Genomic DNA, 56760 nt, shown 5'->3' on the forward strand with positions numbered 1-56760 from the left:
GTCCTTGGCCCGGCCCGCGGTGGCGGCGGGCCGGCCCTCGAAGGACTCCAGCAGCGTGTGGAACCTGGCTGCCGCTGCCGCTGCTTCTGTCGCTGTCGCTGCCTCTGCCGCTGCCTCTGCCGCTGCCTCTGTCGCTGTCGCTGCCTCTGTCGCTGTCGCTGCCTCTCCGGCTGCGGCTGCGGCTTTGGCTCCGGCTTTGGCTCCGGCTCCGGCTCCGTCGGCGGTCATCGCTTCCTTCCCTTCATGCCGAGCCGCATCATGGCGACGATCTCCCGCTGCACCTCGCTGACCCCGCCCCCGAAGGTGTTGATCTGGGCGGCCCGGTTCATCCGCTCCAGTTCGCCGCCCGCGAAGGCCGAAGGCCCCCGTACCAGGGCCTCCTCGCCCACCACCTCCTGGCACATCCGGTACACCTCGACGGTGGACTCCGTGCCGAGGAACTTCACGCCGCTCGCGTCGCCGGGAGCCAGGCCGCCGCTGCCCACGTCCTGGACGAGGCGCCAGTTCAGGAGGCGTACGGCGGCCAGCCGGGCGTGCGCCTCGGCGAGCCGGGCCTGCACCCAGGGGCGGTCGGCCGGGCGCTCGCCGGTGGCCGGGTCGGCGGTGCGGGCGTGGTCGAGGGCCCGCGCGTAGAAGTCCTCCGCCTGCATGCCGATGGCGGCGAGGGCCACGCGTTCGTGGTTGAGCTGGTTGGTGATCAGGCCCCAGCCGCCGTGCTCGGGGCCGACCAGGTTCGTGGCCGGCACCCGGATCGAGTCGTAGTACGTGGCGGTGGTGGTGAGGCCGCCGACGGTCTCGATCGGGGTCCAGGCGAACCCGGGGGCGTCGGTGGGGACCAGGATGATCGAGATGCCCTTGTGCTTGGGGGCCTCGGGATCGGTGCGGCAGGCGAGCCAGATCCAGTCGGAGTTCTGGGCGTTGGAGGTGAAGATCTTCTGTCCGTCCACCACCCAGTCGCCGCCGTCCCGCAGGGCGCGGGTGCGCAGCGAGGCGAGGTCGGTGCCGGCCTCGGGCTCCGAGTAGCCGATGGCGAAGACGAGCTCCCCCTTGAGGATCCGGGGCAGGAAGTAGTCCTTCTGCTCCTGGGTCCCGTACTTCATCAGGGTCGGGCCGACGGTGTTGAGGGTGACCATGGAGACGGGGGCGCCGGCCCGGTAGGCCTCGTCGAAGAACACGAACTGCTCGTCGGATCCCCTGCCCTGGCCCCCGTACTCGACGGGCCAGCCGAGGCCGAGCAGACCGTCGGCGCCGATGCGGCGCAGCAGTGCGCGCTGGGCGGCCGGGTCCTCGGGGACTCCGTCCGGCAGCAGGTTCTGGAAGTAGTCCCGCAGTTCGGCGCGGAGCCGCAACTGGCCTTCGGTCGGGGCGAGGTGCACGGCGCAGGCCTCCCGGCATCACATCAACGAGGGAACCTGACTGTCCGTCAGATTCGGTGTGGATGTCAAGGTCGGGAAACGCCCGAGGGCGCCTGCGCTACCGGACCCCAGCCGGTCCGGTCGCACAGGCGCCCTCAACAGTCAGCGCGGCTGCGGAGCCGCATCTACCGCCAGGGGAAGAAGTTCACCGCCACGTTCGCGTTGTGCTGCTCGATCGCGGTGAAGGCCGAGCCGTTGACCTGCGCGGTGTTGTTCTGGTTGGACGCGCCGGAGCCGGTGGCCACCTGCTGCGAAGTGGAGGAGTTGCCGAGGTTGTTGCCGCCCACACCGCTGCCGATGATGCTGGCGACGCTCGCATTCGATCCGTCGTTCGCGAAGGAGCCGTTGTCGGCCGAGGCCACTCCACCGAACAAGGCGACGGCGAGGGGGAGCGCGGCGACGGCGACGATGACGCGGGCGGTACGGATGCTTGCCATGTCTGAATCCTCCAGAAAACCGAAGTGGGCTTCATGCCCGGGCAGTTGGCCGACTGACCCGGTCGTTCCGTGCGGTGACGACGTCGCGAGACCAGAGTTGCCCACCGAATCCCCGGCGAACCACCCCGGACGCCCCGATTCCCCCGCAAGCATGAGCAACATCGGATAAACCTCATTCGCGCCCTCAGCGGCCCAGGTCAGCGCCTCGCGGGCTGCTGAAACCCCTGCCGCGGCGGTGGAGAATCGTTCCGCCAAACCTCCACCCCCTGGACATGCCAAAAAGGGCCGCGCCGTCCGGGAACCCCGCCGTCTCCCGGGCCTGCGGCCCTGCGCCACCCTTGCAACGCCAAGCTTTGCGCCCCCTGCACGCCCCCGGCGCCCGCCGGGGTGACCCACCCGTGCCCCGGGCAGGGGCACGTCACGGCGCGATCCTCGGTCGGGTAGCGACCGGGCTCCAGCGCCTGGGTTCTGGGGTGCTGTGCTTCTGAGTTTCTGAGTTTCTGAGTTTCTGTGGATCTGTGGATCTGTGGATCTGCGTCTTGGGGTCCTGCGTTCTGCGGTCCTGCGCTCTGCGGTCCTGCGCTCTACGTCTGCGGTCCTGCCTGCCTGACCGCCTGACTTGCGACTTCAGTCCTGCGTACTGCTAACTGCGTCCTACGGGCTGTTCCACTGCGGCCTTGCGGTGCTCCTGCCGTGGCGGTCCGTCTGCCGGGCGAGGTTTCGTACGTCCGGTCCTGCTTCTGCTCCGTACCGCTCCGCGCTACGGCCTCTACGCGAACTACGCAGCGAGCGCCAGTTCGCGCGGGGCGGCTCCGGCCTGGGCCACAGGGGTGACGGCGGAGGCGGAGGTGGCGGAGGTGGCGACGATTCCAGCGGTTCCGGCGGTTCCAGCGGTTCCGGCGGTTCCGGTGGCGAGGGCGGTGGTCGAGCGGCGGACGGACGGGGTCTTGCCGTGGGCCTCGGCCCGGATCCGCTGCTTGATGGTGGGCGGGAGCGAACCGCCCCGCATCATCGCCCGCCAGGTCCGCCGGGCCGTCACCACCGGCCGGCGCACGGCGGTGGCCTCGGGGGCCGCCGGGGCGGAGGCGGCGGCAGCGGCGGCCGGGGCCGCCTTCGCGCCGAGGCCGAGGGAGGCGAGAAGTGCCACGAGTGCGGCGAGGACGGCGGTCCAGATCGACGTGACGCTGATGCGGTGTGCCATGACGGGGTGCCTCGTTTCGCGATGTTCCGACGGGCGGATCTGAATACATTCGTCATGATGTGCGCGCAACCGGAGCGCCTCCGTCACGCGCGCCGATCTTCCGACAAACACCACCCGAAGGGCCTAAAACGCCCCTGCGGGCCCTGCGGAGCCCCCTCGCGGCCCTCCGGGGGCCGCACTCGCCGCGGTCGCCCGCGCCGCCGCCCTGGACACCCTCCGGGCCCACCGGACCTACGTCCAGGGCGGCTCCATCGTCAACGCGGCGGGCAAGCGCGTGACCACCCTGGACGGAGACGCCGCCTACTGCGCCTCCCCAGCCTCGGCGATCGCCCTCAAGGGCGACTGACCGCCGGCCCGGCCGGCTGAGCCTGCCGCGCCGGGCCTGCCGCGCCGGGCCGGGCCGAAAGAGGAAGGGGCGCCCCTGATGAGGGGCGCCCCTTCTTCGTGCTGTTCCGCTGCTAGGCGGTCACGATCCTGACGGGATCAGGAGCGCTTCAGGCCCGGCGGCATGCCGCGGTTGAGGTTGCCGCTGGCCTGCAGGTCACCCTTGAACTTCTTCGACCGGAGCACCACCGGTGTCGGTGTCGGCTGCTGGAGCCAGCCTTCGTCCCAGACGAAGTTCGTGCCGTTGACGTCGCCGTGCGTCTGCCACACGGTGCCGGTCACCGTCACGACCTTGATGTACGCGTTCGCGCCCTGGGCCTCGATCGCGACGCCGCAGACACCGGCCGGGTAGTTCGGGTTCGCGTCGTCCGTACCCACTGCGGTGGGGTTGGTCAGGTCCTGCCAGACGATCGTGCCGCCCAGCGAGGGCGCCCGTCCGGCGAACGTCTTCCCGCCGGTGAGCACCGCCTGGAAGTCTTCGGTGCCCGAGGGGGCGAACGAGTCGATGTCGGAGCACGGCCCGGTCGGGCCGGTGGCACCCGTGGCACCCGTTGCGCCGGTGGCACCGGTCGCGCCCGTGGCGCCGGTCTCACCCGTCGCGCCGGTCGTACCGGTGGCTCCCGTCTCGCCCGTGGCGCCGGTCGCACCAGTGGCACCGGTCGCACCGGTCGCACCGGTCGCACCCGTAGCTCCGTCCGCGCCGGTCTCACCGGTGGCTCCGGTCGCTCCGGTGGCACCCGTCGCACCCGTGGGCCCGGTGGGGCCCGTCTCGCCGGTGGCACCCGTGGCTCCGGTGGCGCCCGCGGCGCCGGTCTCACCCGTGGCACCGGTGGTGCCCGTCGCGCCGGTGTCACCCGTGGCGCCCGCAGGGCCGGTCTCACCCGTGGCTCCCGTCGAGCCCGTCGCGCCGGTGTCACCCGTCGCACCGGTGTCACCCGTCGCGCCCGCGGCACCGGTGTCGCCCGTGGGTCCGGTCGGGCCCGTGGGTCCGGTGGGCCCGGTCGGCCCGGTGGGGCCCTCCTTGCACCGGTCGGGCGGGTTCGCCATGACCGCGCCCTCGGGCTGGTACTGCTCACCGTCCATGAACTGGCTCTGCGGGTCCCCCGCGACGCCCGGCGGCGGGCCTTCCTCCGCCCACGGAGGCGGACCGTCCTCCTCCCACGGCGGCGGGCCGTCCTCCCCTTGCGGGGGCCTGCAGTCGTCCCCGCCCATGGGGCTTGCCAGGGCGACGTCGGCGGTCGTCGTGACACGCGGCGCCATGGCAACCGCGGGGCTCACCAATCCCGTGAACACGAGGGCGAGCGACGCGATGGCGCTCCCCCTCAGCCAGGTGTTGCGTCTGGGAAGTGGGCCGAGGGAGGACCGGGTCCTGTGCTCAGGACTCATTCATTTGCTCCTTGTCGAACAGGATCAAGCGATGTTCCGGAAGCAAGCGGGAGCTTGCCTTGGCGTCATCGGATCAAAAAACGACAGGCTTGAGCGTTTTGCCTCCCTATTAACGGATTGGTCTACAACACCTCCCCTAACGGACGCGTACGCGCGCGCGAACGGGGGCCGGGGTCGGCGTGCCGTTCCAAGGCCCCCGGAGCCCGTGCTTAGGGTCGCGACGTCCTCGCCGCCGACCGATCCCGGCGCCGCGGTCCGACCCCCACGGAATGGTGATGCCGTGAAGCCGTCCATCTGCCTCTGCATGATCGTCAAGAACGAATCCAAGGTCATCGGGCGATGTCTCGCCTCCGTCCGCGACCTGATCGACACCTGGGTCATCTCCGACACCGGCTCGACGGACGGAACCCAGGACCTCATCCGTACGTCACTCAAGGGCATCCCGGGCGAGCTCCACGAGGAGCCCTGGGTCAACTTCGGCCACAACCGGAGCCTGAACATCGCCCACGCGCGCGGGAAGGCGGACTTCCTGCTCCTCCTCGACGCCGACCTGGTGATCCGGCGGGAGGGCCCACTGCCCCGGCTGACCTCCGACTCGTACATGCTCCGCCACGAGGGCCAGACGGAGTACCGCATCAAGCGCCTGGTCCGGGGCAGCCTCCCCTGGCGCTACGAGGGCGTCACCCACGAGTACCTGACCGCCGACCAGGACCACGCCCAGGAGAACCTGGACGCGCTCGTCATCGAGGACTACGCCGACGGGGGCTCCCGGCACGACAAGTTCGAACGCGACGCACGCCTGCTCAGCGCCGAGATGAAGCGCGACCCCGCCAACACGCGCACCGTCTTCTACCTGGCCCAGACCATGCGCGACATGGGCCGCAAGGACGAGGCGATCGCCCTGTACGAGCGGCGTGCGCAGATGGGCGGCTGGGTCGAGGAGGTGTACGTCGCGCTGCTGCAGTCCGGGATCCTCCAGGCCGAATCCGGCAACTGGCCGGGCGCCATGGACACCCTCTCGCGCGCCTGGGATTCGCGCCCGCAGCGGCTCGAAGCCTGCTACGAACTGGTGGCCCGCCTGCGCACCATGGGCCGCTACCACTCGGCGCACGCGGTGGTCCGCGCCGTGCTCGACCAGCAGAAACCGGACGACCTGCTGTTCACCCAGCCCTGGGTGTACCGCTGGGGGCTGCTGTTCGAGTTCTCGATCACGGCGTACTGGGTCGGCGACTACACCGCCTCGCTCGAAGCCTGTGACCGGCTCCTCGCGCTGCCCGACCTGCCCGAGACGTACCGCAAGCAGACCACCGCCAACCGCGACTACGCGCTCCGGCAGCTCGCCTCCATTCCCGAACCGGCCCACGGGGCCCAGCCGGCCGAGCCACTCCCGGCCGGACGCCCGGCGCGAGGTCAGGGCTGACATGGCGCTGCTCTCCCCCTCCTCCACCCAGGACAGGGCGCGGGCCGCCGAGGACCTCGGCGGCCACGCGACGCCGCGGACCGGCGGGCCGCCGCGCGGCGTCTGGCTGTGGCCGACGCTCGCCACCTTCGCGGTGACCGTGTACGAGATCGGCCGCCCCCAGCTGTGGGAAGACGAGCTGAACAGCTGGGACATCGCCGCCCGCGGCACCGGCGAGCTGCTGGCCACCGTGCAGCGGGTGGACGCGGTGCTCGGCACGTACTACCTGATCCTGCACGGGTGGATGGCCGTCTTCGGGCAGTCGGCCGCGGCCCTGCGCATGCCGTCGGCCTTGGCGATGGCCGGCACCGCCGCCTGTGTGGCCCTGATCGGGCTGCGGTTGTTCGGCCGTCGCGCGGGCCTGGCCGCGGGCCTGCTGTTCGCCGTCGTGCCGGCGGTCGCCCGGTACGCCCACGAGGCCCGCCCCTACGCGCTGGTGGTCCTGGCCGTGGCCCTCGCGACCCTGCTGCTGCTCCGGGCCCTGGACCGGCCCGGGAGCTGGTGGCGCTGGGCGGGGTACGCGCTGTGCGTGCTCGCCGTCGGGCTGCTCCACCTGCTGGCGCTGACCGCACTGGCCGGGCACCTGGTCCCGGTGGCCCTGCGGGCCCGGACCGAGCGCCGGGCCGCCTGGCACTTCGGCCTCGCCGCCCTCGCCGGGGTGGCCGCCGTGGCCCCCGTCGTCCTGCTGGGCAGGGAGCAGGCGGCCCGGCAGATCTCCTGGGTCCCCAAGCCGGACGTGTCCAGCCTGCTCACCCTGTGGCCGCAGCTGTACGCGTCCAGCCTGGTGGCCGGGGCGGTCACGGTGCTGGCGGTGGTGGCGTGGGGTGAGCGCCGCGGTGCCGTTATGTCCGCCGCGGCGCTGGCCGTCCTGCCGCCCTTGGCGCTCTGGACCGTCTCGCACGGCGAGGTCTCGTACTTCTACTACCGCTACCTGCTCTTCACCCTGCCGGCCTGGGTGGTGCTGGCCGGGGCCGGTCTCGCCCGCGCGCGGTCCCGGGCGGTCGTGGCGGGGGTGCTGGTGGTGCTCGCCCTGCTGACGCTGCCCGAACAGCAGGCCCTGCGGAAGCCGTTCGGGCACTTCTGGCAGGGCATCGACTACGAGGGCGCCGCGCGGACCATCGAGAAGTACCACCGGCCCGGGGACGCGGTGGCCTACGACCGGGGGAACGACTACTGGCGCATGCTCGACGTGGGCGTCCGATTCTACCTCCCGCGCGAACTGCGGCCGCGCGACGTGTTCCTGGCCCGGTCGGCTGCCGACCGCCACGACCTCTGGTCCGCGGAATGCCCCCGCCCGGCGGCATGCGTGAAGAACGAGCGGCGCATCTGGCTCGTGGTCGCGGGCAACGAACCCGATCCCCTGACGGCCCTTCCCGACCCACAGGCCAAAGCCCTGCGCGCGCACTACACGGCGACCGGAACCGAGCGCCTGTCCGGCGTCACGGTGGCACTCCTGGTCCGCACCCCCCACTGACGGGTCGGGCGAACGAAGAGGGCGGGCACCCGGTCCGGGTGCCCGCCCTCCGTCTCGCTCACGTCAGATTGTCCGCGCACGGGGCGGCCATCCAGCGCCGGAGGGCCATGGGGGCCCCGCGGTCACACCTGGGGCGGAGGCGGGGTTTCCTTCCCCTGCTCGGACCGCAACTGCTCCTTGAGCTTCTCCTGGCCCATGTCGACCTGGCTGCTGTACTTGCCCTGGGTCTTGCCGTCGACGAAGTCACCCGCCTTGTCGATGCCCTGCCCGGCCTGGTCCTCGTGGCCCTTCAGCATCTTCTTGAGCTTGTCCATCACAGACATCGCGGCTCCTTCCGCTGGTTCCCGTCCCCCTCCAGGATCGCGGCGGTCCACAGAGCCTGCATCTTCTGCACCACGCGGCCCACATGCAGAAGGGGCGCCCCGGAACCGGGACACCCCTTCTGATCAGCGCGTTCGCCGACCTGCGAAGGAGGCCGACGGATGCGCTCCCGGGGCCGCCGCAGCCCGGACGGGACCTGCGATCCGCACGGAGCGGAACACCGGGCTCGTCGGCCTCGCCACAGCGCGTCGGAACCCGAGCGGGGACGAGCGGGCCCCCTTCCCTCATGGCCCGTACCGCCCCGCAGGAGGGGCCATCGCGGCGATAACTCGCCGATGCCGATTGGCATTTGACGGACCGTCGTTCAGTCGTATGCTTTTGCCGGCTGCTCAGCATGAGCGAGTCGTGACTGCCCCCGCCCTCCGGGCGGTTCCGCCATCAGGCGGTGATCGGACACAGCGAGCCTTACCGGCCGTCCCCTGTGCTCTGCTCAGTGCAGCTGCGTCCTTGTGACTGCGCGACCGGGTCGGTCTTCCCGCCACCGCGCGGGCGGCAGGCGCTGTCGTGGGACCTCCATCCCGAGCGGCGGCCCCACTGGGGTCCGTTGTGGATGATCTACGTCTCGGCACGTCCGGGGCGCCCCTTCGACAGGAGCACTCGCCTGTGTCCATCCCGCCCACTTTTCTGGCGCCCGGTACTCACGACGATGAGGACACGATCTTCGGCCTCGGCGACAAGCTGACGGACGAGCGGGGCGCCGAGCTGGCCGCCGGCCTTACGGAGATGCAGCCGGTGCCGAGCTTCTCCGAGCTGAAAGGCCTCGCGGGCGAAGCTACGGCTCACCCTTCGGTGTCACTCGACCAGGATGCGCTGACCGCCCTCATGGCCGGCATCACGCACCCCAACGAAGTCCTCGACCAGCTCGCACACCCCGACGTGATCGCCGAGCAGCTCCGCAACGGGCGTGGCGGGCGCCGCAGGAACAGCAACGTGGCGGCCCCCACGGTTTCCCCGGTCGGCCGACTGCAGCGGCTGGATACCGACACGTGCTACGCGACGGCCGTCCGCAGCCCGCTGCACCAGCTGCCCGGCCTGACGGTCTTGGTGGTCAATCCGCGATTCCTGGCCAAGCTCCAGCACACCTTCACCAAGGGGAAGATCACCGACCCGGCTCTGGACGGCTCCACAGCCGCCCTGCTGGAGGTCCGCCTGCCGACGCCCGACGACCTACGCCGCATGATCGTCGACACCGTGGAGCACCACCTGCTGGACTACGACTGGTCCGACTCCATTGCCCGGACCGGCGTTCAGGAGCCGCTGGTCGCGATGACCATGCGGGTGCACTACGCCGACGGCCACTCGGAAACGATCGTGGTGGTCATCGACGGCCAGTCCCGGCTGGTCTCGGCCTGGCGGAACCTCCTGGGGCTCAAGCCCGGCGCGAAGATCGAGAAGGGCAAGGTCCGCGAGACGGCGGAGCGCATCGTCGGCCAGATGTTCGCGCACGATGCGGTGGCACAGTCCCGCAAGGCCGTCAACGGTGCTCTGCAGACCGTTGCCGACCACGGCTGGTCCGGGCGCGAGATCCGGTCCCTGCACTCCCACCTCGCGCCCGTGAATCTCGTGGTCGGCACGTTCACCCGCTCCGGTCGGACGTGCGATACGACCCAGTGGTTCACCGAGTTCCTCACCCAGATCCACCTGCGGACCCGAGCCTGGGGAGGAGGCAGCGACCAGGAGAAGGCCGTCGCCGACGCCCTTGCCGCTGCCGCCCGTGCTGGAAAGATCACAGAGGAAGAGGCCGCTGCGCTGTCCGGCCGTCGGTACGGCGAGGACTTCACTCGCGCCACTCGTCTCCCCTTCCACCCGGCCTTTGCCCGTGCCGCCCTCATCGAGGCGGTCCTCTCGGCCCAGGCAGGACCGGTCATCCGCACTGCGATTGCCGATGACCTCTCCCTCGATCCCCAGGACGAGTCCAAGTTCCGGCGGCAGCTCCTGGAGATCGTGTCGATCTTCGCCACCCGCTTCCTCCGCTCGGAAGAGAAGCGCAGCTTCCCTTCCGTGGTGCACGCCTGGACCGACGGTGGCGCGATCACCAATGAGATGTGGAGCCGTGTCGCCACAGGGGAGGATGCGGTCGCCTTGACCCGTCTGGCTCCTGCCGATATCAACCTGCCTTCTCAGCAGGCAGCCGCGACCGCTGTCCAGACGCTGCGCGAGCGTGCCGAGGAGGACGGATCCGCCCGGTCCGAACTCGCACTGCTGGGCGGCGATGCGCTGATCGTGGCCGAGGTGCTGACCCGGGACCGCGGCTCCAAGGAGGACCTGCGCTCGGACACCCCCCGGGAGCGGTACACCCCGTTCCGCGGCAAGCCGCACACCATCGTCGCCGGCCTCACCGCCACCGAGGCCGGTCGGCTGAAGCTCGGCCTGGCCCTCGCCGACTGGGTCGAGCGGGTCCCGGGCACCCCCGAGGACTTCTCCCGCAGCTTCACGGTGCCGAAGATCGCCATGGACGCCGACGGCAACCCACAGGTCGTCACGTCCTACGGCCTGCCCGAACGCGCCCTTGAGTGGGATGTGTTCGAAACGGCACGCGCCGGTCTGTCCAGCCGTCGCCGTAACGAGATCGAGGCCCGGCGCGCTGCCGCACGCACCGTGGACAAGCCCGTGAACGGCAACACGGTCCCGACACTCATGCTGCTCCAGACCAGGATCAACAGCGTGTCCCAGACCCTGGCAGGAATCCTCGGAAGCGACTCCCCGCCCCGCTTCGAAACCGAGGCAGAGCGGGAGGCCCTGCAGCAGATGCTGTTCAAGCTGGGCGCCGACGTGCAGAAGATCCCCTTCGCACCGCCGCTCGTGCCCGACAACGTGTACGAGTACCCGCACGAGGACGGCCTGTGAGTACCGGCTGGACGCTCGGCGTGGGCCTGGCCGGCCGGATAGCTCCCGTCCCCGGCCCGCGCCTGGCCGTGGCTGCCGGCGATCTCGTGCGCTGCGTGTACCCGCTGCGTGATCGCGATGGCTGCTGGACGGTCGAGGCGCTCCCTCTGTGGCCCTCGGCCATCTACGTCGCGCTGGACCACGCCCGTCACTGCCTGTACACCGGCGTCGTGCAACGCGGCACTGCACAACGGCCGGAGGCGAGGGCCGTGCGGGACCGTACGAATGAGCACTACCGCGACAACCAGCCGGCCGAGGCCCGCGCCACCTGGTCGGCCCTGTGGGTGATCCCGCTGCATCACGGAGTCCCGCGGGAGGACCTCGAGAAGTGGGAAACCACCGTGCGCTGGGCAACGGCGTCCCCGCAAACCCGAAAGAGCCGGCTGCTCCACCCCGCCCCGTAGTGGGTACGCCGCAGTGAGACGGTTCGCACGCAGGAGGGGTGCTCCCGGACCCGGGAGCACCCCTCTGAGCTGGGCCTCAGCCCTGCATGGCGGTGGGTGTGGGATTTGAACCCACGGTGACTCGCGCCACGACGGTTTTCAAGACCGTTCCCTTAGGCCGCTCGGGCAACCCACCTGGCCGGTACAGAGTACCGGGCGGTGGGAGTGGGCGGGGGCTGGTCAGGCGGTCTGTGCCTGGTCGTAGGCCGCCTTGGCCTCGTTGCCGAAGTACGGGCCGAACATCCGGTTCGGGAGGAAGGTGTAGCCGAAGCTGTTCACCGAGACCTGGGTGCCGAGGCCGGTGGCCTCGTTGAAGTCCTGGAACCAGGGGCCGCCGCTGGAGCCGCCGGTCATGTTGCAGCCCAGGCCGTGATCCTTGGTCAGCAGGAAGTCCTTGCTGCTGTTGCCGCTGCAGTAGACGAGCTTGGTGCCGTCGTAGGGCGCTGCCGCGGGGAAGCCGAAGGAGTACATCTTCTTGTTGTAGCCGCCGTTGAACACGATCCCCTGGGCCCCGACGACCTGGCTGAGCTTCTGCCCGTTCAGCGGGGCGACGACCGCGAGGCCCACGTCCATGTTCATGTCCTCGCTCGCCGCCCACTGGGCGGTGGCGAAGGTCCGGGTGGCGGACCACTGCCCGTAGGGCGCGTTGCCGTTGTCGTACGCGGGGACGAAGACCCAGTTGGTGTGCCAGGCGCCCTGGTACTTCACGCAGTGCCCGGCGGTGATGACGGTGCTGCCGTTGGCGCTGGTGATCGAGTCCCCGGAGCAGGACGCGGTCCGGTCGCCCATGGTGAAGAAGACCCGGCCCGAGGTCTTCACCACGGCCCCGCCGCCCGTCCACGCGCCTCCCGCCTGCGGGAACGCCGTGGGGGAGGCCGCGGCGGACGCCGGGAGGGCCGTGGGAGGCACGCGGGTGGGGCGGGTCGCGGGGGAGGGCGCCGTGTGGGCGGTCCCGGGGGCTGCCGTGACGTCCAGCGGGGTGGCCGACCGCATGCGCTCGGCGGTCCAGAAGCCCTGGCTGTGCTGCTGCCGGAACGAGACGGGGGCGTCGGCGGCGGCCGACGGGGTGGCCGCGGTCAGGGCGCCGGCCATCAGGGCGCCCGCCGCCAGAAGAACCGATGCGGCCGTGCGATGACGATTCACGCAGGACTCCTTCTGCCGTGCCCGGGCCGGTCGGGCCCGGGCAGGGTGGGGGTGAAGAGTTACCGGTGCGGATCGGGTGCAGGGTTGCACGGGCGGTGCGAGATGTCAGGCACCGGTCGGAACGTTCGGTCGGTTCCGGCCACGAAATGGCCAACTCCCTTCCGTTCCAGGTGCGTAGTCGGTGCTTGCGCGTACTGCGCAGTCGGTGCTTGCGGCCCGTTCACGCGGTGAGCAGGACCCCCGCGTACGAGGCTCCGGCGACCACCACCCAGGCTCCGAGCCCCAGCAGCGCCGCCCGCCCCCCGGTCCGGGCCAGGGTCGGCAGATGGACCGCGCTGCCCAGGCCGAACAGTGCCGCGGCCAGCAGCGCCTCCTGCGCGGTGTGCGCCCACTCCAGCGCCGGGTCGGGCAGCACGCCCGTGGCCCGCAGTGCGGCCGCCGCCAGAAAGCCGGCCACGAACAGCGGAACCGGCGCCGGCCGGCGTCCCGAGGCCGTGCGTACACCGCGCCGCCGGGCCCGTACGGAGAAGGCCACCGCCGCGACGAGGGGGGCCAGCAGCGCCACCCGCATCAGCTTGACCAGCACCGCCTCCCCGAGAGCGCCGGGGCCCGCGGTCTGGGCCGTCGCCACCACCTGGCCGACGTCGTGGACGCTCGCGCCCACCCAGCGCCCGAAGGCCAGGTCGGAGAGCCCCAACGGGTCTTGCAGGAGCGGGAGTACGGCGATGGCCAGTGTTCCGCACAAGGTCACCAGCGCCACCGAGGAGGCCACGTCCTCCTCGTCGCTGCCGGACACCTGGCTCACCGCGCCGATCGCGGAGGCCCCGCAGATCGAGTAGCCGGTGGCGATCAGCAGCGGCTGGTCCCCGGGCAGTCCGAGCCGCCGGCCCAGCCACAGCGTGCCGAAGAAGGTGGCCGCGACCACCCCGGTCACCATGGCCACCGTCGCCCAGCCCAGCCGGAGCACCTGGTCCAGGCCGAGACCGAGGCCCAGCAGGACGATGCCGATCCGCATCAGCCGCCGGCCGGCCAGGGAGAGCCCGGGGCGCGCGGGTCCTCGTACGAGGCCGCGTAGGCCCGGAAGGTGGGCCACCGCGATGCCGAGCACCACCGACGCGGTCAGCATCGGCACGGCCGGCACCAGCCAGTGCACGCCCCAGGCCACGAGCGCGCCCAGCACGGCCAGCCCCAACCCGGGCCAGGAGGAGGATGTTTCACGTGAAACATCGGCGACCCGCCCCGGCCGTTGGACGGAGCGGTGCAGGAGGGCCATCAGTCGGACGGGAGCGTGTAGACGCGGCGGACGCTGCTGCCCAGCCGGGAGACGTCGGCTCCGTAGACGTGGAGGGATATCGCTGTCGTACGACAGGAGTTGCGGACCTTGTGGATGTCGCCGGGCGGGGCGAAGCCGCAGACGTCACCGGGGCCGTTGACCACCTCTTCCGTGGGCACCAGCCGGGCGCCCGCCGTGGCCGTGGCGGGGGCCAGCCGGTAGCGGCGCTCGCTCTCCGCCCCCTCGTGCACCCCGGCCACGCACCAGGAGACGTGGTCGTGGATGGCCGTCTCCTGACCGGGCAGCCAGACCAGCGCCACCACCGAGAAGCTGCCGTCCGGCTCCGCGTGCAGGATGTGCTGCCGGTACCGGTCCTGGTACCCCTCGCGCTGGTCGGGGGTGAGCAGATCGGCGGTCCCCAGGTGCGGGGCGATCCGCTCGCCGACGAGGTAGGCGGTCAGGTCGGGGGCGAGCCCGCGCTCCACGACCGTACGGATCTCACTGACGAGGGCGGCCATCCTCGCGGTCGTTCGGGCCGGCGTGGTGGTGGTCATACGGGCAGCGTCGGGCAGCCCACCCATCACGTCCAACGACAGTTCCGACCTGAAATCCCAAGCCCGGCTTATGGATTGGACGGGCAGGCTCGGGTCACCAGCCCCGGGTCACCAGCCCCGGATCAGCAGCCGATCCGGTTCGAGGCCACCCGCTTCAGCTCGTCCAGCACCACCGCGGTTGCCGGGATCCGCAGATGGTCCCGGTACACGTACGCGGCGATGTGGCGGCGCGCGGCCGGCTGGAGCGCTCGGCCGCAGACGCGGGTGAGCGCGAGCGAGGGGAGTACCAGGGCGGGCATCATCGCCACGCCCAGGCCCTGTGCGACCAGGCTCTGCACCACCAGGTTGTCGTCGGTCGCGAACCGGATGTCGGGCACGAATCCGAGCTCCGCGCACTCGTGCAGCAGGTTCGCCCGGCAGCGCGGGCAACCCGCGATCCACTGCTCCCCGGCGAGGTCGGCCAGGTGCACCGCCCGCCGCCGGGCCAGCGGGTGCCCGGCCGGCAGCAGCACCGTCAGCTGGTCCTCCAGCAGCCTGACCTCGGCGACCTCCTCCGGGATCTCCTCGTGCAGCCCGGGATAGGTGAAGGCCAGGGTGATGTCGCACTCCCCGCGCTGGAGCCTGCGCAGCGACTCCGGGGGCTCCCCCTCCAGCAGTTCGACCTGGATGCCCGGATGCGCCTTGGCCAGCCCGCTGAGCGCCTCCGGGACGAGCGTGACGTTGGCGCTGGGGAACCCGCAGACCCGGACCCGGCCGGTGCGCAGGCGCGCGTAGGCCTTCAGCTGGGCCTCGGCGGCGGAGAGGCTGCCGAGGATGGAGTCGGCGTGCCGGGCCAGGGACTCCCCGGCCTCGGTGAGCTGCATCTTGCGGCCGACGCGGGTGAACAGCGGGGTGCCGACGGCGCGTTCGAGCGCCTTCATCTGCTGGGTGATCGCGGGCTGGGTGTACCCCAGGACGCGCGCGGCCGCCGAGTAGGACCCGGAGGCGACCACTTCATGGAATGTCCGTATGTGCCGAGAATCGAACACCAACGAAGCATAAGCGGACGTTGGGAGGGGCCGCAGGCGTAATCACGCCTGCGGCCCCTTTTCATCAAGCCATTGCCCAGCGTCCGTTGAGGACGATGGTGCGGTTACTTGTCCCCGGTCCGCGAGCCGAGCGTGATGTCCACGGTGTTCGGCTTGCCGCCGCGCAGGTAGCTGAGCTTCACCGTGTCGCCGGGCTGGTACGTCCAGATCTCGCTGATCAGGGTCGGCCCGCTGTCGATCGACTTGTCCCCGAACTGGGTGATGATGTCGCCGGGCTTGAGGCCCGCCTTGCCCGCCGGGCCGTTCGGGTCGACCAGCTCGTTGGCGGGCGCGCCGCCCTCGGAGATCTTGGCGCCCTCCACCTTGGCCTGGAGGTCCACGGAAACCGAGATCACCGGGTAGACCGGCTTGCCCGTCTTGATCAGCGACTGTGCGACGTTCTTCGCCTGGTTGATCGGGATGGCGAAGCCGAGGCCGATCGAACCGGCCTGGCCGCCGCCGAAGCCGCCGTTGCCGGCGGACTGGATCGCGGAGTTGATGCCGATGACCGCGCCGCGGCCGTCGAGGAGCGGGCCGCCGGAGTTGCCCGGGTTGATCGAGGCGTCCGTCTGCAGCGCGCTCATGTACGAGTTCTTGCCGCCGGAGGCGTCACCCGAGGCCACGGGGCGGTTCTTGGCGCTGACGATGCCGGTGGTGACCGTGTTGGACAGGCCGAAGGGAGCGCCGATCGCGATGGTCGAGTCCCCGACCGCGACCTTGTCCGAGTCGCCCAGCGGCAGCGGCTTGAGCCCGGCCGGCGGGTTCTTCAGCTTGAGCACGGCCACGTCGTAGCCCTGGGCCCGGCCGACGACCTCGGCCTCGAACTTCTTGCCGTTGGAGAAGGTCGCGGAGAGCTTGCCCCCGTTCGCCGCCGAGGCCACCACGTGGTTGTTGGTGAGGATGTGGCCTTCCGCGTCGTAGACGAAGCCCGTACCCGTACCGCCTTCGCCGTCGCCGGCCTGGGCCTCGATGGTCACCACGCTGGGCAGCGCTCCCGCGGCCAGACCGGCGATCGAGCCGGCCTCGCGCTTGAGGTCCTTCGGGGTGCTGGCGCTGATGGTGGTCGAACCGGAGCCGGAGCCGGTGTGGCTGCGCTCGGACGCCCAGTAGCCGATGCCGCCGCCGACGCCGCCCGCGATGAGGGCCGCCGCGAGCACGCCCGCGATCAGGCCGCCCTTGCCCCTGGGCTTGGGCGGGGTGCCGTCGGTGCTCAGCGGCGCGCCCCAGGCGCCACCGCCGTGGCCGCCGCCCTCGACGCCGTACGAGGGGACCGTGGGCGGGGGCGGGGGCCAGCCCGCGGCGCCGTGCGCGGCCGCGGCGGGCGGCTGCGCGTAGGGCGGGGCCTGGGCGTATCCCTGCGCCTGGGCGGGGGCCTCGGCAGGCGCCGGAGCCGGAGCGTGAGCCGGGGTGTGCGGAAGCTGCTGCGTCGGCTCGGAGCCGGGCGCGGCGGCCGGGGCCGTCGGCGCCGGGGCGGCCGGGGCCTGCGGAGCGGCATCCGCGGGCTGCGGCGCGGCGGCCGGAGCGGGGTCAGGGGTGGAGGCGGCCACCGGGGGTGCGGACGGGGCCGCGGGGGGCGTCGGGGCCGCGGTGCCCTCGTTCTCGGTGCTCACAGCGCTCTCTCCTCGTCACACACACGGCTTCGGGTTCTGGAAATATCTGGCGATACCGGTCCGACTGAACGTTCGACGTGCCGCACAAGTTCCAGCCCAAAGCCTTTCCCATGACCCGTCAGAGCACTGTAAGCCGGACCTGTGCGTCTCCCCCTATCCTTTATCTCCGACATTTCGGACGCATCCGCAAGACTCGCCCCGACGCGTGAGGCGTCCTCGATGGCACCATGACCCAGTGACCCACGCAACGCCGCGCCCCATCCAGGTCGTCGCCCACCGCGGCGCCTCGGAAGATGCCCCCGAGCACACCCTGGCCGCCTACCGGAAGGCCATCGAGGACGGCGCCGACGCCCTCGAATGCGATGTCCGGCTCACGGCCGACGGCCATCTGGTCCTGGTTCACGACCGCCGGGTCAACCGCACCTCCAACGGCCGCGGCGCGGTCTCCGCCCTGGAGCTGGCCGATCTCGCCGCCCTCGACTTCGGCTCCTGGAAGGACCGCGAGGAGTCCCCCGACTGGGACGCGGACCCCGAGCGCACCTCCGTGCTCACCCTGGAGCGGCTGCTGGAGCTGGCCTCCGACGCCGGCCGGCCCGTACAGCTGGCGATCGAGACGAAGCACCCGACCCGCTGGGCCGGACAGGTGGAAGAACGCCTCCTCTTCCTCCTCAAGCGCTTCGGACTCGACGCCCCGCCCGCGGAGGGCCCGCACCCGGTCCGGATCATGAGCTTCTCCGCGCGCTCCCTGCACCGGGTACGGGCGGCCGCGCCGACGGTCCCGACCGTGTACCTGATGCAGTTCATCTCCCCGCGGATGCGGGACGGCCGGCTGCCGGCCGGGGTGAGCATCGCGGGGCCCGGGATGCGGATCGTGCGCAACCATCCCGCCTTCATCCGCAGGCTCCAGGCGGCAGGGCACTCCGTTCACGTATGGACCGTGAATGAGCCCGAAGATGTTCAGCTATGCGCTGATCTGGGTGTAGAAGCGATCATCACGAACCGGCCACGCCAAGTTCTGTCACAGCTAGGGCGCTGACATCCCGATTTGCCCACCCGCCCCACAGGGCCCGGCCGTGACGGGGTGTGCACCGGCGCATCCGCTCCGCATTCGTTCGTCATGAATGCGTCAGAGGGCTCCGCCGCGGCGGTTTCCGGTCCAGGCCATTGGGGCATCCAGACCATGGCGTGGGGCTAAGGAGGTTCCGGGGGTGGCGTTGGTGATGGCACAGGAAGTGCCCACGTCGTCGTGCATGGACGTACGCCATGGTCCTGCGGGCGTGGGCGAGGCAAGGCAGCGCATGCGCGAACAGCTGCGCATCAGCGGCCTGTCCGAATCGGTCGTGGACGATGCCGTACTGATCCTTTCCGAACTGCTCAGCAATGCCTGCCGACACGGCCGGCCACTGGGCTCGCGGGAGGTCGGGGACGGGGAGATACGCGCCGCATGGTGCGTCGACAAGGCGGGACGACTGACGGTCGAGGTCACGGACGGCGGCGGGCCCACCCGCCCGATTCCGGCCACGCCTTCCGTCACCGCACGGGGCGGCCGGGGGCTGAACATCATCAGCGCCCTGGCCCAGGACTGGGGTGTCCGGGACGGAGCGGGGGGTGAGGTCACCGTGTGGGTGGTCGTAGCCCGGGGGCCCCGGCACGAGGATTTCGCTACGCGCGTCGCAGCCCCGGCGATCGACTTCGCAACGGCCTTCGACGATCTCGCGACCTGAGCTCGTCCCTGAGCTCGTCCCTGAGCTCATCCCTGAGTCCGGTCCCCGGACTCGGTCACCCGGAGGACAGCGGGCGGCCGTCGGGAGCGCACGCCGACCGTGCTCCCGGCCGCACCCCACCGGTTCCGGCGGTACGAACGGCTAGGCTCGCGCCCAGAACGCCGTACCGCCGCAACCGGGAGACACCCACGATGGCAAAGAAGCGCCCCGCCGCGAAGACCGCGAAGTCGCAGGCCAAGCCGCAGCTCGACAACGGGGAGATCCCGGTGGTGGGCGCGCGCGAACCCTGCCCCTGCGGTTCCGGGCGCCGCTACAAGGCCTGTCACGGCGCAGCCGCCGCGCACGCCGTCACCGAGCACGTCCGGCGCCCCTTCGAGGGACTGCCCGGCGAGTGCGACTGGGTGGCGCTGCGCGAGCTCGTGCCCGCGGCCACCATCCCGCTGACCCTCAAGGGCGGTCTGCCCGAGGGCGTTCCCTCCGTCACGCTGGTGACCGTACTGCCCATGGCCTGGCCGGCCCTGCGCCGCGAGGACGGCTCCGTCCTGCTCGGTCTGCAGAACGACTCGACCTCCGGGGACCTCGCCCGGGACATGGCCGACACCCTGGAGCGCGCGCTGGTGGCGGACCCGGGTACGCCGATCGCGGCCCGGCGGGTTCCGGCCGAGGGTCCGCGACTTCAGGATCTCCTGGACACGGACAGCGTTTTCGAGCCGGTTGTGCACAGCGGCTTCGAATTCTGGATTCCGGATGCGGAGAGCGCTCAGAACGCCTCCCCGGAGATCGCCGCCTCGCTGGAGCGCGCCAACGCCGCCGCCATCCCCACCGTCAAGCTGGCCGGCGTGGACGCGGCCTACTGGTGCGAGACGCCGGACAAGAACCACCTGCGCTGGGTCATGCCGCACCCCGAGGAGAAGCTGCTCGACGCCCTGGCGCGGCTGCACGCGGCGGGCACGTCCTCCCTCGGCGAAGGCACCAAGCTCGTCGGTTCCTTCCGCGCCCACGGCCTGATGGTCCCCGTCTGGGACCTGCCCACCGGGGTCTCGGCCGACGACGTGGAGAAGCCCGCCGCGGAGTTCGCGGAGCGGCTGGCCGCGGCCCTGGCCACGGACGCCCCGCTGACCACGGAGGAGCGCCGGGCACGCGGCGGACTCACCAACCGCCAGGTGACGCTGAGCTGACCGCGGCACCCCCGCGGGGCCGGTGACTCGGGTCACAACTCCCGCTAATCGCCTGCAAATCCGTGTCCGAATATCAGAGATCGAATTTGCGAACAGGCGATCTCTTGTTACCGTTCTTGTAGCCCGGTCGCTGGTGCATCCCCCGTCGCCAGCGACCGGGCCCTTCCATTTCAGGCGGTGCTCAACCGTCACCCGGTGCCGGTGAGTTGCTCCCGGACCGCAGCAGCAGTGCACCTTCATCATCCGGAACTGCAAACTCCGCTACGGCCGAGTAGCCTTCCGGGCCGCCCGCCGAGTCCTCACGCGGCGTCTCGCACAGCCCCGGCTCGTCCCCCGCCCCGACCGAGCAGCGGATCTGCACCGTGCGTCCCGCCGGCCCCATCACGGTCAGCACGGCGTCCAGCGCGCGGCCGCTCGTGTTGCGGTAGTAACTCCGGCCCCAGGTGCTGCCCTCGCCGACCAGGACGCAGGTCTGCGCCTCCACCCCGTGCGGCGAGGAGACTTCGGGGCCGCACCGGGCATCCGTACGGGGCTGCTCGGGCGGACCCGGCCGTGCGGGGCCGGCCGCGGGCCGGGCCTCGCCCTTCGCACGCGAAGAGTCCGAAAGGCCGAGAGCGGAGAGCAACCCGCCGCCCTTTCCGTCATCCTGACCGGCGAAATCCGGCCCGGCGATCGCTCCCGCGAGGGGAAGCGACAAGATGATCAGCACACCGGCGCCGATACCGATCAGGCGGAGATTCATTCGCCGAAGATAGCGATGCGGGAAAGGGGCGCGGAGATCCCCGCGCCCAATTCCCTTGGAAACTCGTCCCGCTGGCACCCGTACGAGTGATCCCGGGGCGGGGATCGCCCGTACGCGCTCGTCCTTGCGCGATCGTCCGTGCGCGCTCGCCAGTGCCCGCTCGCCCGTACGCGATCGCAGTACGCGATCGCAGTACGCGCTCGCCCGTACCCGGTCGTCAGTACCCGATCGTCAGTACGCGAGCCGGCTGCCGCCGCCCGGCGCCCCGCTGCTCGCCTCCACGAGCGCGTCCACCACCGCCTCGACCTCCGGCAGCCAGAGACCGTCCCGGCCGGCCACCGGCTCCCGCTCCCAGCAGACCTGCCCGCCGGCCGACGCGGCGGACGGCGGCAGCAGCAGGTATCCGCCCTCGCCGTGGAAGCGCAGCGAGGAGGGCACGTGATCCTTCGCGTACAGGAGCTCGCCGAGCCGCTCCAGCGAGTACGGCGCCACGAGCAGGGACCACCGGGTCGGCGTCGCCACGATGGGACCGAGCCGCATGCCCTGCGCGTCCAGCCGTACGACGGCACGCGCGGCCGCGGCGGCCGGCAGGCTCACCGCGCACGGAGCGGTCCCGCCGGTGGCCATGAGCACGGGCGCGGTGGGCCGCTTGGCCCACCACCAGGCCACCATCCGGGGGTCGGCGGTGGCCGCGAGCAGCCCGGGGTCGAAGGGGTGCGCGCCGGGTACGACGCAGTCGGGGTCCGGGCAGGCGCATCGTGCGCTGTCGCCGATGGCCCGGCCCACTCCGGGCAGTACGGGCCACCGCCAGACGGCGGCGGCGAGCGCGGCGTCGAGGAGGGACGGAGTGCCGCCGTCCGGGATCCCGCGGGCGGGGGAGGTCGGCCGCAGGGTTTTCAACCGATCGCGGAGCCGCTGGAGACGCCTTCCGAGGATCTCGCGCATGAGCGCTCGTTCCTTTCCGTTGAACGTCGAGGGCCACATCACACCATGTAAGCGGTGTTTCACCACACGTACACGTTTCGCGTCACTGTCCGCCAGAAGCAGGTTCACACGGTTCGTGCAGTTTTCTTACGGGTCCGTCAAACGTCCGGCGGGGCAGAACGCGGCCCGCGCCGGTGCCGAGACCGGCTGCCGCCGCTAAGGACGACGGGCCGTGCCGGGCGGTTCCCGGCAGGTACCGGAAGGCGTCAACTGGCCCCGGGAACCACCGATTACGTACCCGAGCCCATGACGACGCCCGCTCAGTCGATCGCAAAAACCGTCCGGTTCCAGCTTTTTCAGGCCAAGTTTTAGCCTTGGCCGGACAGTGAGTTGCCGTCCCACGGACACCAGGATTCCCACCTGGGCAATGCTGGACATCGATCCTCGTGTGCGTGTAGATGTGGATCCATTGATGGCGGCGCAGCACGATCTGGGGGTTTGCGATGCTATATGGCGAATCGCACCAGGTGGAAAGGCGGACGCCATGAGCGCCCCGCATCTGCCGAAAGTGGCTGGAATCGATCCAGCAATCACAGCGTCACCGCACACTGCGGCGCCCACGGCGCCCGCACCGGCACGTTCCACCCCCGCCCAGTCCGCTCCGCCTGCCGCGAGCAGCGTGATCCAGGACCGGCTGGCGGGCATGGTCTCCGACCTCACCACCCTCCACGAGCTGACCGAGCGCCTCGCCCGGGCCGTCGACCTCGACTCCTCCCTCCAGGAATTCCTGCGCGCCGGAGCCGCGCTCGTCGGCGCCCGGCGCGGGCTGGTCGTCCTGGAGCCCTCCGACGGGCTGGGCCCCACCACCACGATCGGCCTCGGCCTCGGCCGCGCGGATCTCGGGCACATCGAGACCGTGCCGCGCAGCGCCACCTCGTACGGCCGCATCCTCGACGGACTCCCGGACGCGCACGGCGGCTCCGAGGTGCTCCCCGAACCCGGCGAGCCCCCCGGCACCGGGGGCTTCGCCGTCCCCGTCGACCCCCGCCACCGCGAGGTCGCCGCCCGGCTCGGCTACGCCGCCAGCTACGCGCTGCCGCTGACCGCCGAGACTCCCGGGCGGCTCGGAGCGGCCGTCTGGCTCTACGACGAGCAGGCCGAGCCCAGCGACCGCCAGCGCGACCTGGCGGGGCTGTACGTCCGGCACGCCGCCGAACACCTGGCGCGGATGGTGGAGGTGGAGCGCTCCCGCTCCAGCCTGGCCACCGTCGCGGAGGAACTGCTGCCCAGCAGGCTGCCCCGGATCGCCGGAGTGCAGCTCGCGGCCCGGCACCGCACCGGCCCGCGCGGCGGCGGGGACTGGTACGACGCGCTGCCGCTGCCCGAAGGGGCCATGGGCCTGGCCGTCGGCTCCGTCACCGGCTCCGGCCCGAGCGCGATCGCGGCGATGGGGCGGCTGCGCGCCTCCCTGCGCGCGTACGCCGTGATGGAGGGCGAGGACCCCGTCGCGGTCCTCTCCGACCTGGAACTGCTGCTGCGCCTGACCGAGCCCGCGCGCTCGGCCACCGCGCTCTTCGCCTACTGCGAGCCCGCCGCCCGAAAGATCATCCTTGCCGGGGCGGGGCACACCCCGCCGCTGCTCATCGGCGAGCGGCGCACCGAGTACGTGGAGACCTCGCTCTCCGCCCCCCTCGGAATGCTGGCCTGCTGGGAGGCGCCGAGCGTGGAGATCGAACCCGCTCCGGGAGAAACGGTGCTGCTCTACACCGACGGGCTGCTGCGGCGTACCGGTGACGCGATGGACCGCGCCTACGCACGGCTGCACGCGGCGGCAGCGGGAGTGCCCCGCGCCGCCCGCGAGGATCCCGCGGCCATCTGCGACCACATCCTTCGGACCGTCCTGCCGGAAGGGGAGGCCGCCGACGCGGGCTCCGGGGAGGACGCCACGGAGGACATCGTCCTGCTCGCCGCCCGCTTTGACTGATTTGTCACATAGGCCTTCGGGTGTCTTCCGCTCGCACATACGATGGATGGGGTCCATACCCGGCCCTTGCATGTCGTAGCTGAGGAGAAGACGTGGCTGACGAGCTCACCCCGGAGACCCCGGAAGAAGAGCAGCCCCAGAAGAAGCACAAGCAGCGCAAGAACGCGCTGTACCCGGGCGTCAGCGAGGAACTCGCGGAGAACATGCGCTCCGGCTGGGCCGACACCGAGCTGCACGGACTGGAGCCGATCGCCCAGGCCGCGCACACCGCCGCCCGCCGCGCCGCACTGTCCGCGCGCTTCCCCGGCGAGCGCCTGGTCGTCCCCGCGGGCCGTCTGAAGACCCGCTCCAACGACACCGAGTACCCCTTCCGCGCCTCGACCGAGTACGCGTACCTCACCGGTGACCAGACCGAGAACGGCGTACTGGTCCTGGAGCCCACCGGGGAGACCGGCCACACGGCCACCATCTACCTGCTGCCGCGCTCCAACCGCGAGAACGGCGAGTTCTGGCTCTCCGGCCAGGGCGAGCTGTGGGTCGGCCGCCGCCACTCCCTCGCCGAGGCCGAGCAGCTCCTGGGCCTGCCCGCCAAGGACGTCCGCGAGCTCGCCGAGGCCCTGGCCGAGGCCGAGGGCCCGGTCCGGGGCGTCCGCGGCCACGACTCCGTCATCGAGACCGCCCTGACCGACAAGGTCACCAAGGAGCGGGACGAGGAGCTGCGCGTCTACCTCTCCGAGGCCCGCGCCGTGAAGGACGAGTTCGAGATCGGCGAGCTCCAGAAGGCCGTCGACTCCACCGTCCGCGGCTTCGAGGACGTCGTGAAGGTGCTCGACAAGGCCGAGGCCACCTCCGAGCGCTACATCGAGGGCACCTTCTTCCTGCGCGCCCGCGTCGAGGGCAACGACATCGGCTACGGCTCCATCTGCGCCGCCGGCCCCCACGCCTGCACCCTGCACTGGGTCCGCAACGACGGCGACGTCCGCTCCGGCGACCTGCTGCTGCTCGACGCCGGTGTGGAGACCCACTCCCTCTACACCGCCGACGTCACGCGCACGCTGCCGATCAACGGCACGTACACCGACATCCAGCGCAAGATCTACGACGCGGTCTACGAGTCCCAGGAAGCCGGCATCGCCGCCGTCAAGCCGGGTGCGAAGTTCCGCGACTTCCACGACGCCTCGCAGCACGTGCTCGCCGAGAAGCTCGTCGAGTGGGGCCTGGTGGAGGGCCCGGTCGAGCGTGTCCTGGAGCTCGGCCTGCAGCGCCGCTGGACCCTGCACGGCACCGGCCACATGCTCGGCATGGACGTCCACGACTGCGCCGCCGCGCGCACCGAGGCGTACGTCGACGGCACGCTGGAGCCGGGCATGTGCCTCACCGTCGAGCCGGGTCTGTACTTCCAGGCCGATGACCTGACCGTGCCCGAGGAGTACCGCGGGATCGGCGTCCGGATCGAGGACGACATCCTCGTCACCGAGGACGGCAACCGGAACCTGTCGGCCGGACTGCCCCGCACCTCGGTCGAGGTCGAGGCGTGGATGGCACGCCTCAAGGGCTGACACTTCGCTCGATGGTGGGCGGGATCCCGTACGGGGACCCGCCCATCGGCGTTTGCGGCCCGGGGCGGGGCCCCGGTCGGCGCCCCGGCGCCTTCCCGCCTCCGCGGCTACGCGCCTTCGTCGTCACGACACCTCTGCGGCTACGGCGCCTTCCCGGCTACGCCGCCTCCGCGGCTACGAGACCTTCAGCAGCGCGCCCTCGCGCCATTTGAGGATCTTGTCGAAGCTGACCACCGCGCCCCGGCCCGGCCGGTTGCGGAAGCGGACGTGGTCGGCGAGTTCCGTGATGAGCCACAGGCCCCGGCCGTGCTCCTTCTCCGAAGGGCCGGCCGGCGGAGCTCTGTGCCCGGTGACCGTCGAGGGCGGAAACCCCGGGCCCGAATCGGTCACCTCGATCCGGCAGCGGTCCCCGTCCAGGTAGGCCGTGACGCGGTACTCCGCACTCGCCTCCGCGACCGGTTCCCCGCCGGAGCCGCCGGCAACGGCCGCGGGCCCGCCGTGCTCGACGGCGTTCGCGCACGCCTCGCTCAGCGCCACCGACAGATCGAAGGAGATGTCCGGGTCCACCCCCGCGGTCTCCATCGTCCCCAGCAGCAGTCGCCTGGCGAGCGGCACGCTCGCGGCTTCGCGCCTCAAGTGGAGAGACCACCAGATGCTCATACGGATACCTATTGCCGCCCGCGGTCGGCCGTAAGCCCCCGACGGCCGCCAGAGCCCTCATTCGGCCGATGTGGCACTCCCGGCCGGCCGTGTATGGCCGGGGCCGCGGCGAGGGCGACGGTACATGCGCACCACGCGACCCCGACGGCCCCACGGCTTCGGAACCGCTCGTCCCCTGCTCAGGAGCCACTCGGGACGCATGGGACCTTCCGGACCTGCCGTATGGCGGGCCTAAGCGCAGTGCGATGATGGCCCGGCCATGACTGCCCCCCACGCGACGCAGGCCGGAGCAGGCCTGCGGATGATCCGGGCCGCGGTGTTCACCGCGGTCTGCGTCGTGCTGTCCGCGGCCGGGCACGCCGTGGCGTCCTGCGCCACCGTTCCCTGGTGGGCTCTCGGCATCGGCTTCCTCGCCGTCCTCGCGGTCGCGGCCCCGCTCGCGGGCCGCCGGCGCTCGCTGCCCGGCATAGCCACCGCGCTCGCCGCCGGACAGCTCGCGCTGCACTCCGTGTTCGGCCTCGGCCAGCACAGCGCCGCCGCCTCGGCGGCGGACAGCGCCGCCTCGGACACCTCGCTCGCGGCGCTCGCCGCCCAGCTGGTCTGCGGCGGAAACTCCGTACCGATCAGCCCGGCCGATGCCCGGCAGATCCTGGCGAGCGCAGGACTGGACCCGGCCGCGATGGCCGAGCAGGCCGCCGCCCAGGGCCACATGGCGCACGCGCACATGGCCCAGGCCGCCTCCGGCCCGGCGACCGGTCTGTTCAGCCCGGCCATGCTGCTCGGCCACCTGCTGGCCGCGCTCGCCGCCGGCTGGCTCCTCGGGCGCGGTGACGCCGCGCTGTTCCGGCTCGTCGAACTGTCCCGGCTCTCCACCGAGGCCGATCCCGTACGTCCGCTGCGCGCCGCGCTGGCCTTCGTACGCGCCCTCGGCTGCGGGCTCCCCGGCGCCACGTCCCGCACGCCCCGGCCCCTGCGGACCGCCGCGGCCCCGGCCGCGGCGACCGGCCGGACCGCGCTCCAGCACACGGTGATCCGACGCGGGCCGCCCACGGGCCTCGCCCTCGCAGCCTGACGCGGCATCCGCTCTCCCCGGGACAACCGACGGGAGCCCCGGTGCCGCGAACTCCGCGCGCGCCCGTGCGCGGGGAAACCGTCGTCACTCATTCCGTGGAGTGTTTCTGCCATGAAGGCCTCTCGCGTCTCCTTCGCCGCCGCTCTCGCCGCCGGCACCGTCCTCGTCCTCTCCGGCACCGCCTTCGCCCACGTCGGCGTCCAGCCGGGCGAGGCCACCAAGGGCGGCTACGCGGTCATCAACTTCAAGGTCCCGAACGAGCGCGACAACGCGTCGACGACCCAGCTGGAGGTCAACTTCCCGATCGACCAGCCGCTGACGTCCGTCATGCCGCAGGACATCCCCGGCTGGACCGTGAAGGTCGAGAAGAGCAAGCTCGACAAGCCGCTCACCGTGCACGGCAAGCAGATCACCGAAGCCGTCACCAAGGTCACCTGGAGCGGCGGCAAGATCGAGCCCGGCAAGTTCCAGCAGTTCCCGGTCTCCGTCGGCAAGCTGCCCGAGAACGCCGACCAGATGGTCCTGAAGGCGATCCAGACCTACGACAACAACGAGGTCGTGCGCTGGATCGAGGAGGCCAAGGAGGGCGCAGCGGAACCGCAGAACCCGGCGCCCGTCCTGAAGCTCACCGCGGCCAAGGCAGCGGACGACCACCACGACGCCGGCGACAAGAACGCCGACGCGGCCAAGGGCGAGGACAGCCACGCCGAGGCCGCGAAGAGCGGCTCCGACACGACCGCGCGTGCGCTCGGCATCGCGGGCATCGTCGTCGGACTCGGTGGTGTCGCCTTCGGCATCGCCTCGCGCCGCCGCGCCTCCTGACCCGGCGCGGCCGCAGGCCTTGTCATTCGGACCACCCGAACATCCCCGATCCCAGGGACATCTCCCCATGCGCACCACTCGTGTGACGGTCGCCGCGCTCCTCGCGGCGGCCGCCCTCACCCTCACCGCCTGCGGCGGTGAGACCGCCACGACCGGCGGCTCGGTCAAGCAGATCAGCGGCCAGACCAAGACCGGAGCGGCGACGCTCCTCGACCGCCCCTTCGACAAGCCGGAGCTCGTCCTCACGGACACCACCGGCAAGCCGTGGAACCTGCGCGAGCAGACCAAGGGCAAGCCGACTCTCATCTACTTCGGCTACACCAACTGCCCCGACGTGTGCCCGCTGACGATGAGCAACATCGCCGTCGCCCGCAAGGCACTCCCGAAGGCGGACCAGGACAAGCTCCGGGTCGTCTTCGTCACGACCGACCCCGAACGGGACACTCCCGACTCCCTCGGCGCGTGGCTCAAGGCCCAGGACCCGTCCTTCGTCGGACTGACCGGGGACTTCGCCACCATCCAGGCCGCCGCACGCTCTCTCGGCATCGGTATCGAGGCCGCCACGAAGGAGGCCGACGGCGGCGTCGTCTCCATGCACGGCGCCCAGGTCATCGCGTTCTCGCCCAAGACCGACGAGGGCTACGTCCTCTACGGCGAGGGCACCACCGTCGATGACTACACCAAGGACCTGCCGAAGCTCGTCAAGGGAGAGAACCCGTGAACGCCCGCACCACCCGCACCCTCGCCGCCGCCCTCTCCCTGACGGCAGCGCTCGCCATATCCGGCTGTTCCTCGGACTCCGACGCCGGTGCGAAGGGCGAGGGCGCCAAGCCGAAGATGACCGTCAGCGGCGCCTTCATGCCCGAGCCCGTCAACGACAAGATGGCCGGCGCGTTCATGGTCATCAAGAACGACTCGAAGACCGCGGACAAGCTCACCGCGGTCACCAGCCCGCTCTCCGACGATCTCCAGATCCACGAGACCAAGGATCAGAAGATGCAGCAGGTCACGTCCATGGACGTGCCCGCGAACGGCGAGCTGAGCCTGGAGCGCGGCGGCAGCCACGTCATGTTCATGGGGCTCAAGAACCTGCCCAAGGTCGGCGACAAGGTCACCGTCGAGCTGCGCTTCGAAAAGGCCGATCCCGTCAAGGTCGAGCTGGACGTGAAGGAACGGACCTACAACGCACAGAACTCCAACGCCCACTGACGGACCGAGGAACTGACACGCCATGACGGCCACCGCCCCCGCCCCATCCCCGGCCCGCGACCGCATCCCGGCATTCCTGCCGCGGCTCGCGCTGGTCCTCGCAGCCCTGCTGGCAACGCTGTTCACCGCGGCCGCACCGGCCTCGGCGCACGCCGCACTCACCGCGAGCGACCCCAAGGACGGGGCGGTGGTCGCCACGGCACCCGCCCAGGTCACCCTCTCCTTCTCGGAGCAGGTCGCCATGGGCGACGACTCCATCCGCGTGATGGACCCGCAGGGCAAGCGCGTGGACACCGGTGAACTGCGCGACATGTGCAGCGGATCCACCGTCCGCTACGGCACCGCCCTGCACTCCGGCCTGCCCAACGGCACCTACACCGTGGCCTGGCAGGCCGTCTCCGCCGACAGCCACCCCATCTCCGGCGCCTTCACCTTCTCCGTCGGCGCCCCGTCGGCCACCAACGTCGCCCTACCCACGCAGCAGGCCGGCGGCGGGCCCGTCGGTGTCGCGTACGGCATCGCCCGGTACGCCGCCTACGCCGGCTTCACCGTGCTCGTCGGTGGCGCCGCCTTCATCCTGCTGTGCTGGCGGCGGGGATCCGCCGAGCGGCCCCTGCAGAAGCTGGTGCTGCGCGGCTGGGTCACCCTGACCGCCGCCACGCTGGCGATGCTGGTGCTGCGCACCCCGTACACCGGCTCCGGGAAGTTCGCCGACGTCTTCGACCTGGACGGGCTCCAGGCCGTCCTGGAGACCAAGACCGGTGCCTCCCTCGTGTCCCGGCTGCTGCTGCTCGGCGCCGCAGCCCTCTTCATCGCCGTGCTGTTCGGTGCGTACGCGCGCCGGCAGAAGGCCTCGGGGGAAGGGACCGGGTCCGCGCTGCCGGAGGACGGGGCGGACCGGCCGGAGGACGGGCCCGACCGGCCGGAGGACGGGGACACCGCCCATGACCGCAAGGACAGCAGCGACCTCGCCTTCGGGCTCGGCGTCGGCGGAGCCGTCGTGGCCTGCGGTATCGCCGCCACCTGGGCCCTGTCGGAGCACGCCTCCACCGGGATCCAGCCCGGGATCGCGATGCCGGTCGACATCCTGCACCTGATGGCCGTCGCCACCTGGCTCGGCGGTCTCGCCGCGCTGCTGGTCGCCCTCCAAAAGGTGCCCGACATCGAACGCGAGGCCGTCCGGCGTTTCTCCAAGGTCGCCTTCATCAGCGTCCTGGTGCTCACCGTCACCGGCGTCTACCAGTCCTGGCGCCAGCTCGGCAGCTGGTCCGCCCTCACCGGCACCAGCTACGGGCAGCTCCTCCTGATCAAGGTCGGCCTGGTGGCCGTCCTCGTCGGCATCGCCTACCTCTCCCGCGGCTGGACCGCCCGGCTCGCCGACCAGCGGGCCGGGGAAGGGGCCGAGGCGGATGCGGTAGCCGATGTTTCACGTGAAACATCGGCGGATGTTTCACGTGAAACAGAGCGGGAGACCGTCCCGGCCGACCCCAAGCGCGCCGCCCAGCTCGCCCGCCAGCGCGCCGCCCGCGAGAACGCGCTCGCGAAGCAGGTGCGGGACGCCGACCCGGGCCGCGCGGGTCTGCGCCGTTCCGTCCTCGCCGAGGCGGGTGTGGCCGTGCTGCTGCTGGCCGTCACCACCGTGCTGACCAGCACCGAGCCCGGCCGCGCGGCCGAGCAGGAAACCGGCCGCGGCGGTTCGGCCGCCACCGCCGTCCCCAACCGCGCCGTGAAGATCACGCTGCCCTACGACACCGGCGGCCAGAACGGCAAGGGCACCGTCCGGCTGGAGCTGGACCCCGGCCGGGTCGGAGCGAACACCCTGCACCTCTGGGCCGACGGCCCCGACGGCCAGCCCGTCGACCTCCCGGAGGTCAAGATCGCCTTCACCCTCCCGGCCAAGGACATCGGCCCGCTGCCGCTCGTCCCGGACCGGGCCACTGCCGGACACTGGTCCGCGTCCGGAGTCCAGCTGCCCCTCGCGGGCGAATGGCGCATCGACGTGACCGTTCGTACCTCCGACATCGACCAGACGACCGTCCAGAAGAACGTGAAGATCGGCTGACCAGCGTGACCGAGAGCAGCGAGAAGAACCCCGACATCGAGATCTCCCGGCGACGGCTGCTGGGCACGGTCGGCGCCGCGGGCGCCGCCGGGCTCGCGCTCGGAGCCACCGGCGGCGCTCTCGCGCACTCGGCGCTGTCGGATTCCCCGGGGGCCGGAGCCGGCGGTGCCCCGGGGACCCTCGCGTCGCTCGGTGCCACCCAGGTGCCCTTCCACGGGGACCACCAGGCGGGGATCACGACCCCGCTCCAGGCCAAGGGCCATGTGCTGGCCTTCGACCTGGCCCCCGGCGCCGGCCGCACGGAGGCCGCCGCTCTCATGCGCCGCTGGTCGGAGACCGCCCGGCGGCTGATGGCGGGCGAGACCGCCCCGACCGCGGACAGCGGGATCGCCCTCGACGCCGGGCCGTCCTCCCTTACCGTCACCTTCGGCTTCGGCCACTCCTTCTTCGAACGCACCGGTCTCACCGCCCGGCGCCCCGGCGCCCTCGATCCGCTGCCGGACTTCTCCTCCGACCGGCTCGACCCCCAGCGGAGCAACGGCGACCTCTGGGTCCAGATCGGCTCGGACGACGGACTGGTCGCCTTCCACGCGCTGCGCGCCCTCCAGAAGGACGCCGGGGAGGCCGCCCGCATCCGCTGGCAGATGAACGGCTTCAACCGGTCCCCCGGAGCGACGGCCGCCCCGATGACCGCGCGCAACCTGATGGGCCAGGTCGACGGCACCGGAAACCCGAAGCCCGCGGACGCCGACTTCGACAAGCGGATCTTCGTCCCGGCGGCGGGACCGGGGCCCGCCGAGCACGCCTGGATGGCCGGGGGCTCGTACGCCGTCGTCCGCCGGATCCGCATGCTGCTCGACGACTGGGACAAGCAGTCCACGGCCCAGCAGGAACAGGTCATCGGCCGTACGAAGGCCACCGGGGCGCCCCTGACCGGCGGCACCGAGACCACGAAACTGGACCTCGCCAAGCTCGGCGCGGACGGCAAGCAGGTCATCCCGTCCAACGCCCACGCCCGGATCTCGGCGCCCGAGCAGAACGGCGGGGCCGCCATGCTGCGGCGCCCCTTCTCCTTCCACGACGGGATCGGCGCGGACGGCACACCCGATGCCGGACTGCTCTTCATCTGCTGGCAGGCCGACCCGCTGCGCGGCTTCGTCCCCGTCCAGCGCAAGCTCGACCGCGGTGACGCCCTGTCCGAGTTCATCCGGCACGAGTCCAGCGGGCTGTACGCCGTCCCGCCCGGTCCGCGCGCCGGGGAGTACGTCGGGCAACGGCTGCTCGAAGGGTGAACGGGCCCGTCGGAGGCAGGCCCTCCGGCATTAGGCTGATCGCATGTCGGCCACCCGTTTCACCTATCTCGGTCCCGAGGGCACGTTCACGGAAGCAGCCCTCCGCACCCTTCCGGAAGCCGCCACCCGGGAGCTCGTCCCGATGGTGTCGGTCCCGGCCGCCCTGGACGCCGTTCGGGGCGGTGAGGCCGCCGCCGCGCTGGTGCCGATCGAGAACTCGGTGGAGGGCGGGGTCACCGCCACCCTCGACGAGCTGGCCTCCGGCGAACCCCTGATGATCTACCGCGAAGTGCTGCTGCCCATCGCGTTCGCTCTGCTCGTGCGGCCCGGGACGAAGCTGTCGGACGTCAAGACCGTCACCGGGCACCCGGTGGCGCAGCCGCAGGTCCGCAACTGGCTGCGGGCGAACCTCCCCGACGCGCTGTGGGAGTCGGCCGCCTCCAACGCCGACGGCGCCCGGCTGGTGCAGGAAGGCCGTTTCGACGCCGCCTTCGCGGGCGAGTTCGCGGCGGCCACCTACGGGCTGGAGCCGCTGGTCACCGAGATCCACGACGCGGAGAACGCCGAGACCCGGTTCGTGCTCGTCGGGCGCCCCGCCCGGCCGGCCGCCCCGACCGGCGCCGACAAGACCTCCGTCGTGCTGTGGCTCGGCGACGACCACCCGGGTGCGCTGCTGGAGCTGCTCCAGGAGTTCGCCGTCCGCGGGGTGAACCTGATGCTGATCCAGTCCCGGCCGACCGGCGAGGGCATCGGCAACTACTGCTTCGCCGTGGACGCCGAGGGCCACATCTCGGACCGCCGGGTCAGCGAGGCCCTGATGGGGCTGAAGCGCACCTGTCCCCAGGTCCGCTTCCTCGGCTCGTACCCCCGGGCGGGTGTCGCTCTGGGTGACGTGCGGGCCTCGCGGCCGGGAACCTCCGACGGTGACTTCACGGCCGCTTCCGACTGGCTGGCGCGCTGCCTCGACGGTCGCGCGTAGGGCTTCGTCCACTGTCCACAGAGTTATCCACAGGGCGAGATGGGGACCTGGGGACAAGTCGACAGAGCGGCGCGACAAGGTCGACAAATCGGTCGGGCGGCCCAGGTTTCGCGCTGGGGAGCGGAAGGTGAACGGCGTCACCCCCGCATCACCGATCAACTCTTTGGGGCGAGCCATTCCCACCCGAATGAGTGTGTGAGGGTGGTTTGAACCCTGATTCGCCCCGGCCGCCCGCCGGTCCCGAATGATCTATTCCGGTGTCCACAGATGCGGCACACAGCCTGTGGATAAGACGCTCTCGCAGGGAATCCCTGTGGACAAGGAACGGCTCCCGGCCCAGTTCAGGGCCCGGCCGGCCCTCGGCGTTGTGCCCCATTTCGGGGAATGGGGCGGCTTTTATTGACCCTCCGGTAAGGGTCGGATCACGCCAGCGGACAAGAGTTTTACATTCGCGGCAATTGGGACATAGCGACACGCAGCGTGATATCGGTGTGATGCCAGGAACCCCAGCCCGGTAGCCTGGAGGGGTGATTGACCTCCGGCTGCTCCGTGAAGACCCTGACCGTGTCCGCGCCTCGCAGCGCGCCCGTGGAGAGGACGTCGGGCTTGTCGACGCACTGCTCTCCGCCGACGAGCGCCGCAGGTCCTCCGGCATGCGCTTCGACGAACTGCGCAATGAGCAGAAGTCGCTCGGCAAGCTCATTCCCAAGGCCTCTCCGGAGGAGCGGGCGGAGCTTCTGACCAGGGCCGAACAGCTCAAGCAGGACGTCAAGGCCGCCGAGGCCGAACAGAACGAGGCCGACGAGGCCGCCAAGAAGCTGCTGCTCCAGCTCGGCAACATCGTCCACACCGATGTCCCGGTCGGCGGCGAGGAGGATTTCACCGTCCTCGAAACGCACGGTGTCATCCGCGACTTCGCGGCCGAGGGCTTCGAGCCCAAGGACCACCTGGAACTCGGCGAATCGCTGGGCGCCATCGACGTCGAGCGCGGCGCCAAGGTGTCGGGCTCGCGCTTCTACTACCTCACCGGCGTGGGCGCCCTGCTGGAGCTCGCCCTCGTCAACGCGGCGATCGCGCAGGCCACCGAGGCCGGCTTCATCCCGATGCTGACCCCCGCGCTGGTCCGCCCGCGCGCCATGGAGGGCACCGGCTTCCTCGGCCAGGCCGCGGAGAACGTCTACCACCTGGAGAAGGACGACTACTACCTGGTCGGCACCTCCGAGGTCCCGCTCGCCGCGTACCACATGGACGAGATCATCGACGCCGACAAGCTGCCGCTGCGGTACGCCGGCTTCTCGCCGTGCTTCCGCCGCGAGGCCGGTACGTACGGCAAGGACACCCGCGGCATCTTCCGCGTCCACCAGTTCGACAAGGTCGAGATGTTCTCGTACGTCGCGCCTGAGGAGGCCGAGGCCGAGCACCAGCGCCTCCTGGAGTGGGAGAAGCAGTGGCTGACCAGCCTCGAGCTGCCGTTCCAGGTGATCGACGTCGCCACGGGTGACCTGGGCTCCTCCGCCTCGCGCAAGTTCGACTGCGAGGCCTGGATCCCGACCCAGGGCAAGTACCGCGAGCTGACCTCCGCCTCGAACTGCGACGGCTTCCAGGCCCGCCGCCTGTCGATCCGCTACCGCGACGGCAAGAAGACCCAGCCGCTGTCCACGCTGAACGGCACCCTGTGCGCCGTACCGCGCACGATCGTCGCCATCCTGGAGAACCACCAGCAGCCCGACGGTTCGGTGCGGGTGCCCCAGGTACTCCGTCCGTACCTGGGCGGTCGTGAGGTCCTGGAGCCGATCACCAAGTGAGCCCGGCCCCGTTCCCGTACAAGCTCGTCGCGACGGACCTCGACGGCACGCTGCTGCGTGACGACGACACCGTCTCGGAGCGCACCCGTGAAGCGCTCACCGCGGCCACCGCGGCGGGCGCCGCTCACATCATCGTCACCGGCCGGGCCGTGCCCTGGACCCGCCACGTGCTCGACGACCTCGGCTACAAGGGGATCGCCGTGTGCGGGCAGGGCGCGCAGGTCTACGACGCGGGTGCGCACCGGCTGCTCACCTCGGTGACGCTGGACCGGCAGCTGGCCGGTCTGGCGCTGTCGAAGATCGAGGCCGAGGTGGGTCCGCTGGCCATCGCGGCCAGCCGGGACGGGGTGGACGGCGAGGTGCTGTTCGGGCCCGGCTACCAGGTGCAGGAGGGCCTTCCGGCCATATACCTGGAGGACACCGCGGCCGTGTGGACCGCGCCTTTGAACAAGCTGTACATCCAGCACCCGGGGCTGGACGACGACGAGCTGGTCAAGGCGGCGCGGGAGACCGTGGGCAGCCTGGTGGACATCGTGATGGCGGGTCCGGGCGTGGTGGAGATCCTCCCGCTGGGCCTGAGCAAGGCGACGGGCCTGTCGCTGGCCGCGCGCCGGCTGGGCGTGAAGGCCGCGGAGACCATCGCCTTCGGCGACATGCCCAACGACATCCCGATGTTCGGCTGGTCGGCGCACGGTGTGGCGATGGCCAATGCCCATCCGGAGCTGAAGGCCGTGGCCGACGAGGTGACGACCTCCAACCAGGAGGACGGCATCGCGGTGGTGCTGGAGCGTCTGCTGGGCGCCGCGTAATACGACGTACGAGAGGTCCGGGACAGCCCGCGCCGCAAGGCGCGCTCGAAGTGGCTGTCCCGGACCTTTTGTTGCTCCCCGCACCTCTCACTGTGCCCCGGGCGCACGGCCCGTACCAGCGAATTTCCGCCGGTCAGCCGTGGATACGGCGGCGGCGCCAGTAGGCGGCGGTCACGACCGCGAGGAGCGGGCCCCACAGGAGCAGCGGGGCGTAGCAGAAGGTCATGACCCACCAGCCCGCCCCCGTGGGTGCTCCCGGCACCGCCATGGCGGTGCTCCAGTGGAAGGCGCCACCGATGGTGACGTAGGTGACGGCGGCGGCCCCGAGGGCGGCGGGCACGATCGCCACCAGGGGCGGGATCCGGCGGCCGCGAAGCCGGGGGATCCAGCTCGGCACCACCTCGCCCCAGCGCTGTACGAGGCCGAGGGTCAGCAGGCCGAGGCCTTCGGCGAAGAGGCTGAGGGCCACCAGGTAGAAGGACCACCTGCCGGGGAAGAGTTCGGCTTCCAGTCCGCTGCCGGCTCCCCAGCCGACGGGGATGCCGACCGCCATCACCAGCCTCCACAGGCCGCTGGGGAGGAGGGTCAGGGCCGCGGCGTGGGCGGCCCGGCGGATCGGGCGGCTGACGGCAGGGCCGACGGAAACGGCGGGAGCAAGAGGAGCAGCGGGAGCAGCGGTGAGGGCGGTCATCGTCCAAGTCCTTTTCGGAGGGCGGTTGGTGATGCCTCAAAGCCTGGTCCGGGGGACGCTTGCGAACCATCCGCCGATCGGCAGGCCGGTGAGGTGGCGGGCGAGCCCCTCTCTGCCGAACGGGAGATGTCCCGTCGCGCGGGCGGCTCGTAGGGTCGGGGCGTGACCGTGAAACCGAGCGCGCTGTTCGCCCCCGCCCTGTCCGTGGCGAGCCTGCTGTCCCTGCTGGGGTCGGCCCTGGGCCTGCCCAACTCCTGGACGCTGGCGGAGATGGCGGTGCTCCTGCCGCTGCTGTCCCTGGTGGCCCGCTGGTCCCCGGTCCGCTCCGGCACCCTCGCGGGCGCTTTGGGCGTGGCGGCGGTGGCCCTGTGGCCGGTCCCGCTGGTGTGGGCGGACGGGTCGTGGATGGAGATCGGCGGGGTGGTGGCCTTCTGGGCGGCGCCGGCCCTCGCCGCGGTGGCCGTCGGCGGCTACCTGCGCCGTCAGACGGGCCGGATGCGGCAGGCCGTACGGGACGCGAGGCGCGACCAGCAGTTGGAACTGGCCTGTGATCTCCACGACTTCGTCGCACACGACGTGAGCGCGATCGTGGTGCAGGCCCAGGCGGCCCGGTTCGTGGCCGCGCAGGATCCCGGTCAGGCCATCCGCGCGCTGGAGCGGATCGAGGCGGCGGGGCTGAGCGCGCTGGAGTCGCTGGACCGTACGGTGCACGCGCTGCGGGAGGCGGCGGGCGGACCGACCGCTCCGGTGCCGGGGCTCGCCGAACTCCCGGCGGTCGTGGAGCGGTTCGAGGGCGGGACACTGGAAGCCGATGCTGAGGCGGTACGGGAACTGTCGCGGGAGGCGGACACCACGGCGTACCGGGTGGCCGTGGAAGCCCTGACGAACGTACGCCGGCACGCGCCGGGGGCCGGCGGGGTGCGGGTGGCCGTACGCCGGGCGGATGGCGGCGTGGAGCTCAGCGTGGCCAACTCCGCCGCACCCCGGGGTACCGGCGGGCTGCTGCCCCGGTGGCGGCGGAGCGGGACCGGGCTGGCCGGGCTCCGCGGGCGGGTGGAGGCGGCCGGCGGGACGCTGTCGGCGGGGCCGGAGCCGGACGGCGGGTGGCGGGTTCGCGCGGTCTTCCAGGCACAGGGGCACCCGCTCGGGTGATCATGGCGGCGTGACCACACGCATCCTGATAGCCGACGACCAAGAGGACATCCGCAGCGGCTTCCGGCTGATCCTCGATTCGCAGCCGGACATGACCGTGGTGGGGGAGGCGGCGGACGGCGAGAGCGCGGTCGCGCTCGCCCGCGAGCTGCGGCCGGACGTGGTGCTCGCGGACATCCGGATGCCACGGCTGGACGGCCTGGAGGTGACCCGGCTGCTGGCGCCGGTCACCCGGGTGGTCGTGGTGACCACCTTCGACCTGGACGAGTACGTGCACACCGCGCTGCGCAACGGCGCCTGCGGTTTCCTGCTGAAGCGGTCCGGGCCGGCGCTGCTGATCGAGGGGGTGCGGGCCGCGATGGCCGGGGACACCCTCATCAGTCCGCAGATCACGGTGCGGCTGCTGAGCCGGCTTTCCGAGGCGGGTCCGGCCGCGCCGCGGACATCGTCCGGGCCTCATCCGCTGACCGGCCGGGAGCTGGACATCGTGCGGCTGGTGGCGCGCGGGCTCACCAACGCGGAGATCGGCGCGGAGCTGTTCATCACCGCGGGCACGGCGAAGACGCACATCGCGAACGTCCAGGCGAAGCTCGGGGCGCGCAACCGGGTGGGGATCGCCGCATGGGCGTGGGAGCACGGGGTGGTCGCGGCTGAGGAGCGTTAGCCACGTTTCACGTGAAACGTCGGTCGTGTTTCACGTGAAACAACGTGCCGGGTGAGCGGCCAGGCGAGCAGTCCGACGGAGAGCGCGATGGCGTGGCCGAGGTCCGTGAAGGTCGCGTCGGTGAAGAGGGGGACACCGAAGAAGGCGAGCACGCCGGCGAGGTAGACCCATCTCCAGGGGCTGGGGAGCCGGTAGGTGAGGACTCCGATGGAGGCCGCGAGCCCGTAGCTGACGCCGATGTCCACGACGTAGGTCATGCTGCGCGGGGCCCGGTGGTCCTGGATGGCCATCAGGAGGACCTTCTGGCTGGCGAGGGTGGCGACGATATGGGCCGTCGCCACGATCAGGAGCCAGCGAAGGGTCCCGAGCCACCGTTCGACGGGGGCGTGGAAGACCTCGAAGAGCACGGCGTAGAGGGCGAGCGAGGCCGGGTTCTCGATCCAGAAGGCGCTGCTGAGGAGCGCCCGCACGGGGTATTTGACGAGCTGGTGGATGTTGCTGCTGTTGCGGTGGAGCAGGATGTGCTCGACCCGGTCGGGCGCGATCACGACGATGAGGCTCGTGATGGCGATGATCAGCAGCCAGATGTGCGTACCGGGCGCTGAGCGTATCCAGGACCACAGCGGCCTGGAGGGCTCGGGCTCCGGGTGCGGCATCATGCACCGATGATGCCGCGCGAAACTGTGCCCCGCCTGGCCGGTGGGCCGGGCGGGGCACGGTACGCGCAGTCGTAGCGGCGGGGCCTACTCCTCGCCCGCCAGGGTGAGGCGGCGCAGCTTCTGGCTCGCGTAGAGGGTGGCGCCGACGGTGACCACGACGAGCAGGACCGCGGCGGTCGGCAGGCCCACGGTGGCGTCGACGTATCCCTCCCCGGCGACCTTCTCGGCCAGGGACAGCGACCACTGCTGGACGCTGAGGGTCTTCGCACCGGAGACCAGGCTGCCGAAGAGCGACTCCCAGATCAGGGCGTAGACCAGGCCGAAGACCACGGCGTGCCTGCTGACGGTGCCCAGCAGCAGGAACAGCGCGCTGTAGGCGATCGAGGCGACGAGTGCGGCGACGGTGTAGGCGACGGCGATCTGCTGGCCGTTGCCGTTGAGGATGAAGCCGGCGATCAGGGTGGGGATCGCGGAGAACACCATGGTGACGGCGATCGCGACGATCAGCTTGGTCATGATGATCGTCGGGCGCTTCACGGGCTTGGAGAGCAGGTAGACGATCGAGCCGTCGTCGATCTCGGGGCCGATGGCGCCGGTGCCGGCGATGACGCCGATCAGCGGGACCATCGTCGCGAGGGCGAACCCGCCGAGCAGGTCGGCGGCGACCTTGTCGTCCAGGCCGGTGAAGGCGCGGACGGCGATCGAGATGACGATCAGCAGGGCGGGCAGCGCGAAGAGGATCAGCGCGCGGCGGCGGCCGAGCAGAGCCCGGTAGGTGAGCCGGGCGACGGTGGGGTTGTACATGTGTGCCAGCTCCTTCAGGCCGCGACGAGGTAGGAGAAGACCGACTCGAGGGACTCGTCGGAGGGCGAGACCGTCAGCAGCCGGATGCCGTGCGCGCGGGCGACCCGCGGCAGCAGCTCGGTGAAGCGCCCGAAGTCGACGGCCTGGATGCGCAGGGCGCCTTCCTTCAGGTCGACCTCGATACCGGCGGTGGACGGGTCGGCGATCAGGGCCGCGGCAAGGGCCCGGTCGTCGGAGGAGCGGATGAGGTAGCGGTGCGGGCGGTCCGTCATCAGGCGGCGGATCTTGCGGAAGTCGCCGGAGGCGGCGTGCCGGCCGGCGACGACCACCTCGATGTGGGAGGCGAGCTGTTCGACCTCTTCCAGGATGTGGGAGGAGAACAGCACGGTGCGGCCCTCGTCGCCCATCCGTCGCAGCAGGTCCATGAGCTGCATGCGCTGGCGCGGGTCCATGCCGTTGAACGGCTCGTCGAGGAGCAGTACGGACGGTTCGTGGACGAGGGCGGAGGCCATCTTCACGCGCTGGCGCATGCCCTTGGAGTAGGTGGCGATCTTGCGGTCCTGGGCGTACTCCATCTCGACGGTGGCCAGGGCTCGCTGGGCCGCCGCGTCGTCGAGCCCGTGCAGTTCGGCGTTGGCCACGACGAACTCGCGGCCGGTGAGGAAGTCGTACATGGCCTCGCGCTCGGGCACGACGCCGATCTGCTTGTAGACCTGCTCGTTGCGCCAGATCGGCGTCCCGTCGATGGTGACCGTGCCGGTGGAGGGGGCCAGGAAGCCGCCCATCATGTTGATGAGGGTGGACTTGCCGGCGCCGTTGGGGCCGAGGAGGCCGGTGACGCCCGGGCCGATGCTCATGGTCACGTCGTTGACGGCGACGACGTTGCCGAACCAGCGGGAGGTGTGGTCGATGTCGATGATGGTCACAGCCCGGCCTTCCGGTAGCGGGCCATCAGGGCGGCGTAGGAGCCGGCGATGAGGCCGAGGGCGACGAGCAGGTAGACGAAGCCGATGCCGGCCGTGGGGCCTTCGCCGCCGGGGAACGCGGAGGTCCCGCCGAGGAAGGCGGTCTGGATGCCGTCGATCAGGCTGATCGGGGAGAACAGGCCGAGCCAGTCGATGGCACCGGTGGACCCGGTGCTGTAGGCGATGCCCTGCACGGCGGTCACGGCGCCGTACGGGATCAGCAGTACCGCGATGATCGCGGCGACGCCGAACCCGCGGCGCGGGGTGAGCGCGGCCATGATCAGGCCGAGGCCGGCGAAGAGCAGCGAGAGCAGCAGTACGGACACCAGTCCCTGCCCGAATCCCTTGGTCTGGTCCCCGAAGTCGAACTTCGCCAGCAGTGAGCCGACGTACATGATCAGCAACGGGGTGGCGGTGAGGATGAAGAGCGCCGAGGCCATGGCCGCGAACTTGGCCACGACGTAGTCCACGCGCTCGATGGGCCGCGAGAAATAGAGCGGCACGGTCTTGAAGCGCAGGTCCCGGGAGACCGACTGCGGCGCCTGCGAAGCGAGGTACAGGCCGATGATCACCTGGGTGGTCAGGGCGTAGGTCGTGTACTTGATCGGCAGGTCCGTGGAGCCGGGGACGGCGATGGCGACCGCGACGAGGATCAGTGCGGGGACGCACATCACCGCGAACAGGAGCATCGGCAGCACCTTGGACTTGGCCGAGCGGCCGAGCCCGTACGCGCCGCGCAGGGACTGCGAGAACAGCGACTTGCGGGCGTAGGCGCGGCCGAGGCGGGGGCCGTCGTAGGACCGGTAGCCGATGTTGTGGATCTGGGTCGAGGTGTCAGGCGCCATCGGAACCGGCTCCCTTCTGCTGGATGGGCTGCGCGGACAGGAGGGGCTGCGCGGGCGGTACCGGCTGGGCGGAGGTGAGGGGCGGCGCGGACGGGACGGGCTGCGCCGACCGGTCGTTGTCGCGGAAGACCTCCGCGATGTGGTGGCGGCGCTGTTCCATGCGGACCAGGCCGAGCCCGAGGTCGGCGACCGTGTCGCGGACCGTGTCGTACGTCTCCTCGCCGGCGGCCTCGACGAGGAGGATGTGGCCGGCTCCCGGCAGACCCTGCTCCTCGGCGGCGTGGAGGACGATGCCCGCCTCGCCGAGCGCCTTGCGCAGGGCGGCGGTGCCGTCCGGGTGCGCGTCGGAGTCGGTGACCTCGACCGCGAGGGTCGCGGTGCTCTGCATGAAGTCGCTGGTGGAACTGGAGCGCAGCAGCTTGCCGCCGTCGACGACCACGACGTGGTCGCAGGTCCGCTCCAGCTCACCGAGGAGGTGGGAGGTGACGAGGACCGAGATCCCGAAGTCGGTGTGGATCCGGCGGATCAGGCCGAGCATCTCATCGCGGCCGACCGGGTCGAGACCGTTGGTGGGTTCGTCCAGCAGGACCAGCTGGGGGTCGTGGACGAGCGCCTGCGCCAGCTTGACGCGCTGCTTCATGCCCGTGGAGTAGCCGCCGATGGGCCGGTAGCGCTCCTCGTACAGGCCCACGTGGCGCAGGGTGTCGGCGGTCCGCTCGCGAGCGGCCGTCGGCGGCAGCCCGGACATGCGCGCCATGTGGACGACGAACTCGGTGGCCGAGACGTCGGGAGGCAGGCAGTCGTGTTCGGGCATGTAGCCGACGCGTTCACGGATGGCGCTGCCATGCGTGGAGACGTCGAGCCCGAGCACCGCGGCACGGCCCTCGGTGGCGGGGGACAGTCCGAGCAGAATCTTGATCAGCGTGGACTTGCCGGCTCCGTTGGCGCCCACGAGCCCGGTCACGCCGGGCCCGATGTCCAGGGAGAGCCGGTCGAGGGCGGTCACTCGGGGATACCGCTTGCTCAGGCTTTCGGTCGCGATGACAGTCACGGGTTCGACGTTAGTGGCGCGAGCCACGCGGATCGTCAGACCTGGAGCCGGATCCCGTATCAGTCTTGAGGACTACACGCCCCGACAAAAGGGTGATGTGACCCGGACAAGATTGTCCACAGGTCCGTGCACGGCCCTTGACGTGATCTCCAGTCATTGTCACATTCATCAGTGTCAAGTTACGGGCGCGTACGGCTACACGGACGGACGGCTGGCATGGCTGGGGACACCAAGCAACGCACGACGCAACGCTCCGCACTCACCGGAGCCGCCGGGTTCACCGCCGAACTGCGCGGCTTCCGGGAGGTCCAGCGCCTCGCCTACGAGTGCGCGGAGACGGTGGCGGCACAGCTGCGCCCCGGCGTGACCGAGCGCGAGGCGGCCCGGATGCAGCGGGAGTGGCTGCGCGAGCGGGGGGTGCGGGACTGGTTCCACATGCCCTTCGCCTGGTTCGGCGACCGCACCGCCTTCGTGAACTTCAAGATCCCCCTGCAGTTCTTCCCGACGAACCGGAAGCTGGAGCCGGGGATGCCGTTCATCCTCGACATGGCCCCGGTCCACAAGGGCTACGCGGCCGACATCGGCTACTCGGGCAGCCTCGGTCTCAATCCGGTCCAGGACCGCCTGATGTCCGACCTACGGCCCCACCGCGATCTGATCCTGGAGCAGGTGCGCGAGCGCCGCTCCCTGCGCGAGATCTACGAGAACGTCGAGCGGCTGATGACCCGGCAGGGGTACGCGAACCGGCACCGGGCCTACCCCTTCGGCGTCATCGCCCACAAAATAGACAAGGTCAAGGAGCGGCGCTGGTCACCGACCGCGTTCGGGTTCGGCACCCAGTCCCTCAAGGGGCTGGCGAGCGACGCCCTGCACGGACACCGTGAGGGCTGGTCCCCGCTGTGGAGCCCGTACCACTTCTCCGACCACGTGCCGCAGCCCGGCCTGTGGGCGGTGGAGCCGCACCTGGGGTTCCGGGGCACCGGCGCGAAGTTCGAGGAGATCCTGGTCGTCACCGACTCCCGGGACCCCGAGGAGAGCGCCTTCTGGCTGGACGACGATCTGCCGCACGTGCGGCGCTGGGCCGAGGAGAAGGCGGTATGAGCGGCGTGACCGGTACGGGTGGTCTGGCAGGCGCGCGCGAGCGCTGGGTGAGCACCGGCGGGATAGAGCTGTGCGTCGTCGAGCTCGGCGACGCGGACCGGCCGACCGTGGTGCTGGTGCACGGCTATCCGGACAGCAAGGAGGTCTGGTCCGAGGTCGCCGAGCGGCTGGCGGAGCACTTCCATGTCGTGCTGTACGACGTGCGGGGCCACGGCCGCTCCTCGGCTCCCGTCCCGCTGCGCGGCGGTTTCACCCTGGAGAAGCTCACCGACGACTTCCTGGCCGTGGCGGACGCGGTCAGCCCGGACCGCCCGGTGCACCTGGTCGGCCACGACTGGGGCTCCGTACAGGGGTGGGAGTTCGCGACGGTCGCCCGTACCGAGGGCCGCATCGCCTCCTTCACCTCCATGTCGGGGCCCTCCCTCGACCACTTCGGGCACTGGATCAAGAAGCGGGTGGCGCGGCCCACCCCGCGCCGGGCCGCACAGCTGCTGAACCAGGGCGCGAAGTCCTGGTACGTCTACATGCTGCACACGCCCGTACTGCCGGAGCTGGCCTGGCGCGGCCCGCTCGGCAAGCAGTGGCCCAAGATCCTCCAGCGGCTGGAGAAGGTCCCGGCCAACGGCTACCCGACTGCTTCGCTGCCCTCGGACGCGGCGCACGGGGCCTGGCTCTACCGCGACAACGTACGGGCCCGCATGCGCCGGCCGCGCGCCGACGCGTACGCGCACGTCCCGGTGCAGCTGATCACCCCGACCGGCGACGCGTTCCTGTCCGAGCGGCTCTACGACGAGCTGGAGCTGTGGGCCCCGGACCTGGTCCGGCGCACCCTGCCCGCGAAGCACTGGGTGCCCCGGACCCGGCCCGACCAACTCGCGGCGTGGATCACCGAGTTCGTCACCTCCCGGGAGGATCCGGCGACACGCGCCCCGGAGCACAAGGCCCCGGGGAAGTACGCCGACCGGTTCGGCGGCCAGCTGGTGCTGGTCACCGGTGCCGCCAGCGGCATCGGGCGGGCCACCGCCTTCGCCTTCGCGGAGGCCGGCGCCCGGGTGGTGTGCGTGGACCGGGACGCCGAGGGCGCGGCGCGGACCGCCGACATGGCCCGCCTCGTCGGCGCCCCGCAGGCGTGGGGCGAGTGCGTGGACGTCAGTGACGAGCAGGCGATGGAGAAGCTCGGGGCGAAGGTGGCCGCCGAGTACGGAATCGTGGACGTCCTCGTCAACAACGCCGGGATCGGGCTCTCCGGAGCCTTCCTGGACACGACCGCCGAGGACTGGAAGAAGGTCCTCGACGTCAACCTCTGGGGCGTCATCCACGGCTGCCGGATCTTCGGGAAGCAGATGGCCGACCGGGGCCAGGGCGGCCACATCGTCAACACCGCCTCCGCCGCCGCCTACCTGCCCTCCAGGACCCTGCCCGCGTACAGCACCTCGAAGGCCGCCGTGCTGATGCTCTCGGAGTGCCTGCGCGCGGAACTCGCGTCGAAGTCGATCGGCGTCTCGGCGATCTGCCCGGGCATCGTCAACACCAACATCACCGCCACCTCCCGGTTCGCCGGGGTGGACGAGACCGAGGAGAAGCGCCGCCAGGAGCGCTCCTCGCGGCTCTACGGGCTGCGCAACTTCCCGCCGGAGAAGGTCGCGGACGCCATCCTGCTGGCCGTGGTCAAGAACCAGGCAGTGGTGCCGGTGACGCCCGAGTCCAAGGGCGCCCTGTGGATGTCCCGGTTCGCGCCGCGCGCCCTGCGGCGGATCGCGAAACTGGAGCCCAAGCTGTGAGCGGGCCGGCGGAGTCGGATGGCAGGGGACCGGCGGGGGCCCGCCCGCCGGGGACCCCGTACGCCATCGGCCCGCGCCGGGTCGCCTTCGACTGGCACACCACGCCGCTGCACTGGATACCCGGCGAGCCCACCGCCACCCATGTGATCAACGTGCTGCATCTGCTGCTGCCGGCCGGGGAGCGGTGGTTCGTGAAGGTCTTCAGAGAGGGCCTGCCGCTGGTCACCGACCCTGAGCTGCGGCGGGAGGTCAAGGGGTTCATGGGCCAGGAGGCCACGCACAGCGTGCAGCACTCCTACGTGCTCGACCACCTCGCGCGCCAGCAGCTGCCGACCGGGGCCTACACGAAGTACGTGGACTTCCTCTTCGAGAAGCTGCTGGGGGAGACCCCTCCGCTCGGGGCGCCGGTCAACGCGCAGGAGTGGCTGCGCTTCCGGCTGTCGCTGATCGCCGCGATCGAACAGTTCACGGCGGTCCTCGGGGACTGGGTGCTGCGGGCCGAGGGACTCGACCGGGCCGGCGCGGACGAGATCATGCTGGACCTGTTGCGCTGGCACGGCGCGGAGGAGGTGGAGCACCGCTCCGTCGCCTTCGACATGTACCAGCACTGCGGGGGCTCGGGTCTGCCGCGCTACGCACGCCGCATCGAGGGCATGGTCGTGGTGGCCCCGGTGCTGGCATGGCTGTGGGTGTGGGGGGCCTCGTACCTCATACGCAACGACCCCCGGCTGGGCGGCCGGCTGCGCTATTCGCTCCGCGAGCACAACCGGGCCGTGGCCAAGGGACTGCTGCCGACGTGGAGAGAGCTCGGCACGGCCATACCCCGCTACCTGCGGCGGTCGTACCATCCCTCGCAGGAGGGCTCGCTGCGCAAGGCGGTCGAGTACCTGGCGGCGTCACCTGCCGCCCGGGCCGCGGCGGGCGCGGTCGGCCGAGCCGCCATGTCGTAGGGAGCCGGGATTGTCCGATCAGGCGCTAGCCGAGTACCGGATCGAGGATCTGGCGCACCACAGCGGCGCGACGGTACGCACGATCCGCGCGTACCAGGACCGCGGTCTGCTGCCGAAGCCGGAGCGGCGGGGCCGTTCCAACGTCTACCGGGACACGCATCTGGCACGGTTGCGCCAGATCGCGGACCTGCTGGACCGGGGCTACACCCTCGCCTCCATCAAGGAGCTGCTGGAGGCCTGGGACGCCGGGCGCGGGCTGGGCGGCGTACTCGGCCTGGTCGCCGAGGTGCACGGGCCGTGGACCGACGAGGAGGCGGCCCGGATCAGCCGGGCCGACCTCAACGAGCGGTTCGGCGGCCGGCCGGACGACGACGCGGTGAGCGAGGCGTGCGAGCTCGGGGTGCTGGAGCGGATCCCCGGCCGCCCCGACGAGTTCCTCGTGCCTTCCCCGCAGGAGCTGGCGGTGGCCGCGGAGCTGTACGCGGCCGGGGTGCCGCTGGCGGCGATCACCGGGCATCTGCGCGAGCTGCGCGGGCAGGTGGAGCACATCGCCTCGCGCTTCCTGGAGTTCACCACCGAGCACGTCTTCGCCCGCTATCTGGGGCACGTGCCGCCGACGGACACCGACGCGGCGGAAGCGGCGGCGATGGTACGCAGACTGCGGCCACTGGCGCAGCAGACGGTGGATGCCGAGCTGGCGCGGGCGATGCGGCTGTTCGCGACCCGGCACCTCCAGCAGCACCTGGGCGCCGCCGGGGCGGCACAGCCTTCGGGGCCGACGCCCGTGGCGCTGCCGGCCGGGACCGTACGGGCGGTGCAGGAGCTCGTGGGTCCCGACCATGTGGCGGAGTTCGTCCGGGCCGCGACGGAGCGGGAGCTGCAGGCCCGGACGATGAACGAACTGGCCAGCCGGGGCGGCCGGTAGTACTCGATCAGTAGTCCACAGGGCGAATCACGCACTTGTCTGCGAAACCGACCCAAACGGCTGTGGACAAGTCGGGTTTTCCTGTGGGCAAACCTGTGCACATCTCAAACAGTGGCCCCGAGCACGGTGTTGGGGAGGGGTATATCGGCCACCGAGGGCTCCGCCTCGGTGGCCGCGGCGCCGGCTGCGCGCCGGGGCTCGCGCCCGGCGCCGGGACCGCCCCGCCCGGTGGCGCTGTCGGTCGCACTGTCGGCCGTGCGCCCGGTGCCGTAGAGCAGTCCGGCGAGGACGAGGCCGAGGACCCCGCCGAGCAGCTGCGCGGCGACGAAACCGGGCAGCGACTGCGGGGCGATGCCCGTGAAGGAGTCGCTGAATGCGCGCCCGACGGTACCGGCCGGGTTGGCGAAGGAGCCCGAGGAGGTGAACCAGATCGCGGCGGCGATGTACGCGGCGACCGCGCCCGGGATGAGCCTCGGCCGGCCGATCCTGCCGAGGCCCTGGATGACGAGGACCAGCCCGGCGGTGGCGACGATCTCCCCGATCAGCAGGTGGCCGCCCCCGCGGATCTGGGTGGCGAAGGTTCCCGGGGTGCGTCCGAACATGGCCTCGGCGAGGACGGCGCCGCCGATGGCCCCGGCCGTCTGGGCGGCGGCGTAGACGAGCGCCTCCCGGCCCCCGAGCCCCTCGCCGCCGCTGCGCCGGGCCCACCAGGAGGTGAAGGTGACCACCGGGTTGAGGTGGGCCCCGGACAGCGGTCCGAAGAGGGTGATGATCAGGCCGAGGCCGATGGCGGAGGCGAGCGAGTTGGCGACAAGAGCGACACCGGTGTCACGGCTGAGGGCCGCGGCCTGAATCCCTGAGCCGATCACCACCACGAGCAGGCCCGCTGTGCCGACGAGCTCGGCGGCGGCACGGCGCGGCAGCGACGCATCGATTGTCATCTTTTCTCCCCCTGGGCAGCAGTTCAGCGGAAAATGTATTCCGTATCTTGGAAACGCGATAGAGGGGGTCCCGGTTCGAGGGAGCGGCCAAAAATCGCTGCCGGGAGCACCTCCGACCCGGCACCCTGGGGCAATGGACGACAGACGCACCGTGAAGGTGTCCAAATACGTCTCGAAACACCTGCGGCATCAGCCGGAACGGATCGGACTGGTGCTCGACCCACAGGGCTGGGTGGAGATCGACGACCTGCTGAGCGCGGCCGCGCGCCACGGATTCCCCATCAGCCGGGCGGAGCTCGACCACGTCGTCGCCACCAACGACAAGCGGCGCTTCGCCGTCGACGGCACCCGCATCCGGGCCAGCCAGGGCCACACGGTCGCGGTGGATCTGGACCTGCCGGAGGCCGAGCCTCCCGCGTACCTGTACCACGGCACCGTCGCCGCGGCCCTGGACGCGATCCGCGCCGAGGGGCTGCGCCCGATGGCCCGCCACCACGTCCACCTGTCCCCCGACCGGGAGACCGCGACCCGGGTCGGCGCACGGCGCGGCCGGCCGGTCGTGCTCAGCGTGGACGCGGGGGCCATGCGCGCAGCCGGGCACGTGTTCCGGATCAGCGCCAACGGGGTGTGGCTGGTGGACACGGTGCCGCCGCGGTTCCTGCGCTTCCAGTAGGACCGCGGTTCCAGCCGTTCCCGTATACGCGGGAGCGACGGAATTCACGGGGAGATTGTCAGATCATCCCCCTACCCTGTTGCCATTCCGGGATCGGTGAGGGGGGCACCTCGCGATCGCCGAACCATCCATGCGAGTCCGTGAGGTGACGCCCCATGACGTCCACAAGTCCGTCCGAACCGGCAACGAACAGCTTCCAGGTCGACCTGCGCGGTCTCGTCGACCTGCTCTCCCACCACCTCTACTCCAGCCCGCGCGTCTACGTCCGCGAGCTGCTCCAGAACGCCGTCGACGCCGTCACCGCCAGGCAGGCGCACGAGCCCGGCGCGGAGGTCCGCATCCGCCTCTCCGCATCGGCCGGCCGCGTCACCATCGAGGACTCCGGCATCGGCCTGACCGCCGCGGAGGCCCACTCCCTCCTCGCCACCATCGGCCGCAGCTCCAAGCGCGGCGGCGACGGCGGCATCGAGGCACGCGGCCTGGAGACCACCCGCCAGGAATTCCTCGGACAGTTCGGCATCGGCCTGCTGGCCTGCTTCGTCGTGGCCCGGCAGATCCGGGTCGTCACCCGGTCCGCCCGCGACCCCCAGGCCGCCCCCGTCGAGTGGCTGGCCACGGACGACGGCTCCTACACCGTGCGCGAACTCCCCCACGAGGCCCGCCCGGAGCCCGGCACCACCGTCCACCTGGAGGCCCGTCCGGGGGCCGAGGAGTGGACCGAGCCCGCCAGGGTCGAGCGCCTCGCCCGGGACTACGGCTCGCTGCTCCCCTACGGCATCACCTTCGACGACGGCGAGGGCGGCGAGCCCCGCCCGGTCACCGACCGGCCCGCCGTATGGGACCAATCCTTCCCCACCCCCGCCGCCCGCCGCGTCGCGCTCGCCGGGCACTGCGCGCAGCTCTTCGGCTTCGCCCCGCTCGACAGCATCGACCTCGACCTGCCGGTCGCCGGGGTGCGCGGAGTCGCGTACGTCCTCCCCGAGCCCACCAGCCCCGCCCACCGGGCCGGACACCGCGTCCACCTCAAGGGCATGCTGCTGACCGACCAGGCCGACAACCTGCTGCCGGAGTGGGCCTTCTTCGTCCGCGTGGTCCTCGACACCGACACCCTGCGGCCCACCGCCTCCCGCGAGAACCTGTACGACGACGAAACGCTGGCCGCGGTCCGGGAGGCACTCGGCGCCCGCATCCGGACCTGGCTCGCCGAGCTCGCCGCGAGCGAACCCGAGCGCCTGGCCGCCTTCCTCGGCGTCCACCACCTGGGCGTGAAGTCCCTCGCCCGGCACGACGCCGAGCTGCTCGGGCTGATGCTGCCCTGGCTGCCGTTCGAGACGAGCGACGGTTCGATGAGCCTGGAGGAGTTCGCGGCCGCGCACACCGACATCCACTTCACGCGCACCGTGGAGGAGTTCCGCCAGATCGCTCCGATCGCTGCGGCCCACGGCCTCGGCGTCATCAACGCCGGCTACACCTACGACGCGGACCTGCTCGCCCTGCTGCCCTCCGTACGGCCTGAGCTCAAGGTCACCGAACTGGACGCCGGAGCCGTCACCGAACGCCTCGACCCCGTACCGACCGGCGTCGAACTGGCCCTCGCCTCCTTCCTGTCCACGGCCCGCACCCGGCTGGAACCGCAGGGCTGCGACGTGGTGCTGCGCGCCTTCCAGCCCGTGGCCGTCCCCGCGCTCTACCTCGACGACCGGCAGGCACGCCAGGAGCGTGACCGGACCGCCGCCCTGGACAGCGCCGACTCGCTGTGGACGGGCATCCTCGGCGCCCTGCGCGGCTCGGCTCCGCGCGCCCGCCTGGTCCTCAACCACAACAACCCGCTGATCCGCCGCATCGCGGGCCTCCCCGACGCGACGCTGAGCGGTACCGCCATCGAATCGCTGTACGGACAGGCACTGCTGATGTCCCAGCGGCCGCTGCGGCCCGCCGACTCCACCCTGCTCAACCGGGCCTTCCTGGGGCTCCTCGAATGGGCCACCCACTCCACCGACGCTCAGGGGAGCGACAAGTGACCAACCTGACCCCGGAGCAGATCCGGCAGGCGCTGTACGAGAACCACGACCTCCCGCACGGCGCGGCACGCAACGCGCAGGCCGAGGCGCTGAGCGCGGCGGCCGAGGTCTCCGGCGACCCGGCGCTGTTCCGCCACGCGCTGGTCACCCTGATCGACGCCTACGAGTACAGCTCCGAACGCACCCGCATGATGGTCCCCTTCGCCCGCCTGCTCCAGGAGTACGACCGCGATCCGGGTGCCTTCGACGGCAGTGAGACCCACTCCCTCTTCTGGCGGTTCAAGTGGGTCTCCGGGCAGATCATCAACTCCCCCGAGATCCCCATCGCCTCGGCCGCCGGCTACCTCGACGACATGGAACGGCGCTACCGGCTCGCCGGGTACAGCGAGCGCGCCGTGCGCCAGTCCGAGTACTACCTGGCGGACGCCATCGGTGACGACGAACGGGCCGAGCGCGCCGTCGCCGCCTGGCAGGGCGCCGACCGCGACGCGATGAGCGACTGCCACGCCTGCGAGACGAACAGCCAGGGCGCGTTCTGGGTCACCAAGGGCGACGACGCCAAGGCGATCGAGATCTGGGAACCCGTGCTGTCGGGAAAGCAGACCTGCATGGAGGAGCCGCACCGGGTGCTCGCCCGGTCGCTGCTCCCCCTGCTCCGGCTGGGCCGGGCCGACGAGGCCCGCTCCCACCACCTGCGCGGCTACCGCATGGCCCGCGGCAACGAGAGCCTGCTGCGTTCCATCGGCCAGCACATCGAGTTCTGCGCCCTCACCGGCAACGAGGCACGCGGACTGGAGATCCTCTCCGAGCACAACGTGCACCTCAAGCCGCTCACGGACGTCAAGGCGCAGCTGGACTTCCACAGCGGGGTACTCGTCCTGCTCGGGCGGCTCGGCAAGCTCGGCCACGGCTCCGACATGGCCCTGCCGTACGAGGGATCCGCACGCTCCGTCGACGAGCTGTACGCCGTCCTGCACGCCGAATGCCTGGCCATCGCCCGGCGGTTCGACGCGCGCAACGGCAACACCCGCGTCTCGGAGCGGTTCCTCACCCGGGTCGGACGGGCCCCGCTGGTCGACGTGCTCCCCCTCGGGGTGCGCAGCTCGGCCCTGCCCCAGGCGGCTCCGGCGGCGGCAGCGCCCGTGGTGGCCGCACGGGTCGCCCCGGCGCCGGCGGGCCTCGGTGAGCTGGCGGAGCAGGCCCGCAGCGCCCGCGACCAGGGACACCCGGGGGCGGACGCGCTCTGGGCAGAGCTGGCCGTACGGGTGGCGGCGCTCCCGGAGCCGGAGGTTGACCCGCTGCTCGCGGCGGACATCGCCGACCACCGGGCGCTGTCGGCCGCACGGGCCGGAGCCGACGAAGCGGCCGGGCTGCTCGCGGCGGCCCGGGACCGCTACCGGGCGCTGGGGCAGGCGGAGCGCGCCGCGCTGGCGGAGCTGCGGCTGGCGAGCGTGGCCGCACAGGCCGGGGCCGAGCCGGGGGAGACCCGCAGGCTGCTCGCGGTCGCCGTCCGGGCGGCGGAGGCCCTGGACCCGGCCGATCCGGCACGGGCCCGCCGGATCGCGCTCGCCGAACTGGCCTCGATCCGCCTGGAGCCGTACCTGCGCTCGGTCGAGACCGCACACGAACACGAGGCCGGGTCCGGTCACGACACCGGGTCCGGGGCCGGTCACGACCACGAAAGCGGGTCCGGTCACGAGCACTCGCACGAGCAGAACCACGGTCACGAGGACCTGGCTTCCGAGCTCGCCTCCTTCATCGCCTCGTACGGGGAGACGCTGCCGGACGTGGCGGCGGAGGCCGAGGAGATGCTGGGCCGGGTGACCCTCTCCCAGGGCGACCCGGAGCAGGCCATGCCGCTGCTCGCGTCGTCCGCCGACCGGTCCGTCGCGGCGGGCCGTCCGTGGCAGGCGGTGGACGCGCTGGTCCTGCGGGCCGGGGTGCTGATGTCGCTGGGCCGGGCCGAGGAGGCGGAGGAAGCCGCCCGGTCGGGACTGGAGCACGCAGCCGAGGTGACCGGCGCCGAGGAGCAGGGCGTCGTACGGCTCACCCTGGCCGACATCCTGCTGCGTCGGCGCGACGGGGCGGAGCAGGCCGCCGAGCACGCTCTGACCGCCGCGCACTGGTTCGACCAGGCCGGGCAGAGCGCGGACGGCGGGGCGCAGGCGCGGCTGCTGCTGGCCCGTGCCTATGCCCGGGACAGCCGGTACGCCGACGCGGCGGAGGTGCTGCAGTCGACGCTGCCGGATCTGCTGGAGCACGGGGAGCAGCAGTCCGTGTTCGTCCGGGAGTTCCTGGGCGACCTGCTGCGTGAACTCCGGGACTGGCGGGCCTCGGCGGAGCAGTACCTGCTGGCGGCGGAGCTCACCAAGGGCTGGGAGGACCTTCGACCGCAGGCGAGCTTCGCGCAGTCGGCCGCCGACCAGCTCGCGGAGACGGAGCTGGTGCAGGAGGCGGTCGCGGCGTACGAACGGGCCCTGGAACTGCACCGCCAGGCGGGCGGATCCCCGGTCGCGGAGGTGCGGATCCTGCGGTCGCTGGCCTGGCTGGGACTGCGGGAACAGGTCGACGCCCCGGCGGTGGCTGCGGCGCGGTCCCTGATGGACGAGGCCGTCGCCGTGCTGGAGGCCGCGATCGAGGCCGGTTCGCAGGCCCCGGAGCTGCGCTCCGAACTCGCTCAGACCTGGCACCAGTTGGCCCAGGTGCTGGACCGGCAGGTCCAGTCACAGCAGTGGTCCGACGAGCGGGAGGGCCACGAGGACGGCGGTGCGGACGAGGAAGACCCGGATCCCGCTGCCGCAGCCGTCGGTACGGGCGGCCCCGACGCCCTCGGCGCGGCCGGGCTCGAGGCACTGCGGCGGGAGGAGATCCGGCTGTGGGAAGGGGCCGCCGCCCTGTACGCGGAACTCGGCCACGACCATCTGCAGGAGCGCTTCCAGTCCCTGAACAACGCCGCCTGGACCGAGCAGGAGCTGGGCCGGCCGGAAGCGGGCGTCGCCAGGATCACGGCCCTGATCGAGGAGCTCCGGGCGCTGCCCGAGGGCGTCGCCCCGGAGTGGATGCTGCCGAACGCGGAGCGGCTCGTCACGAACCTGATGAGCTGAGCGGGACGGGCTGACGCCACTCCCGAACACGCCACTCCCGAACACGCCACTCCCGAACAGGCCGCTCCCCAACACGCCACTGGCACAGCCACTGCCGTACGCCACTGCCCCCGCCGCTTCATCGCGGCGGGGGCAGTCAGTGGCCGGCGTAGACGGCGGCGAGTCGCGGCAGGACTTGGCCGCCAGCCGCGGGGCCGGGGACCGGGGAGCCGGGGGCCGGGGCCCGGGGAGCCTCAGCCGGCCAGCTGGGCCAGGGCCTCGGTGGCGATCCGCTCGAAGACGGCCTCGTCGGCGGCGAAGTCCGAGTCCGGGATCGGCGCGTGGATGACCAGCTCGGTGAAGCCGAGCTCCTTGTGACGGCCCGCGAAGTCGACGAAGGCGTCCACGGACTCCAGCAGCGTGTTGCGCTCCGGGGTGAAGCCCGTCAGCAGGACCTTCTGCATGGGCTCGAACTCCCGCCCGATCTCCACGCAGGCCTTCTCCAGCTTGCCGAGCTGCCCCCGCAGGGCCTCCAGCGACTGCTCGGGCGTGCCCTCGAACACCTTCGGGTCACCGGCGGTCACCCACGCCTGGCCGTGCCGGGCCGCGACCTTCATGCCCCGCGGACCGGTCGCGGCAACGGCGAACGGCAGCCGCGGCCGCTGGACACAGCCGGGGATGTTGCGGGCCTCCACGGCGGAGTAGAAGGTGCCGTGCTCGGTCACCGCGCCCTCGGTCAGCAGCTGGTCCAGCAGCGGTACGAACTCGGCGAAGCGGTCGGCGCGCTCGCGCGGGGTCCACGGCTCCTGGCCCAGCGCCGTCGCGTCGAAGCCGTTGCCGCCCGCCCCGATGCCCAGCGTGATGCGCCCGCCGGAGATGTCGTCCAGGGACATCAGGTCCTTGGCCAGGGTCACCGGATGCCGGAAATTCGGCGAGGTGACCAGCGTGCCCAGCCCGATCCGCTCGGTGGCGGCGGCCGCCGCGGTCAGGGTGGGCACCGCGCCGTACCAGGGCCCGTCACGGAAGGTCCGCCAGGTGAGGTGGTCGTAGGTGTAGGCGGTGTGGAACCCGAGCTCTTCAGCCCTCGACCACTGGTCGCGGCCTCCTTCATGCCACGGGCGTACCGGCAGGATCACAGTGCTCAGACGCAGACTCATGTGTTCGAGCGTACGGCGGTCCCCGCATGTTTCACGTGAAACATGCGGCCCCAGCTGTCGGCCGGACTCGGTTTCACGTGAAACATCGCCGCCTGCCGGAAAGATCATTACCGGCCCAGTCCAGCCGATCTTGGTCCACCGGCGTGGACCCATGGGCGAAGATGGAGCTGTGACCTCGGCTCCCCAGCGCCCGGACGGGCCAACCCCCACGCCCCGGCTCATCGCCACCGACCTCGACGGCACCCTGCTGCGCGACGACAAATCCGTCTCGCCCCGCACTCTCGCCGCGCTCGCCGCCGCCGAGGAGGCCGGGATCGAGGTCTTCTTCGTCACCGGACGCCCGGCCCGCTGGATGGACGTGGTCAGCGACCATGTCCACGGTCACGGTCTGGCCATCTGCGCGAACGGCGCCGCTGTCGTCGACCTCCGGGCCGGCCGGGAGTTCGTCCAGGTCCGCGGGCTTCCCCGAACCACCGCACTCACCGTCGTGGATGCCCTGCGAGCCGCAGCCCCCGGCACGTCCTTCGCCGTGGAGCGGACCACCGGGATCAACTACGAGCCGGCGTACCCGCCGTTCTTCCAGGACCCGGGTGCCACCGTCGCCACCGCCGAGAAGTTGCTGCGCGAGGAACTCGACGACAGCGCGGCACCCGTGCTGAAGCTGCTGGCGCACCACCCCGAGCTCGCTCCCGACGAATTCCTGATCCTGGCCCGCTCCGTCGCCGGCGAGCACGCCTCGATCACCCGCTCCAGCCCGACGGCCCTCCTGGAGATCAGCGGGCTCGGCGTGTCCAAGGCCAGCACCCTGGAGCTGTGCTGCACCGAGCGCGGTATCGCCCGCACCGAGGTCGTGGCCTTCGGAGACATGCCGAACGACGTGGAAATGCTCACCTGGGCGGGCGCTTCGTACGCGATGGGCAACGCCCACCCGGATGTCATCGCGGCGGCATCCGGCCGGACGGTCGCCAACAACGAGGACGGGGTGGCCCTCGTCATCGAACGCATCCTCGCCGAGCGCGCCGCGCGGCAGGGGCAGGCGCAGCAGGAACAGCACACTCAGTAAGAACAGCAAGGGGGAGAAGCCGCTAGAGCGGGGCTTCCCACACCAAGGTCGTCCCGCCGCCGTCCTCGCCGATCCCCGGGCCGTACGAGCTCGACCCGCCGAGGGATTCGGCCCGTCGGCGCAGATTCCGCAGACCGCTGCGCCGGCCGCCCTCAAGGATCCCCACCCCGTCGTCGGCGACCTCCAGCCGGACTCCGGGCCGCCCGTCGGCCAGGTGGACGGTGGAGTCCAGGACCACCTCGATCCGTGATGCCTCCGAGTGCCGGAACGCGTTCGACAGTGCCTCGCGGAGTGCTGCGA

General features: G+C 71.6%; 51 protein-coding genes and 1 tRNA gene (2 of these 52 cut by a window edge). 28 read left to right on the forward strand and 24 right to left on the reverse strand.

The window, feature by feature from the left end:
• The 5 genes from ACZ4TG_RS04790 to ACZ4TG_RS04810 all read right to left on the reverse strand — a co-directional run.
• On the reverse strand, positions 1-228 hold the beginning of the coding sequence (locus ACZ4TG_RS04790) for an OB-fold domain-containing protein (RefSeq protein WP_468159895.1). 849 nt of this gene lie to the left of the window's left edge; only the first 228 of its 1077 coding nucleotides appear in the window; it begins with the start codon at positions 226-228; its stop codon lies beyond the left edge, outside the window.
• Positions 225-1376, reverse strand: a complete 1152-nt coding sequence (locus ACZ4TG_RS04795) for an acyl-CoA dehydrogenase family protein (protein ID WP_468159896.1) — start codon at positions 1374-1376, stop codon at positions 225-227. The genes ACZ4TG_RS04790 and ACZ4TG_RS04795 overlap by 4 nt, the downstream gene beginning before the upstream one ends.
• Positions 1377-1540: 164 nt before the next feature.
• Positions 1541-1852, reverse strand: coding sequence for a hypothetical protein (locus tag ACZ4TG_RS04800; protein WP_468159897.1), 312 nt, complete (start codon positions 1850-1852; stop codon positions 1541-1543).
• A 778-nt stretch (positions 1853-2630) separates the two neighbouring features.
• The gene (locus ACZ4TG_RS04805) at positions 2631-3053 is read right to left on the reverse strand and encodes a DUF6344 domain-containing protein (RefSeq protein WP_468159898.1); all 423 of its coding nucleotides are present in this window, start codon (positions 3051-3053) and stop codon (positions 2631-2633) included.
• Between the two features lie 483 nt (positions 3054-3536).
• The gene (locus tag ACZ4TG_RS04810) at positions 3537-4823 is read right to left on the reverse strand and encodes a hypothetical protein (RefSeq protein WP_468159899.1); all 1287 of its coding nucleotides are present in this window, start codon (positions 4821-4823) and stop codon (positions 3537-3539) included.
• A gap of 280 nt (positions 4824-5103) precedes the next feature.
• Here ACZ4TG_RS04810 and ACZ4TG_RS04815 point away from each other — a divergent pair, with 280 nt between their 5' ends.
• On the forward strand, positions 5104-6243 hold the full coding sequence (locus ACZ4TG_RS04815) for a glycosyltransferase (RefSeq protein ID WP_468159900.1): 1140 nt from the start codon (positions 5104-5106) through the stop codon (positions 6241-6243).
• Between the two features lies 1 nt (position 6244).
• Complete coding sequence (locus ACZ4TG_RS04820) at positions 6245-7756, forward strand: glycosyltransferase family 39 protein (RefSeq protein ID WP_468159901.1); 1512 nt, start codon at positions 6245-6247, stop codon at positions 7754-7756.
• Positions 7757-7878: 122 nt separating this feature from the next.
• On the opposite strand, the gene ACZ4TG_RS04825 is transcribed toward ACZ4TG_RS04820, so the two are convergent.
• Positions 7879-8079, reverse strand: coding sequence for an antitoxin (locus tag ACZ4TG_RS04825; protein WP_468159902.1), 201 nt, complete (start codon positions 8077-8079; stop codon positions 7879-7881).
• Between the two features lie 661 nt (positions 8080-8740).
• Here ACZ4TG_RS04825 and ACZ4TG_RS04830 point away from each other — a divergent pair.
• Positions 8741-10984 carry a hypothetical protein gene (locus tag ACZ4TG_RS04830; protein ID WP_468159903.1) on the forward strand — a complete coding sequence of 748 codons (2244 nt, stop codon included), beginning with the start codon at positions 8741-8743 and terminating at the stop codon, positions 10982-10984.
• Complete coding sequence (locus tag ACZ4TG_RS04835) at positions 10981-11427, forward strand: hypothetical protein (protein WP_468159904.1); 447 nt, start codon at positions 10981-10983, stop codon at positions 11425-11427. The genes ACZ4TG_RS04830 and ACZ4TG_RS04835 overlap by 4 nt, the downstream gene beginning before the upstream one ends.
• A gap of 87 nt (positions 11428-11514) precedes the next feature.
• On the opposite strand, the gene ACZ4TG_RS04840 is transcribed toward ACZ4TG_RS04835, so the two are convergent.
• The 6 genes from ACZ4TG_RS04840 to ACZ4TG_RS04865 all read right to left on the reverse strand — a co-directional run bounded on the left by ACZ4TG_RS04840 (position 11515) and on the right by ACZ4TG_RS04865 (position 17113).
• Positions 11515-11602: transfer RNA gene (locus tag ACZ4TG_RS04840), tRNA-Ser, on the reverse strand.
• A 44-nt stretch (positions 11603-11646) separates the two neighbouring features.
• Positions 11647-12609, reverse strand: coding sequence for a trypsin-like serine peptidase (locus ACZ4TG_RS04845; RefSeq protein ID WP_468159905.1), 963 nt, complete (start codon positions 12607-12609; stop codon positions 11647-11649).
• 220 nt (positions 12610-12829) lie between these two features.
• Positions 12830-13882, reverse strand: a complete 1053-nt coding sequence (locus ACZ4TG_RS04850; RefSeq protein ID WP_468159906.1) for a YeiH family protein — start codon at positions 13880-13882, stop codon at positions 12830-12832.
• Positions 13882-14436 (reverse strand): cysteine dioxygenase family protein, encoded by a 555-nt coding sequence (locus ACZ4TG_RS04855; protein ID WP_468159907.1) that lies wholly within the window; start codon positions 14434-14436, stop codon positions 13882-13884. The genes ACZ4TG_RS04850 and ACZ4TG_RS04855 overlap by 1 nt, the downstream gene beginning before the upstream one ends.
• A gap of 122 nt (positions 14437-14558) precedes the next feature.
• A complete protein-coding gene (locus ACZ4TG_RS04860) occupies positions 14559-15464 on the reverse strand; it encodes a LysR family transcriptional regulator (RefSeq protein WP_468159908.1) in 906 nt (301 codons plus the stop codon).
• 104 nt (positions 15465-15568) lie between these two features.
• Positions 15569-17113: a S1C family serine protease gene (locus ACZ4TG_RS04865; RefSeq protein WP_468159909.1), complete on the reverse strand. Its 1545-nt coding sequence runs from the start codon at positions 17111-17113 to the stop codon at positions 15569-15571.
• Positions 17114-17348: 235 nt separating this feature from the next.
• Between ACZ4TG_RS04865 and ACZ4TG_RS04870 the strand changes: the two genes are divergently transcribed.
• The 3 genes from ACZ4TG_RS04870 to ACZ4TG_RS04880 all read left to right on the forward strand — a co-directional run bounded on the left by ACZ4TG_RS04870 (position 17349) and on the right by ACZ4TG_RS04880 (position 20015).
• The gene (locus ACZ4TG_RS04870; RefSeq protein ID WP_468159910.1) at positions 17349-18149 is read left to right on the forward strand and encodes a glycerophosphodiester phosphodiesterase; all 801 of its coding nucleotides are present in this window, start codon (positions 17349-17351) and stop codon (positions 18147-18149) included.
• A gap of 85 nt (positions 18150-18234) precedes the next feature.
• Positions 18235-18837, forward strand: coding sequence for an ATP-binding protein (locus ACZ4TG_RS04875; RefSeq protein ID WP_468159911.1), 603 nt, complete (start codon positions 18235-18237; stop codon positions 18835-18837).
• A 191-nt stretch (positions 18838-19028) separates the two neighbouring features.
• Positions 19029-20015: a DUF5926 family protein gene (locus ACZ4TG_RS04880; protein ID WP_468159912.1), complete on the forward strand. Its 987-nt coding sequence runs from the start codon at positions 19029-19031 to the stop codon at positions 20013-20015.
• 181 nt (positions 20016-20196) lie between these two features.
• On the opposite strand, the gene ACZ4TG_RS04885 is transcribed toward ACZ4TG_RS04880, so the two are convergent.
• Both ACZ4TG_RS04885 and ACZ4TG_RS04890 read right to left on the reverse strand, forming a co-directional pair.
• On the reverse strand, positions 20197-20757 hold the full coding sequence (locus ACZ4TG_RS04885) for a hypothetical protein (RefSeq protein WP_468159913.1): 561 nt from the start codon (positions 20755-20757) through the stop codon (positions 20197-20199).
• 231 nt (positions 20758-20988) lie between these two features.
• Positions 20989-21702: a bifunctional DNA primase/polymerase gene (locus ACZ4TG_RS04890; RefSeq protein ID WP_468159914.1), complete on the reverse strand. Its 714-nt coding sequence runs from the start codon at positions 21700-21702 to the stop codon at positions 20989-20991.
• A 406-nt stretch (positions 21703-22108) separates the two neighbouring features.
• Here ACZ4TG_RS04890 and ACZ4TG_RS04895 point away from each other — a divergent pair, with 406 nt between their 5' ends.
• Both ACZ4TG_RS04895 and ACZ4TG_RS04900 read left to right on the forward strand, forming a co-directional pair.
• Positions 22109-23665 carry a PP2C family protein-serine/threonine phosphatase gene (locus ACZ4TG_RS04895; protein ID WP_468159915.1) on the forward strand — a complete coding sequence of 519 codons (1557 nt, stop codon included), beginning with the start codon at positions 22109-22111 and terminating at the stop codon, positions 23663-23665.
• Between the two features lie 92 nt (positions 23666-23757).
• Positions 23758-25224 carry an aminopeptidase P family protein gene (locus ACZ4TG_RS04900; RefSeq protein WP_468159916.1) on the forward strand — a complete coding sequence of 489 codons (1467 nt, stop codon included), beginning with the start codon at positions 23758-23760 and terminating at the stop codon, positions 25222-25224.
• Positions 25225-25398: 174 nt separating this feature from the next.
• Here ACZ4TG_RS04900 and ACZ4TG_RS04905 read toward each other — a convergent pair whose 3' ends face one another.
• Positions 25399-25884, reverse strand: coding sequence for an ATP-binding protein (locus ACZ4TG_RS04905; protein WP_468159917.1), 486 nt, complete (start codon positions 25882-25884; stop codon positions 25399-25401).
• A gap of 259 nt (positions 25885-26143) precedes the next feature.
• On the opposite strand from ACZ4TG_RS04905, the gene ACZ4TG_RS04910 reads away from it, so the two are divergent.
• From ACZ4TG_RS04910 to ACZ4TG_RS04950, 9 genes are all read left to right on the forward strand, one after another.
• Positions 26144-26956, forward strand: coding sequence for a hypothetical protein (locus tag ACZ4TG_RS04910; RefSeq protein WP_468159918.1), 813 nt, complete (start codon positions 26144-26146; stop codon positions 26954-26956).
• A 111-nt stretch (positions 26957-27067) separates the two neighbouring features.
• Complete coding sequence (locus ACZ4TG_RS04915) at positions 27068-27778, forward strand: YcnI family copper-binding membrane protein (RefSeq protein WP_468159919.1); 711 nt, start codon at positions 27068-27070, stop codon at positions 27776-27778.
• A 67-nt stretch (positions 27779-27845) separates the two neighbouring features.
• Complete coding sequence (locus ACZ4TG_RS04920) at positions 27846-28499, forward strand: SCO family protein (protein ID WP_468159920.1); 654 nt, start codon at positions 27846-27848, stop codon at positions 28497-28499.
• Positions 28496-28987 carry a copper chaperone PCu(A)C gene (locus ACZ4TG_RS04925; RefSeq protein WP_468159921.1) on the forward strand — a complete coding sequence of 164 codons (492 nt, stop codon included), beginning with the start codon at positions 28496-28498 and terminating at the stop codon, positions 28985-28987. The genes ACZ4TG_RS04920 and ACZ4TG_RS04925 overlap by 4 nt, the downstream gene beginning before the upstream one ends.
• Positions 28988-29009: 22 nt before the next feature.
• Positions 29010-31049: a copper resistance CopC/CopD family protein gene (locus ACZ4TG_RS04930; protein WP_468159922.1), complete on the forward strand. Its 2040-nt coding sequence runs from the start codon at positions 29010-29012 to the stop codon at positions 31047-31049.
• Complete coding sequence (gene efeB, locus ACZ4TG_RS04935; RefSeq protein ID WP_468159923.1) at positions 30974-32341, forward strand: iron uptake transporter deferrochelatase/peroxidase subunit; 1368 nt, start codon at positions 30974-30976, stop codon at positions 32339-32341. Before ACZ4TG_RS04930 ends, efeB begins: the two co-directional genes overlap by 76 nt.
• Positions 32342-32384: 43 nt before the next feature.
• Complete coding sequence (pheA, locus tag ACZ4TG_RS04940; RefSeq protein ID WP_468159924.1) at positions 32385-33320, forward strand: prephenate dehydratase; 936 nt, start codon at positions 32385-32387, stop codon at positions 33318-33320.
• A 527-nt stretch (positions 33321-33847) separates the two neighbouring features.
• The gene (serS, locus tag ACZ4TG_RS04945) at positions 33848-35125 is read left to right on the forward strand and encodes a serine--tRNA ligase (protein WP_468159925.1); all 1278 of its coding nucleotides are present in this window, start codon (positions 33848-33850) and stop codon (positions 35123-35125) included.
• On the forward strand, positions 35122-35934 hold the full coding sequence (locus ACZ4TG_RS04950; protein ID WP_468159926.1) for an HAD family hydrolase: 813 nt from the start codon (positions 35122-35124) through the stop codon (positions 35932-35934). Before serS ends, ACZ4TG_RS04950 begins: the two co-directional genes overlap by 4 nt.
• 133 nt (positions 35935-36067) lie before the next feature.
• Here the strand turns inward: ACZ4TG_RS04950 and ACZ4TG_RS04955 are convergent, their stop codons facing one another.
• Positions 36068-36625, reverse strand: coding sequence for a hypothetical protein (locus ACZ4TG_RS04955; protein ID WP_468159927.1), 558 nt, complete (start codon positions 36623-36625; stop codon positions 36068-36070).
• Between the two features lie 162 nt (positions 36626-36787).
• Between ACZ4TG_RS04955 and ACZ4TG_RS04960 the strand changes: the two genes are divergently transcribed.
• Both ACZ4TG_RS04960 and ACZ4TG_RS04965 read left to right on the forward strand, forming a co-directional pair.
• Positions 36788-37777, forward strand: coding sequence for a sensor histidine kinase (locus ACZ4TG_RS04960; RefSeq protein ID WP_468159928.1), 990 nt, complete (start codon positions 36788-36790; stop codon positions 37775-37777).
• Positions 37778-37787: 10 nt separating this feature from the next.
• Positions 37788-38441: a response regulator gene (locus ACZ4TG_RS04965; protein ID WP_468159929.1), complete on the forward strand. Its 654-nt coding sequence runs from the start codon at positions 37788-37790 to the stop codon at positions 38439-38441.
• Here ACZ4TG_RS04965 and ACZ4TG_RS04970 read toward each other — a convergent pair.
• The 5 genes from ACZ4TG_RS04970 to ACZ4TG_RS04990 all read right to left on the reverse strand — a co-directional run bounded on the left by ACZ4TG_RS04970 (position 38438) and on the right by ACZ4TG_RS04990 (position 42765).
• Positions 38438-39100, reverse strand: a complete 663-nt coding sequence (locus tag ACZ4TG_RS04970; protein WP_468159930.1) for a rhomboid-like protein — start codon at positions 39098-39100, stop codon at positions 38438-38440. The genes ACZ4TG_RS04965 and ACZ4TG_RS04970 overlap by 4 nt on opposite strands.
• Positions 39101-39184: 84 nt before the next feature.
• Positions 39185-39904, reverse strand: coding sequence for an ABC transporter permease (locus tag ACZ4TG_RS04975; protein WP_468159931.1), 720 nt, complete (start codon positions 39902-39904; stop codon positions 39185-39187).
• Positions 39905-39918: 14 nt separating this feature from the next.
• Positions 39919-40830 (reverse strand): ABC transporter ATP-binding protein, encoded by a 912-nt coding sequence (locus ACZ4TG_RS04980; RefSeq protein WP_468159932.1) that lies wholly within the window; start codon positions 40828-40830, stop codon positions 39919-39921.
• Complete coding sequence (locus tag ACZ4TG_RS04985) at positions 40827-41714, reverse strand: ABC transporter permease subunit (protein WP_468159933.1); 888 nt, start codon at positions 41712-41714, stop codon at positions 40827-40829. The genes ACZ4TG_RS04980 and ACZ4TG_RS04985 overlap by 4 nt, the downstream gene beginning before the upstream one ends.
• A complete protein-coding gene (locus tag ACZ4TG_RS04990; protein ID WP_468159934.1) occupies positions 41704-42765 on the reverse strand; it encodes an ABC transporter ATP-binding protein in 1062 nt (353 codons plus the stop codon). The genes ACZ4TG_RS04985 and ACZ4TG_RS04990 overlap by 11 nt, the downstream gene beginning before the upstream one ends.
• A gap of 216 nt (positions 42766-42981) precedes the next feature.
• On the opposite strand from ACZ4TG_RS04990, the gene ACZ4TG_RS04995 reads away from it, so the two are divergent.
• The 4 genes from ACZ4TG_RS04995 to ACZ4TG_RS05010 all read left to right on the forward strand — a co-directional run bounded on the left by ACZ4TG_RS04995 (position 42982) and on the right by ACZ4TG_RS05010 (position 47522).
• Positions 42982-43866 carry a M24 family metallopeptidase gene (locus tag ACZ4TG_RS04995; RefSeq protein ID WP_468159935.1) on the forward strand — a complete coding sequence of 295 codons (885 nt, stop codon included), beginning with the start codon at positions 42982-42984 and terminating at the stop codon, positions 43864-43866.
• Complete coding sequence (locus tag ACZ4TG_RS05000; RefSeq protein WP_468159936.1) at positions 43863-45647, forward strand: SDR family oxidoreductase; 1785 nt, start codon at positions 43863-43865, stop codon at positions 45645-45647. The genes ACZ4TG_RS04995 and ACZ4TG_RS05000 overlap by 4 nt, the downstream gene beginning before the upstream one ends.
• A gap of 65 nt (positions 45648-45712) precedes the next feature.
• Positions 45713-46597 carry a metal-dependent hydrolase gene (locus tag ACZ4TG_RS05005; protein WP_468160425.1) on the forward strand — a complete coding sequence of 295 codons (885 nt, stop codon included), beginning with the start codon at positions 45713-45715 and terminating at the stop codon, positions 46595-46597.
• A gap of 10 nt (positions 46598-46607) precedes the next feature.
• Entirely contained in the window at positions 46608-47522 is a 915-nt protein-coding gene (locus tag ACZ4TG_RS05010; protein WP_468159937.1) for a MerR family transcriptional regulator, read from the forward strand.
• A gap of 104 nt (positions 47523-47626) precedes the next feature.
• Here the strand turns inward: ACZ4TG_RS05010 and ACZ4TG_RS05015 are convergent, their stop codons facing one another.
• Positions 47627-48463, reverse strand: coding sequence for an aquaporin (locus ACZ4TG_RS05015; protein ID WP_468159938.1), 837 nt, complete (start codon positions 48461-48463; stop codon positions 47627-47629).
• Positions 48464-48596: 133 nt separating this feature from the next.
• Between ACZ4TG_RS05015 and ACZ4TG_RS05020 the strand changes: the two genes are divergently transcribed.
• The 3 genes from ACZ4TG_RS05020 (at position 48597) to ACZ4TG_RS05030 (ending at position 54261) form a co-directional block, all read left to right on the forward strand.
• Positions 48597-49136, forward strand: a complete 540-nt coding sequence (locus ACZ4TG_RS05020) for an RNA 2'-phosphotransferase (protein ID WP_468159939.1) — start codon at positions 48597-48599, stop codon at positions 49134-49136.
• A gap of 155 nt (positions 49137-49291) precedes the next feature.
• Positions 49292-51157: an HSP90 family protein gene (locus tag ACZ4TG_RS05025; RefSeq protein ID WP_468159940.1), complete on the forward strand. Its 1866-nt coding sequence runs from the start codon at positions 49292-49294 to the stop codon at positions 51155-51157.
• Complete coding sequence (locus ACZ4TG_RS05030) at positions 51154-54261, forward strand: tetratricopeptide repeat protein (protein ID WP_468159941.1); 3108 nt, start codon at positions 51154-51156, stop codon at positions 54259-54261. The genes ACZ4TG_RS05025 and ACZ4TG_RS05030 overlap by 4 nt, the downstream gene beginning before the upstream one ends.
• A 233-nt stretch (positions 54262-54494) precedes the next feature.
• Here ACZ4TG_RS05030 and ACZ4TG_RS05035 read toward each other — a convergent pair whose 3' ends face one another.
• Positions 54495-55397 carry an LLM class flavin-dependent oxidoreductase gene (locus ACZ4TG_RS05035; protein ID WP_468159942.1) on the reverse strand — a complete coding sequence of 301 codons (903 nt, stop codon included), beginning with the start codon at positions 55395-55397 and terminating at the stop codon, positions 54495-54497.
• A gap of 151 nt (positions 55398-55548) precedes the next feature.
• Here ACZ4TG_RS05035 and ACZ4TG_RS05040 point away from each other — a divergent pair, with 151 nt between their 5' ends.
• Entirely contained in the window at positions 55549-56460 is a 912-nt protein-coding gene (locus ACZ4TG_RS05040) for a Cof-type HAD-IIB family hydrolase (protein WP_468159943.1), read from the forward strand.
• 22 nt (positions 56461-56482) lie between these two features.
• On the opposite strand, the gene ACZ4TG_RS05045 is transcribed toward ACZ4TG_RS05040, so the two are convergent.
• Positions 56483-56760 carry the 3' end of a sensor histidine kinase gene (locus ACZ4TG_RS05045; RefSeq protein WP_468159944.1) on the reverse strand. 1459 nt of this gene lie beyond the right edge of the window, so the window shows 278 of its 1737 coding nt (coding positions 1460-1737); the start codon falls outside the window, past its right edge; its stop codon occupies positions 56483-56485.

Source organism: Streptomyces sp. NPDC028314 (assembly GCF_055565795.1).

Excerpts from the sequence above, each read along its gene's own strand:
- ACZ4TG_RS04825 (WP_468159902.1), bottom strand. The coding sequence starts at position 8,079 with ATGTCTGTGATGGACAAGCTCAAGAAGATGCTGAAGGGCCACGAGGAC.
- ACZ4TG_RS04985 (WP_468159933.1), bottom strand. The coding sequence starts at position 41,714 with ATGGCGCCTGACACCTCGACCCAGATCCACAACATCGGCTACCGGTCC.
- ACZ4TG_RS04850 (WP_468159906.1), bottom strand. The coding sequence starts at position 13,882 with ATGGCCCTCCTGCACCGCTCCGTCCAACGGCCGGGGCGGGTCGCCGAT.
- ACZ4TG_RS05035 (WP_468159942.1), bottom strand. The coding sequence starts at position 55,397 with ATGAGTCTGCGTCTGAGCACTGTGATCCTGCCGGTACGCCCGTGGCAT.
- ACZ4TG_RS04880 (WP_468159912.1), top strand. The coding sequence starts at position 19,029 with ATGGCAAAGAAGCGCCCCGCCGCGAAGACCGCGAAGTCGCAGGCCAAG.
- ACZ4TG_RS05020 (WP_468159939.1), top strand. The coding sequence starts at position 48,597 with ATGGACGACAGACGCACCGTGAAGGTGTCCAAATACGTCTCGAAACAC.
- ACZ4TG_RS04905 (WP_468159917.1), bottom strand. The coding sequence starts at position 25,884 with ATGAGCATCTGGTGGTCTCTCCACTTGAGGCGCGAAGCCGCGAGCGTG.
- ACZ4TG_RS04920 (WP_468159920.1), top strand. The coding sequence starts at position 27,846 with ATGCGCACCACTCGTGTGACGGTCGCCGCGCTCCTCGCGGCGGCCGCC.
- ACZ4TG_RS05040 (WP_468159943.1), top strand. The coding sequence starts at position 55,549 with ATGGGCGAAGATGGAGCTGTGACCTCGGCTCCCCAGCGCCCGGACGGG.
- ACZ4TG_RS05000 (WP_468159936.1), top strand. The coding sequence starts at position 43,863 with ATGAGCGGCGTGACCGGTACGGGTGGTCTGGCAGGCGCGCGCGAGCGC.
- ACZ4TG_RS04895 (WP_468159915.1), top strand. The coding sequence starts at position 22,109 with ATGCTGGACATCGATCCTCGTGTGCGTGTAGATGTGGATCCATTGATG.
- ACZ4TG_RS04910 (WP_468159918.1), top strand. The coding sequence starts at position 26,144 with ATGACTGCCCCCCACGCGACGCAGGCCGGAGCAGGCCTGCGGATGATC.
- ACZ4TG_RS04810 (WP_468159899.1), bottom strand. The coding sequence starts at position 4,823 with ATGAGTCCTGAGCACAGGACCCGGTCCTCCCTCGGCCCACTTCCCAGA.
- efeB (WP_468159923.1), top strand. The coding sequence starts at position 30,974 with ATGGCGCATCGACGTGACCGTTCGTACCTCCGACATCGACCAGACGAC.
- ACZ4TG_RS04930 (WP_468159922.1), top strand. The coding sequence starts at position 29,010 with ATGACGGCCACCGCCCCCGCCCCATCCCCGGCCCGCGACCGCATCCCG.
- ACZ4TG_RS04855 (WP_468159907.1), bottom strand. The coding sequence starts at position 14,436 with ATGACCACCACCACGCCGGCCCGAACGACCGCGAGGATGGCCGCCCTC.
- ACZ4TG_RS04915 (WP_468159919.1), top strand. The coding sequence starts at position 27,068 with ATGAAGGCCTCTCGCGTCTCCTTCGCCGCCGCTCTCGCCGCCGGCACC.
- ACZ4TG_RS04800 (WP_468159897.1), bottom strand. The coding sequence starts at position 1,852 with ATGGCAAGCATCCGTACCGCCCGCGTCATCGTCGCCGTCGCCGCGCTC.
- ACZ4TG_RS04995 (WP_468159935.1), top strand. The coding sequence starts at position 42,982 with ATGGCTGGGGACACCAAGCAACGCACGACGCAACGCTCCGCACTCACC.
- ACZ4TG_RS04975 (WP_468159931.1), bottom strand. The coding sequence starts at position 39,904 with ATGTACAACCCCACCGTCGCCCGGCTCACCTACCGGGCTCTGCTCGGC.
- ACZ4TG_RS04955 (WP_468159927.1), bottom strand. The coding sequence starts at position 36,625 with ATGACCGCCCTCACCGCTGCTCCCGCTGCTCCTCTTGCTCCCGCCGTT.
- ACZ4TG_RS05015 (WP_468159938.1), bottom strand. The coding sequence starts at position 48,463 with ATGACAATCGATGCGTCGCTGCCGCGCCGTGCCGCCGCCGAGCTCGTC.
- ACZ4TG_RS04890 (WP_468159914.1), bottom strand. The coding sequence starts at position 21,702 with ATGCGCGAGATCCTCGGAAGGCGTCTCCAGCGGCTCCGCGATCGGTTG.
- ACZ4TG_RS04970 (WP_468159930.1), bottom strand. The coding sequence starts at position 39,100 with ATGATGCCGCACCCGGAGCCCGAGCCCTCCAGGCCGCTGTGGTCCTGG.
- ACZ4TG_RS04875 (WP_468159911.1), top strand. The coding sequence starts at position 18,235 with ATGCGTCAGAGGGCTCCGCCGCGGCGGTTTCCGGTCCAGGCCATTGGG.
- pheA (WP_468159924.1), top strand. The coding sequence starts at position 32,385 with ATGTCGGCCACCCGTTTCACCTATCTCGGTCCCGAGGGCACGTTCACG.
- ACZ4TG_RS04820 (WP_468159901.1), top strand. The coding sequence starts at position 6,245 with ATGGCGCTGCTCTCCCCCTCCTCCACCCAGGACAGGGCGCGGGCCGCC.
- ACZ4TG_RS05025 (WP_468159940.1), top strand. The coding sequence starts at position 49,292 with ATGACGTCCACAAGTCCGTCCGAACCGGCAACGAACAGCTTCCAGGTC.
- ACZ4TG_RS04885 (WP_468159913.1), bottom strand. The coding sequence starts at position 20,757 with ATGAATCTCCGCCTGATCGGTATCGGCGCCGGTGTGCTGATCATCTTG.
- ACZ4TG_RS04805 (WP_468159898.1), bottom strand. The coding sequence starts at position 3,053 with ATGGCACACCGCATCAGCGTCACGTCGATCTGGACCGCCGTCCTCGCC.